This window comes from Allobosea vaviloviae, from assembly GCF_001298265.1.
In the GTDB taxonomy this organism is placed as follows: Bacteria; Pseudomonadota; Alphaproteobacteria; order Rhizobiales; family Beijerinckiaceae; genus Allobosea; species Allobosea vaviloviae_B.
In genome coordinates, this window is the sequence record NZ_LGSZ01000025.1 from 1 (window position 1) to 57457 (window position 57457).

Genomic DNA, 57457 nt, shown 5'->3' on the forward strand with positions numbered 1-57457 from the left:
CGTTTGCACCAGGCGCGGCCCCCACCCGCACTCACACTTCCCGGCTCCGGCGGCGGCGTCGGAGGGTATAAAGGGCCGGGCTCTGTCCGGCATCGTCCCGCCGAGCGGCACTGCCCCCCACCCCCCCCCCCCCCCCCCCCCAAGCGGGGGGGGGGGGACGAGCCTCGGCTTCCAGCGATGGTCTCGCTTCAGGCGGCCGCCTCGCGACCCTGGTTCACCGCATGGCAGGCGACGCCGTCGATGACCGGGGGCGCCTCCACACGGCAGCGCTCGAAGACCAGCGGACAGCGCGGGTGGAAGGTGCAGCCGGAGGGCGGCGAGATCGGATTGGGAATCTCGCCCTTGACGCCCTCGCGAGATTTGCCGGTCATGGCGAGGTCGGGCACCGCGTCGAGCAGCATGCGGGTATAGGGATGGCGGGGCTGTGAGAAGAGCTGGCGACTCTCCGAGACCTCGACGAGGCGGCCGAGATACATCACGCCGATCCGCGTCGCCATGTGCCGGACCACGGCGAGGTTGTGCGAGATGAACAGATAGGTCAGCCCGAGCCGCTCCTGCAGATCGCGCATCAGGTTGAGGATCTGGGCCTGGACCGAGACGTCGAGCGCCGAGGTTGGCTCGTCGCAGACGATGAACTCGGCGTCCGAGGCGAGCGCACGGGCAATCGCGATGCGCTGGCGCTGGCCGCCCGAGAACTCGTGCGGAAACTTGCTGCGGTCGTCGGGGTGCAGGCCGACCAGCGTCAGCAGTTCGCCAGCCCGATCGTTGATCGCGGCCTCGCCCTCGATGATCTGGAAGGCGCGGATCGGCTCGGCGATGATCCGCCCGACGCGCCAGCGCGGATTGAGCGAGGCGTAAGGGTCCTGGAAGATCATCTGGATGCGGCGGCGCAGGCGCTGGCGCTCCTGGGCGGCCGCGACGTCGTTCATCGAGACGCCGGCGATGGTCACCGTGCCGTCCGATGGCGGCAGCAGGCCGACGACCATGCGTGCCACGGTCGACTTGCCGGAGCCGGATTCGCCGACGAGCGCGAAGGTCTCGCCTGCGGCGATCTCGAAGGAGACGCCGTCGACCGCCTTGAGATATTGCCGGGGTGCATTCGCCAGCATGCGGTTGAGCCAGGGCTTCGAGACGTCGAAGACGCGGCGCAGGTCGTGGACCCTGACGAAGGGCGGCTCGGCGGAAGGCTGGCTCACGCTGCGATCTCCGTGGTCGGCCCGCTGGAGGATGGCTCGTCATAGAGGTGGCAGGCGACCTTGCGGTCGCCGACCGCGATCAGCTCGGGCCGCGCGACATGGCAGCGCGCGAAGGCCTGGGCGCAACGCGGGTTGAAGGCGCAGCCGGGCGGAATGGCCGATAGCCGCGGCATGGTCCCGGGGATCTGGACGAGCCGCTTCGCCTCGCCCTCGAGCGAGGGGATCGCGCCCATCAGCCCCTTGGCATAGGGGTGGAGCGGCGCTTTCACCACCTCGCGCACCGGGCCGATCTCGGCGACACGGCCGGCATACATCACCGCGACGCGGTCGGCCGTCTCGGCGATGACGCCCATGTCGTGGGTGACCAGCATGACCGAGGTGCCGCGTTCCTTGCAGAGGCGCTTGATCAGCGCGATGATCTGCGCCTGCACGGAGACGTCGAGGGCCGTCGTCGGCTCGTCGGCGATGATGAATTCCGGCTCGGCGCAGAGCGCGAGCGCGATGACGACGCGCTGGCGCATGCCGCCGGAGAACTCGTGCGGATAGGAATCGATGCGGCGTTCGGGCGCGGGAATGCCGACCTCGTCGAGCAGGGCGATGGCGCGGGCGCGCGCCTGGGTGGCGTCGAGATCGGTGTGGACGCGGATCGTCTCGATCAGCTGCTCGCTGATGCGGTAGAGCGGGTTCAGGCTGGTCAGCGGGTCCTGGAAGATCATGCCGATGCGCTTACCGCGGACTTTCCGCATCGCCTCGTCAGGCAGGTTGTCGATGCGCTCGCCCGAGAGCACGACCTCGCCGCCGGCGATGCGGCCGGGCGGGTCGATCAGGCCGATGATGGCCGAGCCGGTGACCGACTTGCCGGCGCCGGATTCGCCGACGACGCCGAGCACCTCGCCGCGCGCGACGTCGAAGGAGACGCGATCGAGCGCCCGCAGGGTGCCGCGACGGGTGACGAACTCGACGGTGAGGTCGCGGACGGAGAGAACGGGCAGGGTCGGATGTTCAACCATTGCTTCGATCCGGCCATCGACTCGCGAACGTCCCTCCGCATGTCATCCCGGGCGACCGAAGGGAGACCCGGGATCCATTCCGGAACGGTTCAGGCATGGATCCCGGATCGGCGCCGCTGCGCGGCTTGTCCGGGATGACAGCGTCATGGATTGTCGCGGCCGTCTCCATCATGCCGATCAACCTCACCTCAGCTTCGGGTTGAGCGCGTCGCGCAGCCAGTCGCCGAACAGGTTGATCGACAAGGCGAGCAGGACCAGCACGAGCGAGGGGAAAAGCAAAATCCACCACTCGCCGGAGAAGAGATATTGCTGGCCGAAGCGGATCAGGGTGCCCAACGATGGCTGGGTCGGTGGCATGCCGACGCCGAGGAAGGACAAGGTCGCCTCCTCAATGACGGCGAGCGCCAGGTTGATCGTGGCGATGACCAGCACGGGGCCGGCGACATTGGGCAGGACGTGCTTGAGCATCACCGGCCAGGCCTTCAGCCCGATCAGGCGGGCGGCGTCGACATAGACCTTGTTCTTTTCCACCAGCGTCGAGCCGCGCACGGTGCGGGCATATTGCGCCCAGTTCGACAGGCCGATGGCGACGACGAGCACGAGCAGCGTCATGCGCTCCTGCAAGGCCGGCGGGATCAGCCCGCGCGCCACGCCAAACACCAGAAGCGCCACCAGGATCGCCGGAAAGGAGAGCTGCACATCGGCGACGCGCATGATCAGCGCCTCGGTGCGGCCGCCGAGATAGCCGGCGACGAGCCCGAGGCCGACGCCGATGACCAGCGAGAACAGCACCGAGGCCGCGCCCACCAGCAGCGAAACGCGCGAGCCGTAGAGGATGGCCGAGAAGATGTCGCGGCCCTGCGCATCCGAACCCAGCCAGAAGACCTTGCCGGTGATCTCGTTGGGCTCCATCGGCCGCGAGAAACCGTCCGACAGATCGAGCGAGGCGGGATCAAAGGGGTCGTATGGCGCGATCAGCGGCGCCGCGACCGCCGCCAGCACGAGCAGCAGCGCCAGCAGCGTGGCCGCGACCGTGACCGGCGAGGAGCGGAAGGAAAAGGCGAGGTCGGAATCCCAGAGGCGCGCGAGACGGCCGGGCGGATTGGACGTTTGGGGATGAAGCGTGGTCAAGGCGCACCCTCTGTCTTTCCGGGGCTTCGCGCAGCGAAGAACCCGGAACCCACGACCGGGTGAGAGGCCTCGCCTCGAAACGTGCTCAGGGAAGGTTGATCCGACCGGGCTCGCCCGGTCGTGGGTTCCGGGTTCGGCCCTACGGGCCGCCCCGGAATGACTGAGGGGTTGAACGCGATCATCGCGGCCTCACTTCGCCATCGCCGGATTGCCGCTGCGCAGGCGCGGATCGAGCGCGACATAGACGAGATCGACGATGAGCGAGGTCAGCACGAAGACGAAGGCGACGAAGAGCAGATAGGCCGACATCACCGGCACATCGACGAACTGCACGGCGTTGACGAAGAGCGCGCCCAGGCCCGGCCACTGGAACACCGTCTCAGTGACGATGGCGAAGGCGATGACGCCGCCGAGCTGCACGCCGGCGATAGTGATGACGGGGATCAGCGTGTTGCGCAAAGCGTGGCGGAACTCGATGCGCCGCTCGGGAATGCCCCGCGCCCGGGCAAAGCGGATGAAATCGGTCCGCATCACCTCCAGCATCTCGGAGCGGACGAGGCGCATGATCAGGGTGAGCTGGAGGAAGCCGAGCGTCAGAACCGGCATCACCAGCGATTTCAGCCCGCTGACGGTCAGCAGGCCGGTGCTCCACCAGCCGAGCGCCACCGTGTCGCCGCGCCCGAAGGAGGGCAGCCAGCGCAATTCGACGGCGAAGATGTAGATCAGCCCGATGCCGATCAGGAAGGTCGGCAGGCTGACGCCGATCAGCGAGAGCGACATCACGAGATTGGCGATCCAGCCGTCGCTCCGGATCGCGGCATAGACGCCGAGACCGACGCCGAAGACGAAGGCGAAAATCGCCGACAGCACGGCCAGCTCCACCGTGGCGGGAAGCCGCTCGAGGATCAGCGAGGAGACCTTGCGGCCCTGACGGTAGGAGATGCCGAAATCGCCGCGCGCCGCATCGCCGACGAAGCGGGCGAACTGCAGCGGCACGGGATCGTTGAGGCCGAGCCGCTCCGTCAGTTCGGCGCGGTCCTGAAGCGTCGCCTCCTGGCCGAGCATGTTGACGACGGGGTCGCCGACGAAGCGGAACATCGAGAAGGCGATGAAGGCGACGGCCAGCATCACAATGATGCCCTGCATCAGCGAGCGCAGGATATAGGCGAGCATCGCGGGGTTACCCTTCGAAGGCCGTCAGAAGACAACTCTCCACGTCATCCCGGGCGGAGCGGAGCGCAGACCCGGGATCCATGCCGGAACCGTTCAGGCATGGATCCCGGATCGGCGCCGCTGACGCGGCTTGTCCGGGATGACGGCGGAGGTTCACGCGCGGATGACGTGAATGACTACGACCCCTTGAAGCTCACCATCTTGAGCTTCGGGTTGTTGGCGACGTCGACGGGGATGTCGAGCGCGGTGCTCATCGCATAGCTGAGCGACTGGTTGTGGATCGGCAGGTAGATCGTCTCGTCCTTCAGCCGGGTCCAGAGTTTGGCGATGGTGGCATCGCGCTTGGGCAGATCGACCTCCTTCGAGAGCGACTGGATCATCGTGTCGATCTCGGCGTTCTTGAAGCCGGTCGCGTTCCAGGAGCCCTGCGAGCCCGTGCGCGAATGGTACATGTAGGAGAAGATGTAGTCGGAATCATAGGTCGGGACGCCCCAGCCGACGAGGTAGAACTCGGTCTCGGGCGGGTTCTTCTGGATCAGGTTGAAGTGGATCGACTTCGACTGCGAGACCAGGTTCACCTTCACGCCGATCTGGCCGAACATGCCGACTGCCGCCTGGCAGATGCCCTCGTCATTGACGTAGCGGTCGTTGGGGCAGTTCAGGGTGACGGAGAAGCCGTTGGGATAGCCGGCTTCCGCCAGCAGCGCCTTGGCCTTGGCGTTGTCGACCGCCGGGAAGGAGTCCAGTTCCTTGGTCCAGCCATTGACGAAGGGGGGCATGATCACGCCGGTGGGCACCGACTCGCCGCGCATCACGACGCGCTGGATCGCCGGGCGGTTGATCGCCATGTTGAGCGCCTGGCGCACCTTCTTGTCGGCGAAGGGGTTCTTGCCCTGGACGTCGTCGCCCTTGAGGTCGGCGGAGGCGACGTCCATGCCGAAGAAGATGGTGCGGTTCTCGGCGCCGGAATTGACCCGCAGCTTCGGCTGCGTCTTGAGCCTGGCGATGTCCTGCACCGGCACGTCCTGGACGAAATCGACCTCGCCCGACAGCAGCGCCGCGACGCGGGTGGCGTCCTGCTTGATCGGCACCAGCGTCAGCTCGGTGATCTCCAGCGGCACCTTGGCCTTGGCCCAGTAGGCGTCGTTGCGCTTCATCACCGTCTTCACGTCGGCCTCGCGCGAGACCAGGATGAAGGGGCCGGTGCCGTTGGCGTTGCGGACGGCGAAGTTCTCTTCCTTGTTCTTGAAATCCTGCGCCTTGGTGGCGCCGTTCTTCTCCGCCCAGGCCTTGCTCATGATGCGGATCGAGGAGGTGTTGTTGACCAGAAGCGGGTTCGGCCCCTTGGTCTTGATGCGCACCGTCAGGTCATCGACCTTCGAGACCTTCTCGACCGAGGTGAGATAGCCCTTGAAGTCGGAGGTCGGCTGCATGGCGCGCTCATAGGAGAACACCACGTCGTCGGCGGTGAAAGGGCTGCCGTCATGGAATTTGACGCCCGATTCCAGCTTGAACTCCCAGGTCGTCGCATCGTCGGGCAGCACGCGCCAGGACGAGGCGAGCAGCGGCAGGAGCTTGCCGGCATGGTCGCGCTCGGTCAGGCTTTCATAGATGTGCTGGTTGAGCGAGGTGGTCGGCCCCTCGTTCTGGCCGTGCGGATCGATCGTCAGGGCATCGCCCGCAGCGGCCCATTTCAGCGGCCGGGCCTCGGCTGCACCCAGCGCCAGCAACGAGACCCCAAGCAATGCGGCAGCAAACCCGAAAACACGCGCTTTCATGGACGTGACACCTCCCTGGCAGGCGCGATGGGGCGCCCGAAAGGGGAGATGTTAAGGGCAGGTTGCGCGCGAGTCACGGGGGTAATGCGCGTGGGGCGCATGGGTGGGGGCAGGATGTGCGCGATTTTGGGGCAGACGGTCAGAAATGGATTTGGAAGCGTAGTCGCGGACAATCGCGAGGGAACATGACCAAAAACTCTATCACCGTCGATGCGCTATTGTTTTATCATGCACAGCCGTTCCGGCATGTGGCCTTGACCAACCACAATTCGACATCGCACCGTTCCCCCAACAAAAGGGGTGGGCGTGCAGCGCGGCGAGGCTATCACGGCGGACGATTTTGTCGCACGCGCTGAAGACAAGCGCGCCGTGGCCTATGCGATGGTGAATGATCGCAAGCATTGCCGTGAGGCTTGGAATGCAGCGGGAACTGCGGTCGAGTTTGAGTTGAAAGCCTTAATCATTCGCCGTCGTCGTTGGAACGCATGGCCCTCCAAAGATAGCTATCCTGAACTTTACACTCACGACCTTAAGGTACTTTTTAAAGAGTCGGGTGTTGACCTAACAGCCGTTCCTCCCGAATTGAGGGGCAGGCTCAAGGTTGCATTCGACTGGGATCGAATGCACGATTACGATGCTGGCAAGATGGCTAGGATCGTGGCCCGGCAGATGGTTGCAGCGGTTTTCGGAAAGGGAGGCGTCTGCGAATGGCTGAGATCTCTCTGAATCCGGATCCGTTGAGCCCGGAGAGGCGTCAGGCTGCAGCCGACTATTTGGCGGCTCTGCGAGCCCATGGCGTACAGCCGGAAGGCTTTGCGTGGGCGATCGACGGAAATGGCCAGTTCCACCTCCTGATGGTGACTTCGCTCATTGATCGAGTTGGCCCCCAGGTCGTCTACGACACGCTTTTCAAAGCGTATGATCGGGCGGTAACTCCAAAGGCGATTGACCCTTGGATAGTTAGTGCGTTCAGCCCGAAAAGCGGTTTTGGGAAGGCCTACTTGGAAATTATCGATATCCAGATTGGTGTTCGCACCGAGGACGGCCAGCACGTTAGCGAAGAATTCGCGTTCGTGACGCAGGCTATTGGCCCTTTTCGAATCCGCGCCAACTGGATGTATATCAAAGGAAAGCCGATCTCAAACCCCGAGGCTCAGCTTCGAGGCTGGCATAGATTTACAAAAGATATCGAGAAGCTTGCAGCTTAGTAGATCATTGCCGGGCGAGCTATCATTGCCCGTAACAAAAGCGAGGCGCCGCCATCGCGCCTCGCCCGAACGCTACCGCGCCAGCTCACCAATCACCCCACGCACGAACGCTGCCCCCGCCTCCAACTGCGCAACCGTGATGAACTCGTTGGGCTGGTGGGCCTGGGCGATGTCGCCGGGGCCGCAGACCACGGTCGACCAGCCCTCGCCCTGGAACAGCCCGCCCTCGGTGCCATAGGCGACGACATGGCTGCCATTGTCGCCGGTGAGGCGGCGCGACAGGGCTTCGGCGGCACCATCGGTCTCCGGCGCGAGCGGTGGCGTCGAGGAGGTGATCTCGACGGTGATCCCGGTCTCCGGCGCGACCGCCTGCATCTGCGCCTCGAGCTCGGCGACCTTGGCCTTGTAGCGCCCGACATAGTCCATGCGCTCGTCACCGGGAACGACGCGAACCTCATGGGTGAAGCTGCAAAGCTCGGCGGTGATGTTGACGGCGGTGCCGCCCTGGACCGTGCCGACATGGGTCGTGCTGTAGGGCGGCTCGAAGCCGTTGTCGGGCGAGGTGCGCGCCTTGTTCTCCGCCATGACGAGGTTGTGCCAGTGGATCAGCTCGCCGGCGATCATCACGGCGGGCACGCCGATATCGACGCGGCTGGAATGGACGGCGTGGCCGCGCACGGTGGTGCGCATGCGGGTGCCGCCCTTATGGGCCGTGACGACCTGCATCATCGAGGGCTCGCCGACGATCGCCGCCGAGGGCTTCAGCCCGGCGGCCGTCATCGCCTTGGCGAGCAGGCGCGCACCGAGGCAGCCGACCTCCTCGTCATAGGACAGGGCAATGTGGATTGGCCGCTTCAGCGGCGCCGCCAGCATCTGCGGCACGAGGGCGAGCACTATGGCATCGAACCCCTTCATGTCGCAGGTGCCGCGGCCATAGAGCTTGCCGTCGCGCTCGGTCAGCGTCCAGGGGTCTGAGGTCCAGTCCTGGCCCGCGACAGGCACGACGTCGGTATGGCCCGATAAAACGACGCCGCCATCCACCTTCGGGCCGATCGTGGCGTAGAGATTGGCCTTCTGGCCGTCCTCGCTGGGCACCAGCGTGCTCTCGACGCCGAAACCTGCGAGATAGTCGCGGCAGAAATGAATCAGGTCGAGATTGCTGCGCTGCGATTCCGTGTTGAACGAAACCAGCTTCGCCAGCATCTCCTTCGGCGTCATCGTCTGCGGCGTCATGGTCACGAGGCTGTTCTCCAAAAAGGCGGCGGCAGGCAGGTTTCATGCCGCCGCGCATCATTCGGCTGTCCTGATATATTGTGTAGGCTCCCTCGCCTTGCATGCCAACGGCGCGTTTGCCGGGCCATTGCTTGCAGGCTGGGCTCATTCCCTTTCCCCCGCTTGCGGTGGGGAAGGGTTAGGGATGGGGGGCCGCAAAGCAGGGCTCGCCCTCACCTTCTTCGTCGCGCCGAGCGGCACTGCCCCCCACCCCGGCCCTCCCCACCGCAAGCGGGGGGAGGGAGCGGCAAACGTCGCGCCTGAGGCGCTTCGGGAGATTGCCCTGGATGCGTTTCCGCATCCGCCCCGACCTTCTATAAGAGCTGCGACGCAAGCACGAGGCGCAGGCATGAACTTCGACGTCACTCTGGGCGATATACAGGCAGCCGCGGCACGCATCGCCGGCAAGATCAGGCGCACGCCGACCTTTCACAGCGCCGGCCTGTCAGCCCGGCTCGGCGTCGAGACGGTGGTGAAGGTCGAGAGCCTGCAGCTCGGCGGCTCATTCAAGGTGCGCGGCTGCTTCAACAAGCTGATGGGGCTGAGCGACAAGGAGTTGGCGCGCGGCGTCGTCACGGTGTCGGGCGGCAACCATGCCATCGCGGTGGCGCTGGTCGCCAAGTCCATGGGCTGCCGCGCGCTGGTGCTGATGCCGGCGAACGCGGCGGCCTTCAATGTCGAGATGGCCCGGTCGTTGGGCGCCGACGTCGAACTCGCGGAGGATTCGATCGCGGCTTTCGCGAAAGCCGAGGATTATGCCGCGCAGGGCATGACCAACGTCCATTCCTATGACGACCCGGCGATCATCGCCGGACACGGTTCGCTCGGCCTCGAATTGAACAATGATGCTGGCGGACGGCTCGACCATGTCTTCATCTCGATCGGCGGCGGCGGCTTCGCGGCCGGTGTCGGCGCGGCGATGAAGGGGCTCGATCCGGCGCTGCGCCTCCATGGCGTCGAGACGGAAGGCGCGACGACGATGACGCAGGCGCTGGCGGCGGGCGAGCCGGTGCCGATCCGGCCGACCTCGATCGCGCGCACGCTCGGCGCCCCCTTCGCCACGCAGCGCACCATGGCCGCCGCCCGCCAGTTCCTGGAGGACATCGTGATCGTGCCCGACGCCGAGGCGGTGCGCGAGATCACCTGGGTGCTGCAGAACGGGCGCGTGCTGCTGGAGCCGGCGGCGTCATGCGTGGTGGCTGCGGCGCAAGCGAGCAAGGCGATGTTCAAGCCCGGCGAACGCGTCGGCCTCGTGCTTTGCGGCTCGAACGTGGCGCTCGACGACATCGCCGCCTGGCGGACGCAGTTCGGGGTTTGATGTCCCCTCCCCCGCTTGCGGTGGGGAGGGTTAGGGTGGGGGGCCGGAAAGCCAGAGCGCGATCCTGGATGGTCTCGCCGAGCGGAACTGCCCCCCACCCCGGCCCTCCCCACCGCAAGCGGGGGGAGGGAGAAGAGGGGCGCAGTGCCGCGGGCGCGCGGCAGGGTCGCGGCGCCCGGCCTTGACGCTGCTCCGCGTTCGGGTTTTGGGAGGATGTGCCGCGCTTGCCAGATCCGGCGGGGGGCCGTCTCGACGGGGCGCGGACGAAGCTGAGGGAATGCGAGATGACGATCCTCGACCACAAGACGCAGCCGCAGGACAAATGGCGCGATGGCGTGATGACACAGGTGCGGGTCTCCGCGCTGGTCCAGAGCAGGCAGCTCTGCATCTTCGAGCAGTTCTGCGAACCTGGCCTGGGCGCCCCGATGCATCTGCATGCGGTCGAAGAGGTGCTCGAGGTGATGGGCGGAACGGCCGAGATCTATTTGCGTGACCAGACCATGGTCGTCACCGCCAACCAGTCGGTGCTGGTGCCAGCGGGCGCTCGCCACGGCTTCAAGAACATCGGCACGGACACGCTGCATGTCCGCGCCACCCTGGCTGCCGCCATCTTCGAGGCGTCCTATGACGACCGCAACGAATTGTCGCGCCGCTACGTCCCCGCCGACGCCTGACCGGCTCCGCTGACAATCTGCTTGCCCTGCGATCCGCCCCCAGCGGATCGGTTCCGCCCCTTTTCGAGGTCACAATGCCCAAAGCCGAACTCATTGCCGCGATTCATCCCGAGCTGACCGCGATCCGCCGCGACCTCCACCGTCATCCCGAGCTGATGTACGACGTCCACCGGACGGCCGGCGTCGTCGCGGAGAAGCTGAAGGCCTGGGGTGTCGACGAGGTCGTCACCGGCATCGGCCAGACCGGCGTCGTCGGCGTCATCAAGGGCCGCAACCAGGGCTCCGGCAAGGTGATCGCGATGCGCGCCGACATGGACGCGCTGCCGATCCATGAGGAGACCAATCTCGAGCATCGCTCGACCGTGCCGGGCAAGATGCACGCCTGCGGCCATGACGGCCACACCACCATGCTGCTGGGCGCAGCCAAGTACCTCGCCGAAACGCGCGATTTCGACGGCACCGCGATCGTGATCTTCCAGCCGGCGGAGGAAGGCGGGGCCGGCGCCAAGGCGATGATCGATGACGGGCTGATGACACGCTTCGGCATCCAGCAGGTCTACGGCATGCACAACAAGCCGGGGTTGGCCGTCGGCCAGTTCGACGTCCGCAAGGGCCCGACCATGGCCGCCGCCGACCGCATCCACATCAAGATCGAGGGCAAGGGCGGCCATGCCGCCGCGCCGCATCGCGTCAACGACCCGATCGTCGCCGCCTGCCAGCTCGTGACCGCGCTGCAGACGATCTCCTCGCGCAATGCCGACCCGCTGGATTCAATCGTGGTTTCAGTCACCGCCATCAATGCGGGCGAGGCCTTCAACGTCATCCCGCAGACCGTCGAGCTCAAGGGCTCGGTGCGGACGCTGACGCCGCAGATGCGCGAGCTGGCGGAGAAGCGGATCAAGGAGGTGACGGCGGGCATCATGGCCGCCTTCGGCATGAGCGTCGTTTGCGACTATCTCCACGGCTACCCGGTGACCTTCAATCACGCGGAGCAGGCGGACTTCGTGGTCGGCACGATCGAGGCCGCCTTCGGCGCGGGCAAGGTCGACACCACCGTGCCGCCGACGATGGGCTCGGAGGACTTCTCCTACATGCTGGAGGAGCGCCCCGGCGCCTTCATCAATATCGGCAATGGCGAGTCGGCTGGATTGCATCACCCGGCCTATGAGTTCAACGACGCGGTCATCCCGGTCGGCGTGACCTACTGGGCGAACCTGATCGAAACCGCGATGCCGGCCCGAGCCTGAGGGGCACGCGCATGCATGACATCGATTGCCTGGTGATCGGGGCCGGCGTCGTCGGCCTCGCCGTCGCTCGCGCGTTGGCGCTGGCCGGGCGCGAGGTCGTCATCGCCGAGGCGGCGGACGGCATCGGCACGCAGACCTCGGCCCGCAACAGCGAGGTCATCCATGCCGGGATCTACTATCCGCCGGGCTCGCTGAAGGCGCGGGTCTGTGTCGACGGCCGCAAGCGTCTCTATGCCTATCTCCGTGAACGAGGCCTGCCCCACAAGGCCTGCGGCAAGCTGATCGTCGCCACCTCCGCCACGCAGAAGCCGGCGCTGGAGACGATCATGGCCCGCGCCCAGGCCTCGGGCGTCGACAGCCTACGCTGGCTCGACGCCGCCGAGGCGAAAGCCATGGAGCCGGAGGTGCGTTGCGAGATCGCGCTACTCTCTCCGGAAACCGGCGTGGTCGACAGCCATGCCTTCATGCTGTCGCTGCTCGGCGAATGCGAGGCGGCGGGCGGGTCGCTGGCCCTCAACACGCCGATCGCCGGCTGGCGCCGCGAGGCGGATGGCTTCAGCGTCGATTTCGGCGGCGAGGAGCCCGCGACCTATACGGTCAAGACGATCGTCAATTCGGCCGGCCATGGAGCGCCGAAGCTGCTCGGGCAATTGGAGGGGTTCCCGGCCGAGCATGTGCCCGTGCAGCACTACGCCAAGGGCAATTACTTCGCGCTTCTGGGTAAGCAGCCCTTCTCGCATCTGGTCTACCCCGTTCCCGAGGCAGCGGGCTTAGGCATCCACGCCACGATCGACATGGGCGGGCGGGTCAAGTTCGGGCCGGATGTCGAATGGGTCGATGACGATCAGGACCTGATCGTCGATCCCCAGCGGGCCGAAAAGTTCTATGCCGCGATCCGGACCTATTGGCCGGCGCTGCCCGATGCCGCGCTCGTCGCCGACTATGCCGGCATCCGCCCCAAGCTGCACGGACCGACCGAGCCGATGCCGGATTTCCGCATCGACGGGCCGGATGTCCACGGCGTCGCCGGGCTCGTCAACCTGCTGGGCATCGAGAGCCCCGGGCTGACGAGTTCGCTGGCGATCGCGGAGATCGTGGCGGAGCGGCTGGCGGCGTAGCGCGCGTCATGCTCGGGCGAAGACCCGACCATCTCAGACCGATGAGGCCTCCGTGCCAGCGTTTTATTCTGCAAGAGATTCTCGGGTCCGCGCTGCGCTTGCCCGAGAATGACGCGAGCGGTCAGCCCCGCAGCGCCTTGAACGCGGCGCTCGCCTCTTTCGCGAGCTGCGTCACGCGCTTCCAGTCGCCGGCCGCGATGGCATCGGCCGGGACGAGCCACGAGCCGCCGACGCAGATGACCTGCGGCAAAGCGAGATAGGACGACAGGTTGGAGAGGCCGACGCCGCCGGTGGGACAAAAGCTCATCTGCGGGAAGGGGCCCGACAGCGCTTTCAGGGCCGGCGGCCCGCCGGCCGTCTCCGCCGGGAAGAACTTGGCGACGGTGCGGCCGGCTGCGACCGCGCGCATGCAGTCCGACGCCGTGGCGACGCCCGGCAGCCAGGGCAGCCCCGCCGCCTTCAGCGCCTCATCGACCGCCTCGCTGAAGCCGGGGCTGACGACGGCCTGCGCGCCGGCATCCTTGACCTGCGCGACCTGAGCCGGCGTGACGACGGTGCCGGCGACGGGAAGCGCGTTCGGCACCGACTTCGCGATGGCCTCAAGGGCCGCCAAGCCAGCCGGCCGGCGCAGGGTGACCTCGACGACGTCGATGCCGCCGGCGACGAGGGCATGGGCGAGATCGATCGCGCGCGAGGCGTCCTCGATCACCACGACCGGAATCACGCCACAGGCCTTGAGCCGGGCAATCGCGGCAGTCTCGTCCATCGTCAGCATCTTTCAATCGGTTGAATACCTGTCCCCTTCCGGAGACCTGGCGGGTCTACTCTTTCGCCCAATAGACGTCGAGACCCTGTCCTCGCGCCAGCAGGAGATCGACCGGCAGGGGCGAGGCACGCTCCGCGGCGGTCTTCAGAACGGCTTCCTTGACCGCCCCCGAGACCAGCAGACTGGCCCAGCCGGCGCCGGTCAGCCTGCCGGGGGAAAGCGACAGGCGCGGCGGCAGGCCCGGCGGGCGGGCGATGACGATGCCGCTGTCGGGCGCGGCCGAGAAGCCCGATTCGCCGCCCGGGAACAGCGAGGCGATATGCCCGTCCGTGCCCATGCCGCTGACCAAAAGATCGAGCGGAGGTGCTTCCGCGAGCTCGGCGCAGAGCACGGCGGCGGCGGCCTCGATGTCGCTGCCATGGCCGTGGAAGGACAGGAAGGTGACGCGACCGTCGCGCAGCGGGGCGAACTGTTCGCGGATCATGCGCTCGTTCGAGGCCGCGTCATCGGCCGCGACGAAGCGCTCGTCGGTCGGCAGCAGCGTGACGTCCTCCCAGGCCAGATCGATCGCGCCAAGGGCGGCGAGGAAGCGGGACGGGGTGGTGCCGCCGGGCACGGCGAGCGACGCCCTGCCCTGCCCCGCCAGAAGCGCGCGCAGGCGGATCGAGACGGCCTCGGCCAGGGCTTCCGAGGCATCGGCCAGGGTGGCGAAGCGATGCCAGGCAATGGTGCCGCCGATCGGAGACGTCGGCTGCATCAGACGAGATCCGGGTCGGCCCAGGACCGGCCCTCGCGCTCGATCAGGCCGATCGCCTGCGAGGGGCCCCAGGAGCCGGCCGCATAGCGATGCGGATGGGGGCTGTATTCCTGCCAGCCGGCGATGATCGGATCGACCCAGGTCCAGGCCTGCTCGACCTCGTCGCGATGCATGAACAGGGTCTGGTCGCCGCGGATCACATCGGTGAGCAGGCGCTCATAGGCGTCGGGCGTGCGCTCGTCGAAGGCGGTCGAATAGCGAAGATCGAGCTGGCGCGGCACGACCTTGAGCCGGCCGGAGCCCGGCACCTTCATCATCAACTGGAGCTGCACGCCGTCATTGGGCTGGAGCCGGATGACCAGCCGGTTGGCGTCGAGCCGGTCGCAGGAGCCACCGCCGAAGATCGAATGCGGCACCGGTTTGAAGGTCACCGCGATCTCGGAATAGCGCTGCGCCATGCGCTTGCCCGTGCGCAGATAGATCGGCACGCCGGCCCAGCGCCAGGTGTCGATCTCGCAGCGGATGGCGACAAACGTCTCGGTGTTGCTGGCATGGCCGAGTTCGTCCGCGTAACCGCGCACGCGCTGGCCGTCGATCTGGCCGGCGACGTACTGGCCGCGCACGGTGAAGCGCTGGACGTCCGGCCCCACGATCGGGCGCAGCGCCTTGAGAACCTTGATCTTCTCGTCGCGGACGGCGCCGGCCTCCAGCATGTTCGGCGGCTCGATCGCAAACAGCGTCAAAAGCTGCATGAGATGGTTCTGCACCATGTCGCGCATATGGCCGGACTTGTCGTAATAGCCGGCCCGCTGCTCGAGCCCGACCGTCTCGGCGACCGTGATCTGGACGTTGTCGATGTCGCGGCTCGACCAGGAGCGCTCGAACAGGGTGTTGGCAAAGCGCAGCACCAGCAGGTTCTGGACCGTCTCCTTGCCGAGATAATGGTCGATCCGGTAGGTCCGGCTCTCCGGCAGGATGCGCGCGACGGCATCGTTGATCTCGCGCGCCGAGGCGAGGTCGCGCCCGAGCGGCTTTTCCAGGATGACGCGCGAGGTCGGCGTCAGAATATCGGCTGCGGCGAGGTTTTCGCAGATCGGGATGAACAGGTCCGGCGGCGTCGAGAGATAGAACGAGCGCACCCGGTCATTGTCGCCCAGCGCCGTCTTCAGCGCCTTGAAGGTCTCGGGCTTGACCGCATCCAGCATGACCACGGTGAGGCGCTGCAGGAAGGCCTTGACGTCGTCCTTCGACAGGCCCTCCTCCGTCAGGCGCTTGGCGATCTGCTTGGGCAGGCCCTCGATATCCTCCTGCTTGCGGACGATGCCGAGGATGCGGCTCTCGGGCGGCAGGACGCCCTCGCGGCTGCGCTGGGCCAGAGCCGGAAACAGCTTGCGCAAGGCGAGATCGCCGCCCGCACCGAAGATCACCAGATCGAAGGACGGAACCGGGGTCCGCTCGGGGATCGTTTCCGGCCGGAGGGCGGTGTTGGCGATGGCGTCCATAGGTCTTCAGTCTCCATGCCCGATCCGTTGTCCGATCGATGGCGGTAAAGGACTTCGGGCTTGCGACGAGAATGAGACCAAGCCGCGCGATTGCCAAACGCTTTGGCGACACGCTGATCCGGCGCTCCCGTCATTGCGAGCGCAGCGAAGCAATCCAGCGTCTCGCGCAGTCCCCTGGATTGCTTCGCTGCGCTCGCAATGACGGCATTCTCAGCCCACGCGCCTGAAACCCTCGCTCGCCGTGAGCAACTGCCGGGCGTAGTCCGTCTGCGGGCTGCGGGCCGCGAGCGTTGCCGCCGTCATCTCCTCGACGCCGCGGCCGAACTGCATCACCAGCAGGCGCTGGCACATATGCGCCACCACCGCGAGATCGTGGCTGACGAGGATATAGGTCAGCTTGCGCTCCTGTCGCAGCGCCTGCAGCAGGTTGAGCACCTCGGCCTGGATCGAGACGTCGAGCGCCGAGGTCGGCTCGTCGAGCAGCAGGATCGTCGGTTCGAGCACGAGCGCGCGCGCGATCGCGACGCGCTGGCGCTGGCCGCCCGAGAGCTGGTGCGGGTAGCGGAAGCGGAAGGACGCGGGGAGTCCGACCTCGGACATCGCCCGGGCGATGCGCGCCTCGGCATCGCCAATGCCGTGGATCGCCAGCGGCTCGGCCAGGGTGTCATCGACGGTCTTCTTCGGATGCAGCGAACCGTAGGGGTCCTGGAAGACCATCTGCACGGCGCGGTAGAAGGCCTTGTCGCGGCGCTTGGGCTGGACCTGCCCCTCGATCGCGACCGTGCCGCTCCAGTCCCGGTTGAGCCCGGAGAGCACGCGCAGCACGGTCGATTTTCCAGAGCCGGATTCGCCGACGATGCCGTAGCTCTCGCCGGGCGCGACGCTGAAGGAGAGGTCCTTCACGACATGGGAGTCGCCGTAGGAGACGTTGAGTTTTTCGACGCGGATGGCGGGATTTGTGGTCATGCAAACGCTCCGCCCTGCCGCTGGGCGCAACAGGGTCCCCTCCCCCCGCAAGCGGGGGGAGGGAGTGGCGCTCGCTTCCGGCGCCTTGATTGCCTGCATCATCATGCCAGCCATGCCGGATCGCGGTTGAGCGTGGCGAGCTCCGCCTTGGGATGGTCGAGATCCGGCAGGCAGCCGAGCAGGCCCAGCGTATAGGGGTGGCGTCGAGCACGGGCCGACTCGTCGGCGAGTTCGGCGGCGGGCAGCGTCTCCATCGCCTTGCCGCCATACATCACGATGACGCGGTCGCAGAAGGACTGCACCAGATGCAAATCGTGGCTGATGAAGATCAGCCCCATGCCGCGCTGCGTCACCAGATCGTCGAGGATCTTCAGGATCTGGAGCTGGACGGTGACGTCGAGCGCCGAGGTCGGCTCGTCGGCGATCAGGATGTCGGGCTCGGCGATCAGCATCATCGCGATCATGACGCGCTGGCCCATGCCGCCGGAGACCTCGTGCGGATAGAGCTCGTAGACGCGCGCGGGTTCGCGGATCTGCACCTGCTCCAGCATGGCGAGGCTGCGCTGCCTGGCCTCGCGGGCGCTCGCCTTGTGGTGAACGCGATAGGCCTCCGCGATCTGGTCGCCGACGGTGCGGACCGGGTTGAGCGAGAATTTCGGGTCCTGCATCACCATCGAGATATGGCGGCCGCGCAGCTTGCGGCGGGCGCGCTTGTCCATCGTCAGCAGATCCTGGCCGCGATAGGTCAGGCGGTCGGCCCTCACCTCACCGGGATGGGGGATCAGGTCGAGGATGGCGCGGCCAGTCATCGACTTGCCGGAGCCGGATTCGCCGACGATGCCGAGCCGCTCGCGGCCGAGCGTGAAGGACAGGCCGCGCACGGCCTGGACGATGCCGGTCGGGGTGTGGAAATCGACGCGCAGATTGTCGAGTTCGAGGAGGGGCTGTTCGCTGGTGCTCTCATTCATGGCGCTCTGATTCATGGCGCTCACCTCGCATCCATGACGTCGCGCAGGCCGTCGCCGAGCAGGTTGAAGCCCAGCGCGACGACGCAGATCGCCAGGCCGGGGAAGGTCGCGACCCACCACTGGTCGAAGATCTGCTCGCGGCCGGCCGAGATCATCGCGCCCCATTCGGGAATCGGCGGCTGGGCGCCGAGACCGAGGAAGCCGAGGCCGGCCGCGATCAGGATGATGCCGGCCATGTCGAGCGTCGTGCGCACGATCAGCGAAGGCAGGCACATCGGCACGACATGCTTCCAGACGATGCGCCATTGCGAGGCGCCCTGCAGGCGGATCGCCGCGATATAATCCTGCTGGCGGATGATCAGCGTTTCGGCGCGGGCGACGCGGGCATAGGGCGGCCAGGCCGTGATCGCGATGGCGATGACGGCGTTTTCCAGGCCGGGGCCGAGCGCCGCGACGAAGGCCAGCGCCAGGACGAGGCGGGGAAAGGCGAGGAAGACATCGGTGATGCGCATCAGCAGGCGGTCGACCCAGCCGCCGAGATAGCCCGAGGTCGCGCCGATCAGCAGGCCGATCGGGCCGACCGTGATGACGACGAGCAGCACGATCACCAATGTGACGCGGGTGCCGTAGACGATGCGGCTGAAGATGTCGCGGCCGAGCGAATCGGTGCCAAAGAGGTTTCCGCCCGAGGGCGGCAGCAGGCGCCGGTCGAGGTTCTGCGCCAGCGGATCGGCAGTCGCGATCAGCGGCGCGAAGGCTGCGACCAGCAAGAGCGCGACGATGATGGCGAGCCCGAACATGGCCAGCGGATTGCGCCGGAAGGCGAGCCATTTGCGATAGGCCTGGCCAAGCCGGGCCTGACGCCGGGACGCCGGAGAATCGCTGAGGAGATAGTCGGTCCAGGTGGTCATGCGAGTTCAAGACGGATGTGTCGCCCGACCGCCTTGGCGGCACGCGACAGCATCCCCAGCGTGACGGAGTCATTATTGGGGTCGAGCAGCCGGTTCAACTGTGCCCGACTGGTGGCGAGGCGCCGTGCCATTTCGACCTTGGTGATCTTCTGCTCCTGCATGATCGCGCTCAACTGCCAGGCAATGACGCGCTTGACCGCCGTTTCGGCGACCTCCTCGTAAATGCCGTCCTCCTTGAGGAAGTCATCGAAGGACTGCCCCAGGCGGCCTTGCTCGGTATCCTCGCTCATCACCTCAGTCCCTTCATCCGTCTTAGCGCAACCTCGATCTCGCGATCGGGCGTCTTCTGCGTCGTCTTCTCGAAACCGTGCAGCAGAGCCATGTGCCCGCCATGGACACAGAACAGAACGCGTGCGATCCGCCCTCCCGCCAGACTGCTCCGCACCTCCCAAAGTCCCTTGCGTCCCGTGATCGCGCGGCAGAGCGGCATTCCGATCGGCCAGCCGAACTCCACCGCCTTGATATCCGCCCCGATCACTTTCCGGTCTTCCGACGACAAACCCAACAGCCAGTCGCGCACAGGCGCGGTCCCCCGCTCGGTCTCATAGAACGCAGCCGGCAATCGCTTTCCGACAGGTTCGATCATGTCACTTATGTACTAAAAATGATACATCTATCTAAGCTGCCTCATCGCGTCCGGGGATCGACGAGCCGGCCGAGGATGTCGGACAGCAGGTTGACGCCGATGAAGACGGCCCCGATCACCAGCGTGCCGCCGAGCACCGCGTTCATGTCGGCGTTGAGCAGCGAGTGGGTGAGATAGCGTCCGAGGCCAGGCCAGGCGAAGATCGTCTCGGTCAGGACCGAGCCTTCGAGCAGGTGCATGTAGGAGACGGCGATGACCGTCACCAAGGGCACGAAGGCGTTGTGCATGGCGTGGCGCCAGACGACGCGGAACTCCGAGAGCCCCTTCACGCGCGCCGCGATGACGTATTGCTGCTGCAGCTCGGTGATCATGAAGCTGCGGGTCATGCGGCTGATATAGGCGACGCTGAGGATGCCGAGCACGGCCGACGGCAGGATCAGATGGGACCAGGCGTCGCGGAAGGCCTCCCAATCGCCCTCGATCGCGGCGTCGATGACAAGGATGCCGGTGATCGGGGTGATCAGGTCCTGAAAGGCGACGCCGGCGCGGCCCGGCCCGCCGACCCAGCCGAGCTTGGCGTAGAACAGCAGCAGGCCCATCAGGCCGAGCCAGAAGACGGGGATCGAATAGCCGAAGAGGCCGATGACGCGGGCGACCTGGTCCGGCCAGCGGCCTTGATAGACCGCCGCCAGCACGCCCAGGGGGATGCCGAGCAGGCAGCCGATCAGCGTGCCGAGCGTGGCGAGTTCGAGCGTGGCCGGAAAGACGCGGCGGATGTCGTCGACGACGGTGTTGGAGGTCAGGACCGAGCGGCCGAGATCGCCGGTGAAGACCTTGCCGACATAAACAGCGAATTGCTGCCAGAGCGGCTTGTCGAGACCGAGCTCGATGCGCGCGGCGTCATAGGTCTCGGGGCGGGCGTTGTCGCCAACGACGGCCAGCACCGGGTCGATCGGGATGACGCGGGCGATGAAGAAGGTGATCAGCAGCAGGCCGAAGATGGTGATCGCGACCGTGCTGAGCTCACGCGAGGCGAGTTTCGCCCAGCGTCGCGCCGTCTCGCTCCATGATCGCCTTCGGATCGGGCCTTGGGCCACGCTGCTCATGCCATGTTTCCGTTTCCGGGATTCTTGATCCGGGCCTTCGCTCCGGCCGGGCCGCGCGAGCAGCCGGAAGCAAAAGCCCCGCCACGGCCGCGCAGGGCCGTGGCGGGGCTTGCGGCCCGTTGCGTCAGTTCTTGGTGATCGGCGCGTAGAAGTTGGTGTCCGAGCTCGGGCCGATGGCCCAGCCCTTGACGCCCTTGCGATCGGCCGAGACCTCGACCTGCTGGAACATGATGACGAAGGGCGAGACCTTCTGGTGCTCACGCTGGAGATCGCCATAGATGGCGGCGCGCTTGGCGGCGTCGGTCTCGAGTACGTTGGCCTGCGTGGTCTTGGTCATCTCCGGGATGTCCCAGGCATTGCGCCAGGCCAGCGTCTTCGACTTGGCGTCCTCGCCATTGTTCTCGTTGATGGCGAAGGTCTCGGCATTGGTGTGCGGGTCGAGATAGTCCGGGCCCCACTGGCCGATATAGATGTCGTGGGTGCGGGCGCGGTACTTGGTCAGCGTCTGCTTGCCGTCGCCGGGGATCAATTCGAGCTTGATGCCGGCCTGGCCCCAGCTCGACTGGATCGCCTGGGCGATGTCGGTGATCGGGTTGACCGAGCGGACGTCCATGGTGACCGTGAAGCCGTTGGGCAGGCCGGCCTTGGCGAGCAGCTCCTTGGCCTTGGCGGGGTCGAACTTGTAGGGCTTGTCGCTGATCGCGCCGAGGAAGCCCTGCGGCAGGAAGGATTCATGGGCCTTGTAGGTCCCCTCGACGATGTTGCGCTCGATGGAGGCGTAATCGACGAGATACTTCAGGGCTTCGCGCACTTCGGGTTTGGCGAGGTTGGCGTTCTTCGAGTTCAGGCCGAGATAGAGGATGTAGCCCTTGTCGCCCTGGACGATCTCGACATCCTTGTTGCTTTTGACCGCGGCGAGCTGGTCCTTGGAGAGGTTGCGGGCGATGTCGATGTCGCCCTTCTCCAGCAGCAGGCGCTGCGAGGCCGGCTCGGCGACGTGGCGCACGACGATGCGCTTGTTCTTCGGCGCGCCCTTGTACCAGCTCTCATTGGCGTCGAGCGCGTATTGCTCGTTGGGGCGATAGGCGCGCACCTTGTAGGCGCCCGAGCCGGCCGAATTGAGCTTCAGCCAGCCATTGCCGAAATCGCCATCCTTCTCATTGGCCTTGACCAGCTTGGTGTCGACGATCGAGGCGACGCCCGAGGTCAGGCAGTTCAGGAAGAAGGTCGGGGCGAAGGGCTTGGAGACGGTGATGACAACGGTGGCGTCATCGGTGGCCTTCACCTTCTCCAGGACATTGTCCTTGGTGAAGCCGAACTGGGCCAGGATGAAGCCGGGCGACTTGTTGAGCGTCACCGCACGCTGGAACGAATAGACCACGTCGGCGGCCGTCAGCGGGTTGCCGGAGTGGAACTTGACGCCGGGGCGCAGCTTGAAGGTGTAGGTCAGGTTGTCGGGCGAGACGCTCCAGCTCTGGGCGAGCTCGGTCGTCAGCTCGTTGTTCTTGGCGAGATCGACGCCCATCAGCTTGTCGTAGAGGTTGGTGACGACCTCGACGCCGGAGAATTCGAAGGCCTCGGCCGGATCAAGCGAGATGATGTCGTCGATCTGCTTGGCCATGACCACCGTGTCCTTCGGGGTCTGGGCAAAGGACACCGTGGTCTGGGCAGTGGTGGTCAGCAGCGTGGCAAAGGCCGACGCCACCATCAGTTTCGCTACGTGACGCATCGCATTCCCCATCGTTTCGGATTGGCGGCCGTACGCGCCGGCCATTGGCGTGAATGTGGAACCAGTCGGCGGCTTCTGTCCAGCAGGACGAGGCCCGTGTCCAGATGTTGCTGCACAGTTCTTGTGCATCGGGCTGCCCGGATCGTGCAATGCGTCGCGAGATGCGGCTTTGCGAGCCTTCCCGGCCTCGCTAACGTGGAACATCCCGGCCCTCGCCGGCCCATGACCAACAGGTGCTCAGCTCTTGGCCATCATCGCCGCGCTTCATCACGTCACCCATTACCGTTATGACCGGCCGGTCACGCTCGGGCCGCAGATCATTCGGCTGCGGCCGGCGCCGCATTGCCGCGCCGCGATCAACAGCTATTCGCTGAAGGTTTCGCCGGCCGAGCATTTCGTAAACTGGCAGCAGGACCCGTGCGGCAACTGGCTGGCGCGCTATGTCTTTCCCGAGCCGGTGAGCGAGTTCCGCATCGAGGTCGATCTCGTCACCGAGTTGTCGATCATCAATCCGTTCGACTTCTTCGTCGAGACGGATGCCGAGATCTTCCCCTTCACCTATCCCGAAGAGCTGCGGGCGGAGCTTGCGCCCTATCTTGTCACCGAGCCGGCCGGGCCGCTGCTGCAAGCCTTCCTCGCCACCATCCCGCGCGAGCCGACCAACACCGTCAACTTCGTCGTCGACCTCAATGCGCGGCTCGCGGGCGGCATCGCCTATGGCATCCGCATGGAGCCCGGCGTGCAGGAGCCCGAGCACACGCTCGACATCAAGTCCGGCTCCTGCCGCGATTCGAGCTGGCTGCTCGTCCAGATCCTGCGCCATCTCGGGCTCGCCGCCCGTTTCGTCTCGGGCTACCTGATCCAGATGAAGGCCGACATCGACCCGTTGGAGGGTCCGCGCGGCACCGACAAGGACTTCACCGACCTGCACGCCTGGGCGGAGGTCTATATTCCCGGCGCCGGCTGGATCGGGCTCGACCCGACCTCGGGCCTGCTGACCGGTGAGGGCCACCTGCCGCTGGCGGCGACGCCGCATTACCGTTCCGCCGCGCCGGTCTCGGGCGTCGCAAGCTATGCCGAGACGACCTTCGATTTCGAGATGAGCGTGGCGCGCGTTCATGAGGTGCCGCGCATCACCCTGCCTTTCTCGGATGAATCCTGGCAGCGGCTGGATGCGCTCGGCGAGCAGGTCGAGGCCGATCTCCAGGCCGGCGATGTGCGCCTGACCATGGGGGGCGAGCCGACCTTCGTCTCGATCGACGACCAGACCGGCGAGGAATGGAACATCGCCGCTGTCGGCCCGACCAAGCGCCAGCGCGCCGATGTGATGATCCGGCGCCTGCGAGAACGCTTCGCGCCCGGCGGCATGCTGCATTACGGCCAGGGCAAATGGTATCCGGGCGAGAGCCTGCCGCGCTGGGCCTTCGCGCTCTACTGGCGAGCCGATGGCGAGCCGATCTGGCGCGACGCCGCGCTGATCGCGCGCGAACCGGGCGCGCCGACCGGCGGCGACCGCGAGCTGGAAGCCGGCGCCACGATCGCCGAAGCCGAGGCGCTAGCCGAGGGTCTGTCGGACAAGCTCGGGCTCGGCTCCGATTATGTCGTGCCGGCCTATGAGGACACCGGCTACTGGCTGCTGAAGGAGGCCCAGCTTCCCGACAATGTCGATCCACTCGACCCGCGCCTGGCCGACCCGGAGGAGCGCGCGCGCATGCAGCAGGTCTTCCAGCTCGGGCTGGGCAAGCCGCGCGGCTATGTGATTCCGGTGCAGCGCTGGCAAGCACAAGCCGGCGACAAGCGCTGGCGCTCCGAGAAATGGAAGCTGCGCCGGGGCAAGCTCTTCCTCGTGCCGGGCGATTCCCCCGTCGGCTACCGCCTGCCGCTCGGCTCGCTGCCGGTGGTGCCGAAGGCCGAATATCCGCATATCCACCCGCAGGATCCGATGGAGGAGCGCGCGCCGCTGCCGCGCGCCGCCGGCGGCTTCGGACCAGCGGCCGACCCGCCGCCCGCCGAGGCACCGATCCGCGTCGAGCCGCACGCCTCCCAGGACTTACCGCCGCATCAGATGTCGCGCACGGTCGAGGCCAGCGGCGCTTCCGCCCAGGATCGCACCGAGCAGGAGATCGGCGGCGAACATGTGCGCACCGCCATCAGCCTCGAGATCCGCGACAATGTGCTGTGCGTCTTCCTGCCGCCGGTCGAGCGGCTGGAGGATTATCTCGACCTCATCGCCAGCGTCGAGCAAGTGGCGCGCGAGCGCAACCAGCCCGTCCATATCGAGGGCTATCCGCCGCCGCACGACCCGCGCCTGAACGTCGTCAAGGTCACGCCCGATCCCGGCGTGATCGAGGTCAACATCCATCCGGCGCGCAACTGGCGCGAGGCGGTCGAGATCACGCGCGGCGTCTATGAGGAGGCGCGGCAATCGCGGCTCTGCGCCGAGAAGTTCATGGTGGACGGGCGCCATACCGGCACCGGCGGCGGCAACCATGTCGTGCTCGGCGGCTCAACCCCGCCCGACTCGCCGTTCCTGCGCCGGCCGGACCTGATCAAGAGCCTCGTGCTCTACTGGAACCGGCACCCTTCGCTGTCCTATCTGTTCTCCGGGCTGTTCATCGGCCCGACCAGCCAGGCACCGCGCATCGACGAGGGGCGCCACGACGCGCTCTACGAGCTGGAAATCGCGCTGGCGAAGATCCCGCAGCCGGGCGAGGCTGCGATCCCGCTCTGGCTGGTCGACCGGCTGCTGCGCAATCTCCTGGTCGATGTTTCCGGCAACACCCACCGCACCGAGATCTGCATCGACAAGCTCTATTCGCCGGACGGCCCCACGGGACGGCTCGGCCTGATCGAGTTCCGCGGCTTCGAGATGCCGCCGGATGCGCGCATGAGCCTGGCGCAGCAACTCTTGGTGCGGGCGCTGATCGCCTGGTTCTGGCGCGAGCCGCAGACCGGCGGGCTGGTGCGCTGGGGCACGACGCTGCATGACCGCTTCATGCTGCCGGAGATGGTCTGGCAGGATTTCAAGGACGTGCTCGGCGATCTCGGCCGCGCCAGCTATGCCTTCGACCCGGTCTGGTTCGAGGCGCAGGCCGAGTTCCGCTTCCCGTTCTTCGGCAAGGTCGAGCATGGCGGCGTCGAGATCGAGATCCGGCAGGCGCTCGAGCCCTGGCACGTCATGGGCGAGGAAGGGGCGATCGGCGGCACGGTGCGCTATGTCGACTCGTCGGTCGAACGCCTGCAGGTCAAGGCGAAGGGGCTGGTGCCCGGCCGCCACCTGATCACCTGCAACGGACGACGCCTGCCGATGACGCCTGCGGGGGGAGCCGGCGACAGCGTCGCGGGGCTGCGCTTCAAGGCCTGGCAGCCGGCGTCCGGCCTGCATCCGACAATTCCGGTGCATGCGCCGCTGACCTTCGACATCGTCGATACCTGGGTCGGGCGCTCGCTCGGCGGCTGCGTCTACCATGTCGCGCATCCCGGCGGTCGCAATTATGACACTCCGCCTGTGAATTCCTACGAAGCGGAGGCGCGCCGGCTCGCACGTTTCGAAGCGATCGGTCATACTCCCGGCGCGCTGGCGATTCCGCCTGAAGAGCGCAGCGCCGAATTCCCGTTCACCCTGGATTTGAGGCGTCCCCCCGGAGTGTAGACGCAAGCGATGGCATTGCAGGGGCGATCACCGTCGGCGCGCACCAGAACGGAGCGGCGCAACGTACTGCTGGCCGGATATCGGCCGCTTCCGGGCGTGCATGACGAGCTGATCGGCCGCGACGGCCAGGTGCGCCCGCAATGGGAGCCGTTCCTGGCCGAGTGGTGCGCCCTGTCGCCGGAGGAGCTGATCCAGCGCTTTGGCCTCGCTGACCGGCATGTCCACGATACCGGCGTGTCCTACCGCGTCCATGGCGACCTCGACGGGCAGGACCTGACCGCGGGCGAACGGGCATGGCCGCTCAGCCATGTGCCGCTCGTCATCACCGGCGCCGAATGGGCGACGATCGCGGCAGGCGTGGCGCAGCGTGCGCACCTGCTGGGCACGCTGCTCGACGACATCTACGGCCCCGGCGAGATGATCGCCAACGGGCTCCTGCCCGCATCCGTCGTCACCGGGAGCGCCGATTATCTGCGCCCGCTGCAGGGCGCGCCCGGCGGCGGCGCGCTGCAGCTCTATGCCGCCGATCTCGGGCGCGGGCCCGATGGGCGCTGGTGGGTGCTGCAGGACCGCACCCAGGCGCCGTCAGGAACCGGCTACGCCCTGGAAAACCGGCTCGCGCTGTCGCGGGCCTTCCCGGACATGTTCCGGACGATGAACATCGAGCGGCTGGCCGCTTTCTTCCAGGGCTTCCGCGCGGGACTGGTGGCGAGTTCGAAGCGCGTCGAGCCGCGCATCTGCCTTTTGACGCCCGGCCCCCTCAACGAGAGCTATTTCGAGCAGACCTATCTCGCGCGCTATCTCGGCTTCCTTCTCGTCGAGGGCGGTGACCTGATCATGCGCGAGGGGCGCGTGCATGTTCGCACCATCGCCGGGCTGAAGCGGGCCGACGTGATCTGGCGGCGCATCGACGGCGATTTCGCCGACCCGCTGGAACTCAACGCGCATTCGGCGCTCGGCGTCGCCGGCCTGGTCCAGGCCGTGCGCCAGGGCAGCGTGCATATCGCCAACGGGCTCGGCTCGGGCGTCGTCGAGGCCCGTGCCCTGATGGGCTTCCTGCCGGCGCTGGGGGAGAAACTCCTCGGCGAGGAGATGATCCTGCCCAATGTCGCGACCTGGTGGTGTGGCCAGCCGCGCGAGCGCGCCGCCGTGCTCGACCGTCTCGACGAGATGAGCATCGCGCCGGCCTTCCGCAGCGCGGGCGGTGGGCTCGACACCGGGCCGGTCGTTGCGGCCGACCTGCCGCCCCGGGAGCGCGACGCCTTGCGAGCCCGGATCGAGGCGCGCGGCATGGACTATGTCGGGCAGGAGGTCGTGCGGCTCTCGACCACGCCGGTGTTCCAGAACGGCCATCTGGAGCCGCGCCCGATGACGCTGCGCGTCTTCGCCGCCAACACACCCGACGGCTGGAAGGTGATGCCCGGCGGCTTCTGCCGCATCTCCGACGAGCCGGATGCGCGCGCGGTCAGCATGCGCAGCGGCGTGCGCTCCAGCGATGTCTGGGTGACGTCCGACGCGCCCGTCGAGCAAGTGACGCTGCTGCCGACGGCCGACCGCATCACCATCCGCCGGGTCACCGGCACACTGCCGAGCCGGGCCGCCGACAATCTGTTCTGGCTCGGGCGCTATCTCGAGCGCACCGAGGCGACGCTGCGGCTGGTGCGGGCGCTGCTCGGCCGGCTGATCGATGCCGACGTCACCAACCCGGCCCGTCCCGACACGGTGCGGCGGCTGGCCAATATCCTGGTCGCCTGGGGCGCCGCCCCCAATGCCAAAGGCTTGGCGTCGAAGGGGCGCGGCCCTGCCGTCGGAAAGGTCTCTCCGGCTCTCGCGCAGGCGACGGCTGCGCTCTACGATGCCGCCGAATACGGCTCGGCGCGCGCCAATGTCGGCGAGGCAAGGCGCACCGCCTCGGTCATCCGCGAGCGCTTGTCGATCGATGCCTGGCGTCTCTTCGGCGATCTGCTGCGCCAGTTGACGCTCGAGCCGGGGCGGCAGCCGAGCGAAGGCGAAGTCTACGAGGTTGCGGACCGGGCCCTGAAGACGCTCGCCGCCTTCTCCGGGCTGAGCCAGGAGAACATGGTGCGCGGGCCGGGCTGGCGCTTTCTCGACATCGGCCGCCGGATCGAGCGCGGCATCGCGACCTGCCGCTTTGCCCGCCATTTCGCCGAGACGACGGCGCCGAGCGACGGGCTCGACGCACTGCTCGACCTGACCGATTCCCAGATCACCTACCGCTCGCGCTACATGGTCGGCGCCAGCCTTCAGCCGGTGCTCGATCTCGTCATGCTCGACCCCTACAATCCGCGCTCGGTCGCCTTCCAGGTCGACCGGCTCGACACCGAGATCCGCGACCTGCCATCCCTGACCGAGGATGGCATGCTGGAAGCGCCGCGCCGGCTGATCCTGAAGCTCGCCGCCGAATGCCGCACGGCGGAAGCCTCGCGGCTCGACCGCGCCAGTATCCTGTTGTTCGAGCAGTTGCTGATGGGCGTTTCGAGCGCGATTGCCGACCGCTATTTTCTGCAGAACAGCGGTCCCGAAGGCTCCCGGTTGACAGGCATCGCGTGATCTACGACGTCCGGCACATCACGACCTACGGCTACAGCCGCATGGTCCCCTTCGCGCGCTGCATCCTGCGGCTGCAGCCGCGCAGCGATGGCGGCCAGACCGTCGCGTCCAGCGAACTCATCATCACGCCACGCCCGGCCGAACGCGTCGATGGAATCTGCTTCTTCGGCAACCCGATGACGACGCTGACGATCTCCAAGCCGCATCGCGAGCTCAGGGTCGAGATGCGCGCGCGTGTCGAGGTGAACCGGCCGCCCCCGCCCTTTCCCGGCCTGACGCGGCATTGGGAGGAGGTCTGCGCGCTGGCGCTGGCCTCCGACAGTCTGGCGCCGGAATCCCCTGCGCATCATCTCTATCCGAGCCGGCTGGTGCCGCCCGTTCCAGCGGTGACCGATTATGCCAGGGCGAGCTTCCCGCCGCTGCGGCCCGTGCTCGAAGGCGCCAGCGAACTGATGGCGCGCATCCGCCGCGAGTTCACCTATGACCCAGACGCGACAGAGGTCTCGACGCCGCTGGAGGAAGCCTTCCGCAACCGCCACGGCGTCTGCCAGGATTTCGCGCATGTGATGATCGCGGGGCTGCGGGGCCTCGGCCTGCCGGCGGCCTATGTCAGCGGCTATATCCGCACCATCCCGCCGCCGGGCGAGAAGCGGCTCGAAGGCGCCGATGCCAGCCATGCCTGGGTGATGCTCTGGTGCGGGCCCGAGACCGGCTGGATCGGGCTCGACCCGACCAATGATTTGATCGTCGCCGACGACCATATCGTCACGGCTTTCGGCCGCGACTATGCCGACGTCTCGCCGCTGGACGGCGTGGTGGTCGGTCCGGGCTCCCAGAAGATCGGCATCGCGGTCGATGTCATCCCGGTGATCTGAGCTCTCGCAAGTCCTCATCCCGCGAGACGCAGCCTTGGCTGTTCCTCCGGATGAGGGCTGCGGAATGGACGCGAACGCAGCATCCAAAACGCTTCCTTTTGATTGGTTGCCATGGCAACTTGTTTGGCGAGAACGTCACCCTGTGCTGGCTTGCACGGGGCAAGGCGCGAGCCGGGAGGACGCATGCGCACGCAAGTCGCCATTATCGGAGCTGGACCATCGGGCCTGCTGCTCGGACAGTTGTTGCACCAGGCGGGGATCGACAGCGTCATCCTGGAGCGCAAGAGCCGCGACTATGTGCTCGCCCGGATCAGGGCCGGCGTGCTCGAGCAGGGCACGGTCGGCCTGCTCGACCAGGTGGGCGCCAGCGCCAGGCTGCATGCCGAGGGCCTTGTCCATGACGGCTTCGACCTGCTCTTCGGCGAGCGGCGCCACCGCATCGCGCTCGACGCGCTGACCGGGGGCAAGCACGTCACCGTCTACGGACAGACCGAGGTCACGCGCGACCTGATGGACCAGCGCGCCGCGCAGGGCGGGCAGACGATCTTCGAGGCGGACGATGTGACGTTGCACGGGTTCGACGGCGCAAGCCCCTATGTCACCTATCTCGAAAGCGGCGTTCCCAAGCGGCTCGACTGCGACGTCATCGCCGGCTGCGACGGCTATCACGGCGTCTCGCGCGCCAGCATCCCGGCCAATGCGCTGCGCATCTTCGAAAGGGTCTACCCCTTCGGCTGGCTCGGCATCCTCGCCGATGTCCCGCCGGTTTCGGACGAGTTGATCTATGCCCGCGGCCAGCGAGGCTTTGCGCTGTGCTCGATGCGCTCGGCGACGCGCAGCCGCTACTATGTCCAGTGCGGGACCGACGAGCGCGTCGACGGCTGGTCGGACCAGCGCTTCTGGGACGAGCTGCGCCGCCGGCTCGACCCCGAAACCGCGGCGTCCCTGACCACGGGACCCTCGATCGAGAAATCGATCGCGCCGCTGCGCTCCTTCGTGGCCGAGCCGATGCGCTTCGGCCGGCTGTTCCTGGCGGGAGACGCCGCCCATATCGTGCCGCCGACGGGCGCGAAGGGGCTCAACCTCGCCGCCAGCGACGTGCATTACCTGTTCGAGGCGCTGCGCGAGTTGTTCCTGGACCGCTCGGAGGCCGGCATCGACGCCTATTCGCAGACAGCTCTGGCGCGGATCTGGAAGGCCGAGCGCTTCTCCTGGTGGCTGACCTCGCTGATGCACCTTTTCCCGGAGCAGAGCCCGTTCGAGCAGCGCATGCAGCAGGCAGAGCTCGACTATCTCGTCTCGTCCGAGCACGCGATGGCGGCGCTGGCGGAGAACTATGTCGGGCTGCCCTACTGAAGTGTGAGGCCGAGCACGTTCGGAACTCCTGCGCCGAAAAACCGTTCCTCCAATGCCTCAGCACTTTTTCGCAGGGGCGACAGCAGAAAGGAACGTCATGCAAAGACGCTCATTTTTGGCCGTTCTGGTCGGAGGACTGACCGCAGCGGCGAGCAGCGCGGCCCTGGCGACATCCACGGGGGTCGATGAGGTACAGGCGGCAGCGGTCGTCGATCCATCGGCGCTCGACGAAACGGATGCCGAATTCGCTCATATGCCCCCGGGACCGCGACATCGGGCGCATCGTGAATGGCATCGGCGCCGCTGGGCCCGGAGACGGAGGCGCCGGATGCGCCGCCGCTGGCATCGCGGACGCTGGCACTATTACTGGTAGATCCGCCGTAGCCGGGGCGCCGAAGCGAGGCCCGGCCACAATCTGTGTCGCTCAGACGGGCGTGGGGAACTCCGCGCCCGTCCATTCGACGGGGACCTTCAGCGAGCCAGCGATGATGGAGCTCGCTGCCGCCTCGATCCGGCCCCGTATCTCGACAGGAACAGAGGGGGCCATGACGAGGCGAACCGCCTCAGGGGTCTGCAGACCTAGATGCTTGACCTCACCTGCCGCAAACTTGCCGGCGGTGAAATCCGCCACCGCATCGAACAGCGCCCGGCCGGAATCAGCGAAGGCGGAGGCGATGAAGACGTCGGGAGCGATCGCGGTCCAGTCGCCGACATTGCCGATCTGCTTGACGCCAAGTTCACGGCACGCAGCGATGACCCCGTTGCGGCCGGCGTTGAGCATGGTGAAGATGACCTGCGCGTCCTTGGCGATCATCGCGCGGGCGATCTTCTCCGACAGGGCGTTGTCGTCCTGGTTGCCGGAGAAATTCGTCAGCAGCATCACCTTCGGATCGGCATGGGCGACGCCGGCCGCATAGGCCGCCCGGCCCTTCAGGCCCGGCGTGACGCGGATGCCCGACATGTGGCCGACGACGCCGGTGCGGGTCGTCAAGGCGGCGAGCATTCCGGCGAGGAAGGCCGACTGCTCCTGCAGCACCTCGTAACTCGCGAGATTAGGCCCCGTCACATTGCCCTGGGTGACGACGAAGCGGACCGCCGGGAACTCGGCCGCGACCGCCTTGGCGGCGGCGTTGTTCTGGCCGCCATGGGCGATGACGAGATCGGGCCCGGCGGCGGCGAGTTCGCGCAAGGCGGCGGTCAATTCCTCCGGCTTCGGCTGGACGCCCTGCCGGAAGGCGACGGAGACGCCGAGGCGCGCTTCGGCCAGCTTCAGCCCGTCATAGCCCGCCTGCATGAAGCCGCGATCGTCGATGCGCCCGGCAAAGAGCGCGGCGACCTTCTTTGGCGTCTGGGCGCGTACGGAACCGGCGGCGAGCGCTGTGCCCGCCAGTGCCAACAGGCTCCTCCGGTCAATTCTCATCGGGCTCATACTCATCCCCTTTCGTCGTTGGCGCGCCTGCTCCAGCAAGCGCCATGCCCAGACGCGCGCCAGCGCGCTGGCCTCATACCCCTGTCAGGTCGCGACTCTGCCGGTCGAGTTCGGCGTTATAGCGGCGCAATGCGAACTGCTCCGTCAGGAGGCCGAGAACGCACAGGCGCTCGCGATCATCGACGACGACGAGTTCCTCTGCCTGGGACGTGGCGAACAGGCTGGCGGCCTCGCGGATGTTCATGCTGGGGAGCAGCACGTCCTTGCGGTTGCGGGCGAGATCCGCGACCGTCTCGGCAGTGGTGTCCTCGGCATGGGCATCGGCGACCAGCACGATGCCCGCATAGCGGCCGAGATCATCGACGAGAACCGCGCGCTGGTTGGCGCCGAGCGGAAAATCCCGCCGGAACTGGGCCAGCGTGTTCGAGGCCGGGACAGTGCGGATGTCGCGCCGCATCATCCGACCGACGCTGAGCTCGCGCATCCAGCCGATATCGGCGGCGCTGCGAATGGTCTCGCCGCGCAGGTGGAAGCGCCAGGTCGCGAAGGAATAGCCGAAGGTGCGGCGCACCGTCAGCGACGAGACGACCGACGCCGCCAGCACCGCGATGGTCAAAGGCAAGCTGCCGGTCGTTTCCAGCGCGAGGAACGACATGGTCAGCGGGCCGCCGAGCACGGCCGTCGCCATCGCGCTCATGCCGATGACCGCGATCACCAGGGATGGGGTCTGCAGCCCAAGCCCGGAAATCCAGACGAGCGCGACGAGCTTGCCGAACATCGCGCCAATGAACAGCGAGGCGAAGAACAGGCCGCCGCGAAAGCCCGAGCCGATCGAGACCGCCGAGGCCACGGCCTTGAGCACGATCAAGGTCAGCAGCACCATCGCGGAATAATCGGCGGCGAAGCCGACATGCAGCGCCGAATGGCCCGAGGACAGCACCGCCGGTGTGATCAGCGCCAGCGATCCGACGATCAATCCGCCGACCGCCGGCCGAAGCGCAAGCGGGATGCGGCTGCGCCGGAACAGGCTCTCGGCCAGCGCCACGCCGCGCATCAGGACGATGCCGAGGCCGGCACAGAGCCCGCCCATCAGGATCACCAGCACATAATCCGCGCCAGTCAGCGGCTGCGAGAACCCGACATGGAACGGGATCGGCGTCACCAGCAGCCGCGCCACGCCGATCGCGCAGATCGAGGCGACGACGACCGGCGCCAGCGTCGCGATCGCATAGCTCGCGATGATCAGCTCGAACGCATAGAAGGCGCCGGTCAGCGGCGCATCAAACGCTGCCGCGATCGCGCCCGCGGTGCCGCAGCCGACCAGCATGCGCAGATCGACGCGCCTGACCTTCAGCAGGCGTCCGAGGCCCGACGCCAGCGCAGCGCCCCCTTGCGTGTAACCGGCCTCCATGCCGACCGAGGCGCCGAAGCCGTTGGAGATGATCGTCTGGACGACAAGGACGAGACTGTCTCGGAACGAGAGCCGTCCGCCATGGAGGGCATTGGCCTCGACCGGATCGACCACCGTGCCGCGCCCGCGCCTGGCCAGCACGATGCCGAGCGCTCCCATCAGCAATCCGCCGAGAACCGGCATGCCGAAGGCGCGCAAGGGCTCGACGAAAACCGCGCCGCTGACCTCGCCCTTGGCGGTCGCGAAAAAGGCGGCGTGAAGCAGTTTGGAGATGCCGACCATCGCCGACACCAGCAGCCCCGACATGATGCCGATGACACCTGCGACGAGAACGATGGCGAGATCGTCACTGCGCAGCAGACGCGGCAGGTTGCGACGGAAGCGGAGCCAAACGGCGCGTGCATCGCGGCGGCTCTGCGCAAGGCGGCCGCGGCGGGGCGGGACTGGGCTGATCGGGGCGTCGGAGAGGCTTGTCATCGAACACGCGGCCCGCATGCAAAAGGCGGAGCCGCACCGGACGCGCCAACGGGTCTTTCGCCGTGTCCTGTAGGTTTGGCGCGCTCGCCGCGTCAACCTCGTCGCTACGAAAAAGGCCGCGCTCCGGAGAGCGCGGCCCTGTTCACGTCACGTCCGCAGGTTCAGGCCAGCGTGTAGGCCGTCTTCACCGTGGTGTAGAACTCCTTGGCGTAGGCGCCCTGCTCGCGCGGGCCGTAGCTCGAGCCCTTCCGGCCGCCGAAGGGCACATGGTAGTCGACGCCGGCCGTGGCAAGGTTGACCATCACCATGCCGGCCTCGGCATTGCGCTTGAAATGCGTCGCATGCTTCAGCGAGGTCGTGCAGATGCCCGAGGACAGGCCAAACTCGGTGTCGTTGGCCACAGCGAGCGCCTCCTCGTAGTCCTTGACGCGGATGATGTTGGCGACGGGGCCGAAGACCTCCTCGCGCGAGATCCGCATGCTGTTCGTCGTTTCGGTGAACAGTGCCGGCTGGAGGTAGAAGCCGGGGGTCTCGCGCTTCAGGAGTTCGCCGCCGAAGGCGAGCTTGCCGCCCTCGTCCTTGGCGATCTGGATGTATTTCAGGTCCTGGTCGAGCTGGCTCTGGTCGACGACCGGGCCGATATGTGTGCCGCTTTTAAGCGCGTCGTCGACGACCACGCCCTTCAGCCGCTCGATGCAGGCCTCGACGAAGCGGTCATGGATGCCGGCCTGGACGATCAGGCGCGAGGACGCCGTGCAGCGCTGGCCGGTGGAGAAGAAGGCGCCGGTGACGGCCGCCTCGACGGCCGTCTTCAGGTCGGCGTCGTCGAGCACGACGAGCGGGTTCTTGCCGCCCATTTCGAGCTGGACCTTCTTCATCGGCGAGGAGGCGATGCAGGCCTCGGCGATCTTGCGGCCGGTCGCGACCGAGCCGGTGAAGGAGATCGCGTGCACGTCCTTGTGCTGCAGCAGCGCCTGGCCGACGACCGAGCCGCGGCCCATGACGAGGTTGAGCACGCCCTTGGGCAGGCCGGCGCGCTGGAGGATGTCGACCAGCGCCCAGGCCGAGCCCGGCACCAGGTCGGCCGGCTTGATGACGACGCAGTTGCCGTGGGCGAGCGCAGGCGCGATCTTCCAGGCGGGGATCGCGATCGGGAAGTTCCAGGGCGTGATCATGCCGACGATGCCGACCGGCTCGCGCGTGATCTCGACGCCGACGCCCGGACGCACGGAGGGCAGCATCTCGCCGCTCAGGCGCAAGGCTTCGCCGGCGAAAAAGGCCATGACCTGGCCGGCGCGGCCGGCCTCGCCAATGCCCTCTGCGAGGGTCTTGCCCTCCTCGCGCGAGAGCAGCTTGCCGAGCTCTTCCTTGCGGGCCAGGATCTCGTCCGAGGCCTTCTTCAGGATCTCGTAGCGCTCCTGCGGGCTGGAGCGGCTCCAGGCCGGGAAGGCGGCCTTGGCGGCGGCGACCGCGTCATTGAGCTGGTCGACGGAGCCTTGCGCATACTCGCCGACGACGTCGTTGGTGTTCGACGGGTTGATGTTGCGCGAGGCGTTGCCCGATGCGGCCCATTCGCCGGCGATCAGGTTCTTGAAAATCTCTGTCATGAGGTTGCCTCCCACGGCTTCTGGCGTTCGTGGGGGGTTTAGCGTCTTTGGGACCGGAAGACCAATGCCGCAGAGAGATCGCCCGATCCCGCTGGCGTAGGATCAGCCTTCGTCAGAACTCCGCGTCGAGCTCTTCCAGCTCTTCCGGCTCGGTCTTGGCGGCCTCGATCCAGCGCTTGAGCGCAGGCCAGGCCGAAATCGCCTTGCAATAGGCCTGGGATGCCGGATCGAGCGGGACGTCATAGGTCAGGAAGCGCAGGCAGACCGGCGCGTACATCGCGTCGGCCATGGTCAGCGTCTTGCCGAAGAGATAGGGGCCGCCATGGCTCGCGAGGCATTCGCGCCAGATCTCGGTGACCCTATCGATGTCGGCCTGGGCGCCGGCCCAAACCTTGAAGCCAGGATAATGCGCCTTGAGGTTCATCGGCAGCGCCGAGCGCAGATTGGCGAAGCCGGAGTGCATTTCGCCGCAGATCGCGCGGCAATGCGCCCGCGCGGCGGCGTCCTTCGGCAGCAGCCCGGCCTGCGGCCTGATCTCATCGAGATAGGCCGCGATCGCCAGCGTGTCCCAGACCGTGATGCCGTCATGGGTCAGACGGGGCACGAGGAAGGAGGGCGACAGCAGCAGCAATTCGGCGCGGGCGGAGGGGTCGTCGACCGAGAGCATATGCTCCTCGACCTCCAGCCCCGCCAGTACACACAGCAGCCAGCCACGCAGCGACCAAGAGGAGTAGTTCCTGCTGCTGATGGTCAGGGTGGCTGCGGTCATGGGCGTCGTCCTCGACGGAGAGGCTCTTAGCATAGCAAGAGATGTTCCAATGCGTGGCGTACAATAGAAAGATTCTTGCGGAAATCCAATTTTGCGGTGCAACATGATCGCCACAGGGAGCCACCCGCCGGCATCGCCGTCGGCAGGGGGCCGTGCCTTGTCCGCCGGGGTCGCACACTGATGCTCTATCTCGCCTATCAGGCCCAGTCCGACGTCATGAATCCGGCCAAGATGCTGGCCCAGGGGGCGCTGGCCGCGCTCGGAGCGCGGGCCATGTCGGGCCAGCCCGTCGATCTGCGCGCGGCCTCGGCCGCCTATGAGATGGTGACGCGCGCCGGGCTGACCCATGAACGCCCGCCCTATCACATCGACAGCGTGCGCGACGGCAATCGCGACGTCGCCGTCAAGGAAGAGGTCGTACTGAGCCTGCCCTTCGGCAGCCTGCTACGCTTCCGCAAAGACAGCGACACGCCCCAGGCGAAAGTGCTGGTGGTGGCGCCGATGTCGGGCCATTTCGCGACGCTGCTGCGGGGCACGGTCGCGACGCTGCTGCGCGACCACGACGTCTACATCACCGACTGGCACAATGCCCGCGATGTCAGCCTCGAACACGGCCCGTTCGGCTATGACGATTACGTGGATACGCTGATCCGGTTCATCGAGACGTTGGGAGACCAGACCCATGTTGTCGCGGTGTGCCAGCCCTGCGTGCAGGTGCTCACTGCGGCTGCCGTCATGGCGCAGGCGGGCAGCCCCTTCCAGCCGCGCAGCATGACGCTGATGGCGGGGCCGGTCGATACCCGGGTCAATCCGACGACGGTCAACAAGCTTGCGATGGACAAGCCGATCGAGTGGTTTCGAAAGAACCTGATCGCCACCGTGCCGTCGCGCTATCCGGGCGGGGGCCGCAAGGTCTATCCAGGCTTCGTCCAGCTCGGGGCGTTCCTGGCGATGAACATGCAGCGGCACATCAACGCCCATATCGACCTGTTCACCCATCTTGCCACCGGCGAGACGGAGGAGGCGCAGAAGATCAAGTCGTTCTACGACGAGTATTTCGCAGTGCTCGACCTGCCGGCCGAATTCTACCTCGAGACCGTGCAATGGATCTTCCAGGAGGCGCGGCTGGCGGCTGGTACGCTGACCTATCGCGGCGAGACCGTCGATTGCCGCGCGATCCGCAAGACCGCGCTTTTGACCGTCGAGGGCGAGCGCGACGACATCTGCTCCCTCGGGCAGACATCGGCGGCGCACGATCTCTGCTCGGGGCTCAAACCCTTCCGCAAGCGCCATCACATGCAGGCCGGCGTCGGGCATTACGGCGTGTTCTCGGGCCGCAAATGGGACGGGCAGATCTACCCGATCGTCCGCAACATGATTGTCGCCAACAGCTAGGCGGAGGTGTCGGGCGGCGCCGGACCGCCTACTTCTCCTTGATCGACAACCCGTTCTTGCCGACGGAGATCTCGACGCCTTCGGGCTGCTTCTTCTCCTGATAGAGCGCGTAGCCGGTGACGGCCAGGCCAACGACGAGGAGGACGACAAGCGCGACGAGCAGATTGCGGGATGCGGGCATGAGACTTCCAGGTAAAGAACCGCAGGCGGTGCGGCGCGTTCTCAACCCGCAATGCGGCATAAAGTTCCCGCAGTGCAGCGGGGCGCGGGCCCTGGCCCGAGACGGTGCGTGATTGACAGCCGGACGGGCCGGCACCTTGATGGGGAACGCCCATGCGGGCGTCGGCGTTTCGTCATGGAGCTGCCGCCGCGATTGTCGCAGCAGGAGGGCGCACGATGCCGGAAACGGAACTCCAGCAGACGATCTGGTCGGCGCTCGACCGTCACCCCGTCTGGATGGTGACGACGGCCGCCGATGGGGCGATCCGGACAAGGCCGATGTCAGGGCATATCGACCGTGAAAACCATCGCGTCCTGTTCGTGCCCCACCGCCATACCGGAGCGCTGGCGGAGGCTTTGCGCTCGCCCAGCGTCTCGATGGCGATCAGCGAAGAGGATCGCAATTTCTATGCTGCGATTGGTTGCTCGGCCGCCGAAATCGACGACCGCGACCTGATCCGGCAGATCTGGACACCGATGACCAGCGCCTGGTTTCCCGGTGGTCCGGACGATCCCGACGCGATGCTGCTGGCGCTGACGCCGCTTTCGGCGGAAATCTGGAATGGGCCCTCCAGCAGCGTGCTCGTGGCCTTCAAGCTGGCGACTGCCAAGATCCTAGGCCGCCAGCCCGACCTCGGCGTCAACGCCACGATCGACATGAGGTAGGACCGGCCCGTACCGTCAGGCGCCCGGGCCGGCATCGGGCGGATCGGCCGCCGCCATTTTGCGACCGAGCAAGGCCACGGCGAGGCTCGACCAGGCGATCCCCAGGCACCAGCCGCCGATCACGTCCGTCGGCCAGTGGACTCCGAGATAGACGCGGCTGACGCCGATCAGGACGATCATCACCCAGGCCAGCCAGATGCAGAGCCGCGCGATGTCGTCCCGGTGCGAGGCGAGGCCGATGAAGCCGGCGATGCTCAGCATGGTGACCGCGGAGAGGAAGGCGTGCCCGCTCGGGAAGCTCGCCGTGAAGGTCAGTGCGGCATGTTCGACGATGTCGGGCCTGTCACGGCCGATCACTATCTTAAGCCCGGTGCTGACCAATGTCGCCGAGATCACCGTCACCGCCAACCCGATTGAGAGATGCCGATAGCGGCAAAGCCACAGCGTCAGGCTGGCAGCGATTGTCATCATGCCGAGCCCGACAAAACTGCCGAGCGCCGTCACATCGCGCATCGCCTCGCGAAACCAGGCGGGGCCGAGCGGCATCGACAGGTCGTCGCTCTCTCGAAACAGCAGGACGAGGCTGCGATCGAACGCAAAGCTGCGGCCCGACGCAATGAACAACGCCAGGCCCAGAAAGGCAAAGGCGGCAGCGACCGGGATGAGAAAACGCGGCTTCAGCAAGGAGACGGCCAATCCGAGCGTTGAATCGAGGGGCAGGTCTGCGACGCGATCGTAGATAGACGATGCGCTCGCGCTTTCAATCGGGCTGCCTGCGCGCCGCGATCAACCGAATGGCGCCGGGCAGCAGCTTGTAGACCAGCGGGCCCGCCTTGCGCTCGACCTCGCCGTCGAAGGTGATATGGCCGCGACGCTTGTCGCGCCGCGTCAAGGTGACCTCCGAGCCGGTGAACGAGGTGAGGTTGTCGGAGGTGCGCCACTTACCGGAAACGATCGAGAACGCCGCCTTGCAGCGGGAGTAGAGCCCGCCGGCATTGAGGATATGGACCTCGAAGACGCCGCCATCCAGCTTGTCGCGGCGCCATTCCGCGCCTTCGAAGCTGTTGACCGTGACCAGCACGGCATCCGCCTGGACCACGCGGCGCTCGTCGCCGATGCCGACATCGACGGTGATCGCCCGGGTGAACAGGATCGAGCGCGTCGCGGCCACCATGAACGCCACCGCGCGGCTGAACGGAAAGCGGCGGCGGGCAAATTCGCGCTCGCGGGCCATCAGACTGAAGAAGCCCATGCCCGAGAGCGAGTGGAACAGCCGGTCGTTGACGCTGCCGACGTCCAGGACCACGGGCGCACCGTTGCAAACCGCCGCGATCTGATCTTCGAGCGAGCCGGTCAGGCCGAGATCCCGGCCGAGCACGTTGACAGTGCCCAGCGGCAGGACGCCAACAGGCCTGTTCGCTTGCAGCAAGACGGGAAGAACGCCGTTGAGCGTGCCGTCGCCGCCCGCGATCACGGGCATGCAATCCTGATCCTCGATCGCCAGCGAGAGCGCATCGTCCAGCTCGCGCGGATGCACCAGCTTGACCTCGGCGGAGCAAGCTTGGGCCTCGAACGCTGCGATGATGCGCGCGGCAAAAGCGTCTGCGCCGGCTTCGAGGACGGTGCCGGCGCGGGCGTTGACGACGACGACGTGATGCATGGGGCGCCGAGAAGGGAGAAGCCCCGGTCCGGGGCAGGACGGCGATGCGGTCGATCGACCGCCCGGACTATAGTTTCAGACGGTCGCGTGCGCCATGGGCCGCACGTTCGCCGGCGTCCGCACGGCGATCTCGACCTGTGGTTCGTCGACCTCCTCGGTCGTCACCTCGAAGCGCTGCAGAACATGCGGCCCAAAGGAACTGATCATCGCCACATCCGTCGCGTCGCGCCCCCTGGCGATGACCACCCGGCCGATGCGCGGCATGTTGTGCCGGGCATCGAAGGTATACCAGCGCCCGCCGAGGAAGACCTCGAACCAGGCGTTGAAGTCCATCGGCGCCGGATCTCGCGGCACGCCGATATCCCCGAGATAGCCATTGCAATAGCGTGCCGGGACATTGACGCAGCGGCACAGCGCAACCGCGAGATGCGCGAAATCACGGCAGACGCCGATGCGCTCCTCGAAGGCCTCCGCCGCCGTGCGCGTGCTACGAGCAAAATGGTAGCCGAAGGTCAGGTGGTTGTGGACGAAATCGACGATCGCCTGAACGCGCTGCCAACCCGCCGGGATATGACCGAACAGGCTCCATGCCTGCGCCGACAATTTATCGGTCTCGCAGTAGCGGCTGCCGAGCAGGTAGATCAACGCTTCGTCGGGAAGGCGCGAGGGCGGCACCTCGCCAGCGGCGGTGTTGATCGGATCGGCTACACCCGAATCCTGGACGATTCCATCGGCCCGCAACGCTATCCCACCGGGGGGCGCCGTGATCCTGCGGCAGATGTTTCCGAACGGGTCGATATGCTGCGTCGCTTCGATCCGCAGCGCCGGATTTCGCAGAGACGTCACGGCCATGTCGCCGGGGGTCAAAAGATCGTGCCGGCGGGAGGGATGCACGTCGAGCAGCGTGATGAGAGGCAATTCCTGCTGGCAGACGATCTCGATATTGTAGCCATAGCGAATGTGCATGATGCTCTCATGGGGTTCGCATCGAATGGCCTTCCGCCGTCGATGCCGGACACGGCGGTCCGGGGCCTGCTGGTGCTCGTCTGCCCGTTCACAGGAATAGAGGGGCCGTCGGCGCACCCGTCTCACTCACACAGCCAAGAGCGGAGCTCTCATAAAACGGAAGATGCGGGCCTTTCGGCCCGCATCCCGCCGCCACGACGGTTCGGCTGGGGGGATAGCAACCGCCGCGACCTGCGTCTGGGCGTCGCCTACATCATCCAGTAGGGCATCGTGCCGTAGTAATCATGGACGCGCTTGCCATAGGCCTTGTCGTCCCAGTCGGGCTCGCCCTCGCTATCGTACATGGGGGCCGCCTCGAGCTTGTCCTTGGTCAGCGGAACGACGTAACCGCCGCGTTCGCTGTCGAAATCGAGCACGCTCCACGGAATCGGGTGGTACTTCTCGCCGAGGCCGAGGAAGCCGCCGAACGACATGATGGCGTAGGCGACCTTGCCGGTCTGCTTGTCGAGCATGACGTCATAAATCTCGCCGAGATGGTCGCCGTTGGAGTTGTAGACGTCCGTGCCAGCGACACGCGCACCGGCGATGAGGGGGTTTGACGAAGACGTCTCCCCGAGGCGTGACGGTGTGTCGTTCAGGGTCATATGCGGATCCTCCGACTATGCAGCCTGTCATGCTGCGAGATTGCCGGATCAACGTGGCTTGCCGGAGAAAGTTCCCCGCTTGGAAGCGAACCTAAACTGTGAGTTTTGGTGCACCCTTCCTGACCGGACTCGATGATCCGACAGCCTGATCCGATTGGACTGACCGCACACCAGCAGGGAGACCGTCCAGGCAGCGGTCGAGCCAGGCGCGCCGCAAAGCTCGCCAGGGAACCTTTGGGACGGGCAGCCGTTAGGTTGGGACGGTCGGTCATGGCCGTGCCGAGCGGCGTGCCCTAAGCCGGCACAGCACGATGCCGTCGCTTTGAATCATAAGCGCCAAGGAACGATACAATGAAAAAGATCATGATTATCGCTGCCCTCGCAGCATCGCTTGGTGCCTGCACCGCCCAGGAAGAGCGAGTCGGCGGCGGGGCGCTGATCGGCGCCGGCACCGGTGCCGTGATCGGCGGTCTGGCGACGGGACGTGCGGGCGGTGCGCTCGCTGGCGCGGCTATCGGCGGCGTTGCCGGCGGTGCCATCGGTGGCGCGACCTCGCCGACCCGCACCTGCGTCGGTCGCGACGAGTACGGCCAGCGCTTCCGCTACGATTGCTGATCGCCTGACGATCAGGCCGGGCTGCCCTTCCGGGCGGCCCGGCATCATGTCGATACCGCTCTGGATCGGGCTATCCAGCCCAGGCTGCGCCCATCCAGCTAGACCTGACCATAAGGTCCGAACCTGCCGACGAAGCGATGCCGGCTGCCTGGATAGAGCAGCCGAACGGCCGTGACCGGCGAACCCTGGTTCCAGGTACGGCGCTCGATCAGGAGACAGGGCTCGCCCGCTCCGATGTCCAGAAGCTGCGCGTCGTCCGGCTCGGCCGGCACGGCGCTGATCGCGTGCTCGGCCTGTGACCAGAGGCTGTTGCCAAGCAGCCAGTCGCCCGGTGGGGTCTTGCTGAAATCCTCGGCAGCGGCGGCCGGGACCGTCGCCAGATGGATCACCCGCTCTTCGAGGACATGAGCCTTGCCGTCGGCGCGATGCAGCGTGACGAGATGGGCGACCTTCTCGCCTCGCTTCAAGCCAAAGCGAAGAGCGAGCTCGGCGGAGGGGCGCCCATCCTCGCGTGACAAAACCTCATAATCATAACGCTGTCCGAGCCGTTCGACCTCCTCGGGAATCGAGAGGATGTCGAGCATGGCGTGGCTCGCCGGAGGGCTCGCCACGATGGTGCCGGAGCGACGGCGCCGCGTGATCAAACCCTCGCGGGCGAGTTGCACCAGCGCGCGATGAACCGTCATCCGCGACGCACCAAGCTGCTCCATCAGCGCATGTTCGGGCGGCACCGATGTCCCCGGCGGCCAAGTTCCTGCCAAGATAAGATCACGGACCGCGCGCCGGATCTGATCGTAGATCGGGCCGGCACCATCGAGCCTCACCGCATCGAGACGCGTCTGCGTCATGGCTTCCTGCGTCATGCCGGCTTGGTTCATGGCCGTCACAGGGCTGCGAGCAGCTTGCGCATGACGGCGGCGAGGCGCGCCTTCACCGCCGCACGCGCGGGGTGATGTCCGCCCGAGACCACCTGCCGGCCGCCGACGAAGACGTCCCGCACGGGCAGCGCATTGCCGATGAAGATCGCGCTGTCGAGCGCCGCTTCACCTGTCTTGCCGATCAGAGCGGGGTGGTCGGGATCGAGCGTGACCAGATCGGCGCGCAGCCCCGGTGCGAGCGCGCCGAGCGCCCGGCCGCAGGCCTGGGCGCCACCGGCCGCCGCCGCGCGCCAGAGCGCGACGCCGGTCGAGGCGTCGGCCTCCGCCATCAGGGCGCGGCGGCGGTCGCGGAAGCGCTGGGAATACTCGAGCAGGCGCAGTTCGGACCCTGCGTCGATCTGGATGTTGGAATCGCTGCCGACGCCGTAGCGCCCGCCCGAAGCCCGGTAGCGCACGCCGTCGAAGATGCCGTCGCCCAGGCTGGCCTCGGTGATCGGACACAGGCCGGCCACGGCGCCGCTTGTCGCGATGGCATCGCGCTCGGCATCGTCGAGATGGGTGGCGTGGATCAGGCACCAGCGCCGGTCGAGCTCGATGGTGTCATTGAGCAACGCGACGGGACGACGGCCCATGATCGCGACGCTGTCCTCGACCTCGCGCATCTGCTCGGCCACATGGATGTGAAGCGGCCCGTCGGGGCGCAAGCCTGCGAGCCAGGCGAGGTCGTCGAGCGCTACCGCCCGCAGCGAATGCGGGGCGAGGCCGAGTTTTGCATCAGGGAGATGACGGATCGCGGCCTCGCTCGCCTCGATCAGCCTGAGATAGGAGTCGCGGTCGTTGACGAAGCGGCGCTGGCCATGGACGGACGGAGCCTGGCCGAAATTGCCGAAGCGGTAGAGCACCGGCAGCAGGGTCAGGCCAAGCCCGGTCTCCTCGGCGGCAGCGGCGATGGCGGCCCCCATCGCGGCGATGTCGGCGTAAGGGCGGCCGTCCTTGTCGTGATGCAGGTAATGGAACTCGGCCAGCGCCGTGAAGCCGCCTTCCAGCATCTCGACGAAGGCCTGGGCGGCAAGCGCCTGGACATCGTCGGGGTCGAGCCGGTCGAGGAAGCGATACATGACCTCGCGCCAGGTCCAGAACGAATCCTCCCTTGCCCCGCGGCGTTCGGCGAGCCCGGCCATGCCGCGCTGGAAGGCGTGGCTGTGCAGGTTCGGCATGCCCGGCAGCGCAAGGCCGGAAAGCCTGACATCATCGGTGCTGGCCGCGGCGCCGGGCTCGACTGAGGTGATCGTTCCGTCCGCGACGACGAGCCTTACATTGTCGGCGAAGCCGCTTGGCAGGAGTGCCTGCTCCAAATGAAGGGTCAGGTTCACGGCATCGCTCCCAACATCAATTGCATATGCAATTAACCTCTTGCCATTTGCATATGCAATTAGATAGCATATTCGGACGTAAGGATAGCCGAGAGGAGCTGACGTGGCGACGATGTCCGGTGAGCCCCCGACCTGCGACAGGCTCTGGACGAAGGCGCGGCTGGCGACGATGTCGCCCTCAGTGGCGGCTCCTTATGGCGCCGTCGAGGATGGTGTCGTGGCCGCCCGCGATGGGCGCATCCTCTACGTAGGGCCGCGCAGCGACGCGCCTGCCTTCCGCGCCGCAGAGACAATTGATTGCGGCGGGCGCTGGATCACGCCCGGGCTGATCGACTGCCACACCCATCTCGTCTATGGCGGCGACCGCGCCCATGAATTCGAACTCCGCCTGCAGGGCGCGAGCTATGAAGAGATCGCGCGCTCCGGGGGCGGCATCCTGTCGACGGTCAAGGCGACACGGGCGGCGAGCGAGGCCCAGCTGTTCGCCAGCGCCGACAGGCGGCTATCGGCGCTGATCGCCGAGGGCGTCACCACCGTCGAGATCAAATCCGGCTACGGGCTGGAACAGCAGGCCGAGATCAAGCAGCTCAGCGCGGCGCGGCGACTTGGGCGCGAGCGGCCGGTCCGGGTCCGCACCACCTTCCTCGGCGCCCATGCCGTGCCGCCCGAATTCAAGGGGCGCTCGGGCGATTACACCGATCTCATCGCCGGCTCGATGCTCGACGCCATCGCGGCGCAGGGGCTGGCGGACGCGGTCGACGTCTTCTGCGAGGGCATCGCGTTCTCCCCGGAGGAGACGCGGACCGTCTTCGCGGCGGCGAAAGCCAAGGGGCTGGCGATCAAGATCCACGCCGAGCAGCTGTCCAATCTCGGCGGTGCGGCGCTGGCAGCCGAGATGGGAGCGCTGTCGGGCGACCATCTCGAATATCTCGACGAGGCCGGCGTGATGGCGATGGCGCAGGCCGGCATGGTCGCCGTCGTGTTGCCCGGCGCCTTCTATTTCCTGCGCGAGACGCAGAAGCCTCCGATCGAGCTCTTGCGGAAGCATGGCGTCGCAATCGCGCTGGCGACCGACGCCAACCCCGGCTCCTCGCCTCTGACATCGCCGCTGCTGGTGATGAACATGGCCTGCACCCTGTTCCGGCTGACGCCGGAGGAGGCGCTGGCGGGGCTGACGTGCCATGCCGCGAAGGCTCTCGGCCTTCAGGACGAGATCGGCACGCTCGAGGCCGGCAAGGCCTGCGATCTCGCGATCTGGGACATCGAGCGCCCGGCGGAGCTCGCCTACCGCATCGGCTTCAACCCGCTTCACGCCCGGATCTGGAACGGCCAATGAGCACGCTTCTCCCGATCGAGCCCGGCCATGCCGCATTGACGCAATGGCGCGACGTGATCCACGGCGCGCCGATCACGCTGTCGGAGACGAGTGCGGATGCGATTCATGCCGCCCAGGCGATCGTCGACGACATCGTCGCGGCCGGCACCGTGACCTATGGCGTCAACACCGGCTTCGGGAAGCTCGCCAGCGTGCGGATCGCGGACGCCGACCTCGCCACGCTGCAGCGCAATCTCATCCTGTCGCATGCGGTGGGCACCGGCCCTGCCCTGCCCGACGGCGTGGTGCGGCTGATCCTGGCGATGAAGGCGGCAAGCCTGGCGCGTGGAGCCTCGGGCGTGCGGCCGGTCGTGGTCGAGGCGCTGCTCGGCGCGCTGACGAATGAGGCGCTGCCGATCGTGCCGGCCAAGGGCTCGGTCGGCGCCTCGGGCGATCTCGCACCGCTCGCTCACCTGACGGCCGCGCTGATGGGCGTCGGCGAGATCAGGCTGAAGGGCGAGGTGATGCCGGCGGCGGACGCGCTCGCGCGGATCGGCCAGGCGCCGCTCGCGCTCGGCCCTAAGGAGGGGCTGGCGCTGATCAACGGGACGCAGGTCTCGACCGCGCTGGCGCTCACCGGCCTCACCGCCATGGCGCGGGTGTTCGACGCCGCGCTGGTCGCCGGCGCGCTCTCGGTCGATGCACTGAAGGGCTCCGACACACCGTTCGACCCGCGCATCCAGGCCCTGCGCGGCCAGCCCGGCCAGATCCGCGTAGCGGCGCTGCTGCTCGAACTGATCGCCGGTAGCGAAATCCGCGACAGCCACCGCTTCGGGGACTCAAAGGTTCAGGACCCCTATTCGCTGCGCTGCCAGCCGCAGGTGATGGGCGCGGTGCGCGACCTGCTCGCCAATGCGGCGGTAACCCTTGCGATCGAGGCCAACGCCGTCACCGACAACCCGCTGGTGCTGGGGCCGGGCGAGGTCGTCTCGGGCGGGAACTTCCATGCCGAGCCAGTGGCCTTCGCCGCCGACATGCTGGCGATGGGGCTGTGCGAGATCGGCAATCTCTCGGAGCGGCGCATCGCGCTTCTGGTCGACCCCGTGATGAGCGGCCTGCCGCCCTTCCTGGCGCGCGATGCGGGGCTGAACTCCGGCTTCATGATCGCGCAGGTGACGGCGGCCGCGCTGGCGTCGGAGAACAAGCAGAAGGCCCATCCGGCCTCGGTCGACACCATCCCGACCTCGGCCAACCAGGAGGACCATGTCTCGATGGCGACGCATGGCGCCTACCGCCTGCTCGACATGGCCGCCAACGCCGCGAGCATCGTCGGCGTCGAATTGATGGCGGCAGCCGAGGCGATCGAGCATCATCGCCCAATGACCACGAGCCCAAGGCTGGAGCCTGTGCTGGCGCTGCTGCGCGGCAAGATCGCGCCGCTGACTGAGGACCGCTACCTCGCGCCCGATCTCGCGGCGGCGACGGAGCTGGTGCTGTCGGGGGCTGTGGGCCAGGCGGCCGGGCTGGATTCGTTTGCGGAGTTCGGGGCTTGAGGCTCGCGCGCGTCATTCTCGGGCGGAGCGCAGCGCAGACCCGAGAATCTCGGGCAGGAGATGCTCGGGTCAAGCCCGAGCATGACGGAGCATGAACGCATGACCTCGATCGTCACCGTCACCCAGGGCCCCTCCCCGCTGATCCTGTCGATGCCCCATCCCGGCACCGGGCTGCCGCCGGAGGTTCATGCCGCGCTGAACGAGACCGGCCGCACCGTGCCCGATACCGACTGGCACATGCGCGAGCTTTATGCCTTCGCGGAGCGCTTCCAGCCGACCATCGTCGAGGCCGGGCTGTCGCGCTATGTCATCGACCTCAACCGCGACCCGTCGGGCGTCTCGCTCTATCCGGGCCAGGCCACGACGGAGCTGGTGCCCACGACCACCTTCGACGGTGAGCCGATCTGGACGACGCCGCCCGACGCGGCCGAGATCGAACGGCGGCGCGAGACCTACTTCCAGCCCTATCACGATGCGCTGGCCGCCGAGATCGCGCGCGTCCGGAAGGCGCATGGCTGGTGCCTGCTCTGGGACTGCCACTCGATCAAATCGGTGATCCCGCGCCTGTTTCCCGGCACGCTGCCGACGCTGAATCTGGGCACAAATTCAGGCCAGAGCTGTGCGCCCGCCGTCGAGACGGCTGCGGCCGCCGCCATGGCCGGCCATGAGCTGACGCAGATCGTCAATGGCCGCTTCAAGGGCGGCTGGATCACCCGGCACTACGGCCGCCCGCAGGACAATGTTCACGCGATCCAAATGGAGATCGCGCTCAGCGCCTATCTCGCGCAGGAGGCGTCGCCCTGGCATTTCGACGCCGCACGCTCCCGCCCGCTTCAGGCCGCGCTCGAAAGCATCATCGACGCGGCGCTCGCTGCCGCGATGGTCGAATCCGTCGGCCTCGGCTGACGACCAACCACGCCGCATCTCAAACCGCCCTGCCCCGAACGGAGCCGTCCATGACCCGCATCGACAACAGCCGCGTCATCCGCTCACCCCATGGCACGGAGCTTTCCGCCAAGAGCTGGCTCACCGAAGCGCCCCTGCGCATGCTGATGAACAATCTCGACCCCGACGTCGCCGAAAAGCCGGGCGAGCTCGTGGTCTATGGCGGCATCGGCCGCGCCGCCCGCACCTGGGAGGATTTCGACCGGATTTGCGCCTCGCTGCGCTCGCTCGAAGCCGATGAGACGCTGCTGGTGCAGTCGGGCAAGCCGGTCGGCATCTTCAGGACGCATGCGGACGCGCCGCGCGTACTGATCGCGAATTCCAACCTCGTCCCGGCCTATGCGAACTGGGAGCATTTCCACCATCTCGATAAGCTCGGGCTGATGATGTACGGCCAGATGACGGCCGGCTCCTGGATCTATATCGGCACGCAAGGCATCGTTCAGGGCACCTACGAGACCTTCGTCGAGGTCGGCCGGCAGCATTTCGGCGGTTCGCTCAAGGGCAAATGGGTGCTCACCGGCGGACTTGGCGGCATGGGCGGCGCGCAGCCTCTGGCCGCCACGATGGCCGGCGCCTCGATGATCGCAGTCGAGTGCAAGCCGTCCTCGATCGAGTTCCGCCTGCGCACCGGCTATCTCGACGAGAAGGCCGACAGCGTCGACGAGGCGCTGGAAATCATCGAGCGGGCTCACAAGGCCGGCAAGGCGGTCTCGGTCGGCGTACTCGGCAATGCCGCCGAGGTCTTTCCCGACATGGTCGAGCGCGGCATCCGGCCCGACGTCGTCACCGACCAGACCTCGGCGCATGACCCGCTCAACGGCTATCTGCCGGCGGGCTGGACGCTGGCCGAATGGGAGGAGCGTCGCGAGCGCGACCCGGCCGGGACGATCCTGGCGGCGAAAGAATCGATGGCGGTGCATGTCGGTGCGATGCTCGATTTCCACCGCATGGGCGTGCCGACGCTCGATTACGGCAACAACATCCGCCAGATGGCCAAGGACATGGGCGTTGCTGACGCCTTCGATTTCCCCGGCTTCGTGCCGGCCTATATCCGGCCGCTGTTCTGCCGGGGCATCGGGCCGTTCCGCTGGGCGGCGCTCTCGGGCGATCCCGAGGACATCTACAAGACCGACGCCAAGGTGAAGGAGCTGATGCCGGACAATCCGCATCTGCACAACTGGCTCAACATGGCGCGAGAGCGGATCAAGTTCCAGGGCCTTCCTGCCCGCATCTGCTGGGTGGGCCTGGGCGACCGGCACCGGCTGGGCTTGGCCTTCAACGAGATGGTGGCCAAGGGCGAGCTGAAGGCGCCCGTCGTGATCGGCCGCGACCATCTCGATTCAGGCTCGGTCGCTTCGCCCAACCGCGAAACCGAAGCGATGAAGGACGGTTCGGACGCCGTCTCAGACTGGCCGCTGCTGAACGCGCTGCTGAATACGGCGGGCGGTGCGACCTGGGTCTCGCTGCATCATGGCGGCGGCGTGGGCATGGGCTATTCGCAGCATTCGGGCGTGGTCATCGTCGCCGACGGCACGCCGGAGGCGGCCAAGCGGCTGGAGCGCGTGCTCTGGAACGACCCCGCCACCGGCGTCATGCGCCATGCCGATGCCGGCTACGAGATCGCGATCGACTGCGCGAAGGAGAAGGGGCTGAAGCTGCCGGGAATTTTGGGGTGAGCCCACTGTCATTCCGGGGCGCCCGAAGGGCGAACCCGGAACCCACGACCGGGTGAGCCAGCCAGACACCCTCGGCCAATATGGAATGTCGTCGCCCAGTCGTGGTTCCCGGGTTCTCCGCTGCGCGGAGCCCCGGAATGACAAAGGGTCGGCATGCAAAGGAAGCCCATGCGCATCATCCGCGCCGCCGACCGCACGGTCATGCCGTGGAAGAACGGCAAGGGGATCACGACCGAGATTGCCGTCTTTCCCGAGGGAGCCTCGCTGAGCGATTTCGACTGGCGCATCTCGACCGCGGACGTCGCGGCAGACGGACCATTCTCGCCCTTCCCCGGAGTCGACCGGACGCTCGCCTTCCTCGACGGGAACGGCATGCGCCTGTCGTTCGACGATGGCGAGACAGTCGCGCTCGACCACGCCTCGCCGCCCCATGGCTTCGATGGCGGCAGGCCGGTCACCGGCCTGCTCACATCTGGGCCGATCACCGATCTGAATGCCATGAGCCGGCGCGGGCGCTGGACCCATGACATGGTGCGGCTCGACGGTCCCGGGACGCATCGTTGGGAAGCCCCCGGAGGTCTGCTCGTCCTCGTCGCGCATCGCGGCGCCTGGAGCGTGACGAGCGGTGACCGCAGCGAAAGCCTTGGAGCCGGCGACAGCGCCATTCTCGACGCCACCGCCAGCGTCAAGGCTGCGGCGACGCTGGGGGGCGCCCTCTACGTGATCAGCCTGCGCCGGCTGTCATAGAGCCGGCGCGCATCGACCGCGCTCGGCCACCCTATCTGATCATCCCCATCGTGCGCGGCAGCCAGAGCGTCAGCTCGGGGATGAAGGTGATCGCGAAGAGCGCCGCAAACAGCGGAATCAACCAGGGCAGGATCGCCATGGTCGTCCGCTCGACCGAGAGATTGGCGACGCGCGAGAGCACGAACAGCACCATGCCGAGCGGCGGATGCAGCAGGCCGATCATCAGGTTCAACGTCATGATCAACCCGAAATGGATCGGGTCGACGCCGAGCTTGAGCGCGATCGGCAGCAGGATCGGCACGACGATCGTGATTGCCGCGATGGTGTCGAGGAAGCAGCCGATGAACAGCAGCAGCAGGTTCACCAGGATCAGGAAGACCCATTTGTTCTGGGTCAGGCTGAGGATCGCGTCCGACATAATCTGCGCGGTGTTCGAGACCGTCAGCAGCCAGGCGAAGATGGAAGCCGCGGTGACGATGAAGAGCACCGAGGCGGTCGTCTCGATGGTGTCGAAGGTCGCCTTGGTCAGGGTTCGCAGCGTCATCGAGCGATAGCGGACGAGGCCCAGGAACAGCGACCAGATCACGGCGGCCGCGGCGGCTTCCGTCGGCGTGAACCAGCCCATTGTCATGCCGCCGATCAGGATGACCGGCGTCATTAGCGCCATTACCGCCGAGAAGTCGAAGTAATAGTCGAGGGCCAGCAGCAGCGCGAGAGCCAGCCCGATGGCGACATTGTCCGACAGGCCAACCCAGATCAGGCCATAGGCGACGATCGGGAAGCCGAGCACGATCGCGACTTCGATGCCGGCCGTTCCGATTTCGCGCCACGAGAACGCCGAGTCGGAGCCCCATTTGTAGATGCGCGCGAAGATCGCCACCGTCGCCATCATGAACAGGGTCATGACCACCCCGGGGATGACGCCGCCGAGGAAGAGCGCGCCGATCGAGGTGTTCGACATCATGCCGTAGATGACGAAGGGCAGCGAGGGCGGAATGATCGGCCCCAGCGTGGCCGAGGCTGCCGTGACGCCGACGGCGACCTCGGCAGAATAGCCGTGGTCCTTCATCGCCTTGATCTCGATCGTGCCGATGCCGGCGGCATCCGCGATCGCGGTGCCCGACATGCCCGAGAAGATGACCGAGCCGATAATGTTGACCTGCGCCAGGCCACCCCGCATCCAGCCGACGAGCGCGACCGCGAAGGCGTAGATGCGCCCGGTCACGCCAGCGATGTTCATGAGGTTGCCGGCGAGGATGAAGAAGGGCACCGCGAGCAGCGGGAAGCTCTCGACGCCTGCGATCATGCGCTGGGCCAGGATGACGTCGGGCACCGTCCCCGAGACGAGGATGAAGGCGAGGGAAGCGACGGCCATGGCGATCGCCACAGGCACGCCGAGTATCATCAGGGCGAGGAAGGAACCGAGCAGGATGAGCATGTCTGGTCTCAGGCCTCCGAGCCGTCGAAGGCCGCGGGCTTTTCCAGGACGGAATAGCCGCGGCGCAAATTCTGCCAGGCGACATGCAGCGCCCGCAGCGTCATCAGCGCGAAGGCGAGAACGACCGCGTTGAAGACGATCGATTTCGGCAGGTCGACCGTCGTCATCATCTCGTCAGGGATCAGCGAGGCGTATTTGTACGTCAACCAGGTGCCATAGGCGAGGAAGCCGATGCGGACGATATCGACGAAGGTCGCCATGATGCGGCCCAGGCGAGGCGACATGTAGCGGTAGAGAAAATCCACCTGGATGTGTCGAGAGGCGCGCACGCAGAGCGAGGCGCCGAGAAAGACCACGATGACGAGGGCATTGATCGCGATCTCTTCTGTCCAGGCGAAGGAGTTGTTGAGAACGTAGCGGGTGAAGAATTGCAGGATGACGCAGCCGACCATGACCCAGAACGCGGCGAGGGTCAGCCAGTCCTCAATGCCATAGACCGATAGATCGGCGGGCGGCGCCGTCTCGTCGAAGACGTGGGCGAGTTCCTCGCTGGTAACCTTGGTGTGAATCTCGGGGGTCGTGTTCATAGGTTGGTCCAGTCGTGAGGAACTCGGCCAAGGCGGCCTTCGTCATTGCGAGCGCAGCGAAGCAATCGAGGAGGTTGGCTTAGCGGCTCTCGATTGCCTCGTCGGCTGCGCCTCCTCGCAATGACGAAAACGTCGTCGCGAGGAGGCAGGATCAAGACTTACTTGATCGCCTGGATGCGATCCCAATCGGCCTTGCGGTAGCCGAACTGCTCGAAGGTGACGTTCTTCTGCACATTGGCGAGGAACTCCGCCTTGTCGACCTCGGTCACGGTCAGACCCTTGTCCTTGAAGAACTGGACGAGCTTGGCCTCGGAGGCTTGGATCTGCTTGGTGGCGCGGGCCGAGGCCTCCTGCGCGACTTCGCTGAAGATCTTGCGATCCTCGGGCGAAAGCTTGTCCCAGAGCTGCTTGGCGACGACCGTGTTGAGGTGGTCGACGATGTGGCCGGTCAGGACGATGTGCTTCTGGACCTCGTAGAACTTCTTGGCCTCGATCGTGGTCAGCGGATTCTCCTGCGCCTCGACGGTGCCGTTCTGGAGCGCGAGATAGACCTCGGCGAAAGCGATCGGCGCCGTGTTCGCGCCGCAGGCACGCGGCATGGCGAGATAGGCCGGCACGTCGGGCACGCGGATCTTGAGGCCCTTCATGTCGGCGCAGCTCTTGATCGGCTTGTTCGAGGTGGTGTGGCGCGTGCCGTAATAGGTCACCGAGACGATCTGGTGGCCGGTCTTCTCCTGGTACCCCTTGGCCATGTCGGTGAACACATCGCTCTTGGTGTAGGCCAGCAGATGCTCCGGGCTGCGGAAGGTGAAGGGGTAATAGGTCACGCCGATCGGCGGAAAGGCGCGCGCGGCAAAGCTCGAGCCGGAGATGATGATGTCGACGGTGCCGAGCGTCAGGCCCTGGTTGATGTCGGTTTCCTTGCCGAGCTGAGACGCCGGATAGACCGTGATCTCGTAGCGGCCATTGGTGCGCTTCTTGAACTCGTCTGCCGCCCAGACGGATTCCGTGTGGAAGGGCTCGGAGGTCTCGTAGACATGCGCCCATTTCAGCTTGGTCTGAGCCTGTGCCGGCGCGCCGGCGACGATCAGGCTCGCGGCCACCGCCGCCATCGTCAGATAGGTCTTCATCGCTTTGGTCCCTCCCATGGGATCGATCGTGTTGCCACCGTTTGTGTCAGTCTTCTTCTTGCGTCAGTTGTTTTTCTTGCGTCAGTTCTTGTCGCGTCAGTTCCTTTTGGCAAGACGGGAAACGACGCTTCCCCGCCCGCTTCCACGGCTGTTGGATCCTCCATTCGGAAGACCCTCCCCGAAGCTCTGTGAAAACCGCTCCTGAGAGCGTTGCAGATGGCGGCGCATCGCCATCCGTGCGCCATCGCCGGTTCCCGCCGCGATCGCGTCGCGAATCTCGCGGTGCTCGGCGACGGCCTGCCGCCAGGACTCGGCGTTCTCGAAATAGCTCGCGAGCTGCTGGAAATACGGATTGATGCGCTGATCGAACAGCATGCCGACGAAACGCGCCAGCACCCCATTGCCGAGACTGGAGGCAATGCCGACATGGAAGGCGCGGTCCAGAGCGACGAGTTCGTCGCTGGAGAGGCCAGGCGTTTCCATGCGGGCGAGAATCTCGTCGAGCGCCGCGATGTCGTTTGGTCGCGCGCAGGTGCCGGCTTCAGCGCAAACCGCGCTCTCGACCAGTTCGCGCGCCTTGAGGACCTCGAAGGGTCCCTCGGGCGCTTCCTCCGCCACCCCGGCAAGGGACGCATGCCCGGCGGGCCTGTCGATGACATAAACGCCGGAGCCCATCCGGATGCGGACCAGACCCTCGACCTCCAGCGCGATCAGGGCCTCGCGGACGGAGGGGCGGGAGACGCCGAGCTTTTCCGCCAGTTCGCGCTCGGGCGGCAGCCGACCGCCCACCGGATACTCGCGCCGATCGATGAGATGGCGGAGCTGGTCGGCGATCTGACGATAAAGGCGTGGCGACTCGACAGCTTCGAGCGGCACAGTTTGCTCCCGGTTTCCATCCCCGGCTCCCGTGGACGGAAGCTCGATTTGGCCATGTGGTCAGGCCAATTGCGGGAGAAACAAGCACTCTCGCGGCGGACTGTCAATCAGACCCGGCGGGCGCCAGGACCCGACCGCACTCCCGCAAGGCGAGCAGACACCGCAGCGCGGCTCATGCCGCGGCTTGCGGCCTGGGGCCGACATAGACCGATTGCGGACGAACCAGCTTGCCCCCGGCGATCTGTTCGCGGGCGTGGGCGAGCCAGCCGGTCGTGCGGCCCAGCGCGAAGACGCAGGTGAAGGCTTCGGGCGGGAAACCGAGCGCTTCCAGCAGCAGAGCGGTGTAGAACTCGACATTCGTTTCAAGCGTCCGGTCGGGCTTGCGCTCCCGCAGGATAGCCAGCGCCGCCTGCTCGACCGCTTCCGCCAGGACCAGGCGGCCGGTCTCTGCGCCCAGCTCGCGGATCGCGCCCTTCAGCGCGTCGGCGCGCGGATCGCGCACGCGGTAGATGCGGTGTCCGAAGCCCATCAGCCGATCGCCCCGGTCGAGCGCCGCCTCGAGCCAGGGCCTGGCGTTCTGCGCCGAGCCGATCGCATCCAGCATGTCGATGACAGGGCCTGGCGCGCCGCCATGCAGCGGTCCTTTGAGCGCACTGATTCCGGCCAGCACCGCCGAGACGAGACCGGCACGGGTCGAGGCCACGACGCGGGCGGCGAAGGTCGAAGCGTTGAGGCCGTGATCGGCTACGGTGACGAGGTAGGTGTCGAGCGCCGCCGCTTGCTGCGGTCCGGGCGTGGTCCCCGTCAACATGCGCAGCGTGTCTGCTGCCTGGGACAGCGTGGCATCGGGTGCGATCGGATCCAGTCCCGCACGCAGGCGCAACACGGCGGGGGTGAAGACCGCCGGAGCCGCCAGCAGCTTCAGGGCGGTTTCGACACTCTCGCCGTCGGGAATGAGCGCGGTCAGCGCCCGCACGAGTTCGACCGGACCGAGCCGCAGCGGCAAGGACGCGGTCTGGACGATCGTCTCGAACAGGTCGCAGCGCGCCGCCGCCAGCGCTGCCGGCACGGCGTCGGGGGTCGGCCAATCCGGCAGGAAGCCGCCGAGCATGCGCCCCGCCATCTGCTCGAAGGAGGTTCGGCCGGCGAGTTCGTCGAGGCTGTGGCCGCAGATGATCAGTCGTCCGGCCGCGCCGTCGACGTGCGACAGGACGGTATGAGCGGCGACGATGTTCTCGAGTCCATTGGACATGGCAGTGGCTCCTCAATCCAGATGGTTGAGGATCAGGGTCGTTGCCGTTAGAATCAATCTTGAACAATATAATCAAGATATCTCGATGAGCGATTGGCTGACGGCACAGGAGGTGATGGAGCAACTGCGGCTGAAGCCACAGACGCTCTATGCCTATGTCAGCCGCGGCTTGATCGAAGCACGGGCGGATGGCGCCGATTCCCGCCGCAGGCTCTACCGCGCCGCCGACATCGACAGGTTGAAACACCGCAAGGCGCGGGGACGCAGGCCAGCGGCGATCGCGGAGGACGCGATCTCATGGGGCGAGCCGGTGCTGGCTTCGACGATCACAACCGTGGCACGCGGCACGCTGTGGTATCGCGGCCGGGACGCCGCCATCCTCGCCGAGACGGGTAAGCTCGAGGACGTGGCGCGGTTGCTCTGGGACTGCGGCACCCAGCGCTTTCCACCGCTCTTCACTCTCGTGCCGGACGGAACCGTATTGCAGCGCGTCTTCGCGGTCGTCGGCGCGCGCGCCGCGATCGATCCCGCAATGGCCGGGCGGACGAAGAAGGCGCTGTATCTCGAAGCGGCCTCGGTGCTCGATTCGCTGGTCGATGCGATCGCCGGGAGGCCCGGCCAGGGGCCGATCCACGCCAGGCTCGCCCGCGCCTGGGGCTGCGAGGACGAGGGCGCCGACCTGATCCGCCGGGCGCTGGTGCTGCTGGCCGATCACGAGCTCAACGCTTCGGCCTTCGCGGTGAGGGTCGCCGCCTCGACGCGGGCCTCTCTGGCTGCCTGCGTGCTCACCGGGTTGGCGGCGCTGTCGGGACCGCTGCATGGCGGCATGGCGCGGCGTGTCCTGGCCCTGATGCGCGAAGCGGAGCGCGAGGGCATCCAGCCGGCATTGGCGGAGC

Annotated in this window: 51 protein-coding genes (1 of these 51 cut by a window edge); 19 read left to right on the forward strand and 32 right to left on the reverse strand. The window is 66.8% G+C overall.

Going from position 1 to position 57457, the window contains the following annotated elements; genetic code table 11:
• Positions 1–188: 188 nt before the first annotated feature.
• From AE618_RS05480 to AE618_RS05500, 5 genes are all read right to left on the reverse strand, one after another.
• Positions 189–1109 (reverse strand): ABC transporter ATP-binding protein, encoded by a 921-nt coding sequence (locus tag AE618_RS05480; protein WP_082365039.1) that lies wholly within the window; start codon positions 1107–1109, stop codon positions 189–191.
• Between the two features lie 83 nt (positions 1110–1192).
• Positions 1193–2206, reverse strand: a complete 1014-nt coding sequence (locus AE618_RS05485) for an ABC transporter ATP-binding protein (RefSeq protein ID WP_054208051.1) — start codon at positions 2204–2206, stop codon at positions 1193–1195.
• A gap of 183 nt (positions 2207–2389) precedes the next feature.
• A complete protein-coding gene (locus AE618_RS05490) occupies positions 2390–3337 on the reverse strand; it encodes an ABC transporter permease (RefSeq protein WP_054208052.1) in 948 nt (315 codons plus the stop codon).
• A gap of 189 nt (positions 3338–3526) precedes the next feature.
• Positions 3527–4510, reverse strand: coding sequence for an ABC transporter permease (locus AE618_RS05495; RefSeq protein ID WP_054208053.1), 984 nt, complete (start codon positions 4508–4510; stop codon positions 3527–3529).
• A 176-nt stretch (positions 4511–4686) separates the two neighbouring features.
• A complete protein-coding gene (locus AE618_RS05500) occupies positions 4687–6288 on the reverse strand; it encodes an ABC transporter substrate-binding protein (RefSeq protein ID WP_054208054.1) in 1602 nt (533 codons plus the stop codon).
• Positions 6289–6594: 306 nt separating this feature from the next.
• Here AE618_RS05500 and AE618_RS27825 point away from each other — a divergent pair, with 306 nt between their 5' ends.
• Positions 6595–7014 carry a hypothetical protein gene (locus AE618_RS27825; protein ID WP_156330123.1) on the forward strand — a complete coding sequence of 140 codons (420 nt, stop codon included), beginning with the start codon at positions 6595–6597 and terminating at the stop codon, positions 7012–7014.
• On the forward strand, positions 6996–7496 hold the full coding sequence (locus AE618_RS05505) for a hypothetical protein (RefSeq protein ID WP_054208055.1): 501 nt from the start codon (positions 6996–6998) through the stop codon (positions 7494–7496). Before AE618_RS27825 ends, AE618_RS05505 begins: the two co-directional genes overlap by 19 nt.
• Before the next feature lie 72 nt (positions 7497–7568).
• Here AE618_RS05505 and argE read toward each other — a convergent pair whose 3' ends face one another.
• A complete protein-coding gene (gene argE / locus AE618_RS05510) occupies positions 7569–8729 on the reverse strand; it encodes an acetylornithine deacetylase (protein ID WP_197280688.1) in 1161 nt (386 codons plus the stop codon).
• A gap of 388 nt (positions 8730–9117) precedes the next feature.
• On the opposite strand from argE, the gene AE618_RS05515 reads away from it, so the two are divergent.
• The 4 genes from AE618_RS05515 to AE618_RS05530 all read left to right on the forward strand — a co-directional run bounded on the left by AE618_RS05515 (position 9118) and on the right by AE618_RS05530 (position 13125).
• Entirely contained in the window at positions 9118–10086 is a 969-nt protein-coding gene (locus tag AE618_RS05515) for a threonine ammonia-lyase (RefSeq protein ID WP_054208056.1), read from the forward strand.
• Between the two features lie 284 nt (positions 10087–10370).
• Positions 10371–10760 (forward strand): cupin domain-containing protein, encoded by a 390-nt coding sequence (locus AE618_RS05520; RefSeq protein WP_054208057.1) that lies wholly within the window; start codon positions 10371–10373, stop codon positions 10758–10760.
• A 74-nt stretch (positions 10761–10834) separates the two neighbouring features.
• Positions 10835–12007: a M20 aminoacylase family protein gene (locus AE618_RS05525; protein ID WP_054208058.1), complete on the forward strand. Its 1173-nt coding sequence runs from the start codon at positions 10835–10837 to the stop codon at positions 12005–12007.
• Positions 12008–12018: 11 nt separating this feature from the next.
• A complete protein-coding gene (locus tag AE618_RS05530; RefSeq protein ID WP_054208059.1) occupies positions 12019–13125 on the forward strand; it encodes an NAD(P)/FAD-dependent oxidoreductase in 1107 nt (368 codons plus the stop codon).
• Between the two features lie 121 nt (positions 13126–13246).
• Here AE618_RS05530 and eda read toward each other — a convergent pair whose 3' ends face one another.
• The 10 genes from eda to AE618_RS05580 all read right to left on the reverse strand — a co-directional run bounded on the left by eda (position 13247) and on the right by AE618_RS05580 (position 22476).
• Complete coding sequence (gene eda / locus AE618_RS05535; RefSeq protein ID WP_054208201.1) at positions 13247–13891, reverse strand: bifunctional 4-hydroxy-2-oxoglutarate aldolase/2-dehydro-3-deoxy-phosphogluconate aldolase; 645 nt, start codon at positions 13889–13891, stop codon at positions 13247–13249.
• A 55-nt stretch (positions 13892–13946) separates the two neighbouring features.
• On the reverse strand, positions 13947–14648 hold the full coding sequence (locus AE618_RS05540) for a 6-phosphogluconolactonase (protein ID WP_054208060.1): 702 nt from the start codon (positions 14646–14648) through the stop codon (positions 13947–13949).
• Positions 14648–16150 carry a glucose-6-phosphate dehydrogenase gene (gene zwf / locus AE618_RS05545; RefSeq protein WP_054208061.1) on the reverse strand — a complete coding sequence of 501 codons (1503 nt, stop codon included), beginning with the start codon at positions 16148–16150 and terminating at the stop codon, positions 14648–14650. Before zwf ends, AE618_RS05540 begins: the two co-directional genes overlap by 1 nt.
• Positions 16151–16360: 210 nt before the next feature.
• Positions 16361–17116, reverse strand: coding sequence for an ABC transporter ATP-binding protein (locus tag AE618_RS05550; protein WP_054208062.1), 756 nt, complete (start codon positions 17114–17116; stop codon positions 16361–16363).
• Positions 17117–17217: 101 nt separating this feature from the next.
• Positions 17218–18099: an ABC transporter ATP-binding protein gene (locus AE618_RS05555; RefSeq protein ID WP_248310777.1), complete on the reverse strand. Its 882-nt coding sequence runs from the start codon at positions 18097–18099 to the stop codon at positions 17218–17220.
• A gap of 5 nt (positions 18100–18104) precedes the next feature.
• Positions 18105–18995: a nickel transporter permease gene (nikC, locus tag AE618_RS05560; RefSeq protein WP_054208063.1), complete on the reverse strand. Its 891-nt coding sequence runs from the start codon at positions 18993–18995 to the stop codon at positions 18105–18107.
• Entirely contained in the window at positions 18992–19285 is a 294-nt protein-coding gene (locus tag AE618_RS05565) for a helix-turn-helix domain-containing protein (RefSeq protein WP_054208064.1), read from the reverse strand. Before AE618_RS05565 ends, nikC begins: the two co-directional genes overlap by 4 nt.
• Entirely contained in the window at positions 19285–19641 is a 357-nt protein-coding gene (locus AE618_RS05570) for a type II toxin-antitoxin system RelE/ParE family toxin (protein WP_054208065.1), read from the reverse strand. The genes AE618_RS05565 and AE618_RS05570 overlap by 1 nt, the downstream gene beginning before the upstream one ends.
• A 41-nt stretch (positions 19642–19682) precedes the next feature.
• Positions 19683–20747, reverse strand: a complete 1065-nt coding sequence (locus AE618_RS05575) for an ABC transporter permease (RefSeq protein ID WP_082365023.1) — start codon at positions 20745–20747, stop codon at positions 19683–19685.
• A 124-nt stretch (positions 20748–20871) separates the two neighbouring features.
• Positions 20872–22476 (reverse strand): ABC transporter substrate-binding protein, encoded by a 1605-nt coding sequence (locus AE618_RS05580; RefSeq protein ID WP_082365040.1) that lies wholly within the window; start codon positions 22474–22476, stop codon positions 20872–20874.
• Between the two features lie 244 nt (positions 22477–22720).
• Here AE618_RS05580 and AE618_RS05585 point away from each other — a divergent pair, with 244 nt between their 5' ends.
• The 4 genes from AE618_RS05585 (at position 22721) to pobA (ending at position 30930) form a co-directional block, all read left to right on the forward strand.
• The gene (locus AE618_RS05585; protein WP_054208066.1) at positions 22721–26128 is read left to right on the forward strand and encodes a DUF2126 domain-containing protein; all 3408 of its coding nucleotides are present in this window, start codon (positions 22721–22723) and stop codon (positions 26126–26128) included.
• A 9-nt stretch (positions 26129–26137) separates the two neighbouring features.
• Entirely contained in the window at positions 26138–28699 is a 2562-nt protein-coding gene (locus AE618_RS05590) for a circularly permuted type 2 ATP-grasp protein (RefSeq protein WP_054208067.1), read from the forward strand.
• Complete coding sequence (locus tag AE618_RS05595; protein WP_054208068.1) at positions 28696–29574, forward strand: transglutaminase family protein; 879 nt, start codon at positions 28696–28698, stop codon at positions 29572–29574. Before AE618_RS05590 ends, AE618_RS05595 begins: the two co-directional genes overlap by 4 nt.
• Before the next feature lie 183 nt (positions 29575–29757).
• Complete coding sequence (gene pobA / locus AE618_RS05600) at positions 29758–30930, forward strand: 4-hydroxybenzoate 3-monooxygenase (RefSeq protein WP_054208069.1); 1173 nt, start codon at positions 29758–29760, stop codon at positions 30928–30930.
• Positions 30931–31354: 424 nt separating this feature from the next.
• On the opposite strand, the gene AE618_RS05605 is transcribed toward pobA, so the two are convergent.
• The 4 genes from AE618_RS05605 to AE618_RS05620 all read right to left on the reverse strand — a co-directional run bounded on the left by AE618_RS05605 (position 31355) and on the right by AE618_RS05620 (position 36623).
• Positions 31355–32326, reverse strand: a complete 972-nt coding sequence (locus AE618_RS05605) for a BMP family protein (protein ID WP_197280681.1) — start codon at positions 32324–32326, stop codon at positions 31355–31357.
• Positions 32327–32432: 106 nt separating this feature from the next.
• Positions 32433–34247, reverse strand: coding sequence for a chloride channel protein (locus AE618_RS05610; RefSeq protein ID WP_054208071.1), 1815 nt, complete (start codon positions 34245–34247; stop codon positions 32433–32435).
• A 161-nt stretch (positions 34248–34408) separates the two neighbouring features.
• Complete coding sequence (locus AE618_RS05615; protein ID WP_054208072.1) at positions 34409–35854, reverse strand: aldehyde dehydrogenase family protein; 1446 nt, start codon at positions 35852–35854, stop codon at positions 34409–34411.
• 112 nt (positions 35855–35966) lie between these two features.
• On the reverse strand, positions 35967–36623 hold the full coding sequence (locus AE618_RS05620; protein ID WP_054208073.1) for a glutathione S-transferase family protein: 657 nt from the start codon (positions 36621–36623) through the stop codon (positions 35967–35969).
• A 180-nt stretch (positions 36624–36803) separates the two neighbouring features.
• Here AE618_RS05620 and AE618_RS05625 point away from each other — a divergent pair, with 180 nt between their 5' ends.
• The gene (locus tag AE618_RS05625) at positions 36804–38018 is read left to right on the forward strand and encodes a polyhydroxyalkanoate depolymerase (RefSeq protein ID WP_054208074.1); all 1215 of its coding nucleotides are present in this window, start codon (positions 36804–36806) and stop codon (positions 38016–38018) included.
• Between the two features lie 28 nt (positions 38019–38046).
• Here the strand turns inward: AE618_RS05625 and AE618_RS28405 are convergent, their stop codons facing one another.
• A complete protein-coding gene (locus tag AE618_RS28405; RefSeq protein ID WP_197280682.1) occupies positions 38047–38199 on the reverse strand; it encodes a hypothetical protein in 153 nt (50 codons plus the stop codon).
• Positions 38200–38414: 215 nt separating this feature from the next.
• Here AE618_RS28405 and AE618_RS05630 point away from each other — a divergent pair, with 215 nt between their 5' ends.
• Positions 38415–38903: a pyridoxamine 5'-phosphate oxidase family protein gene (locus AE618_RS05630; protein WP_054208075.1), complete on the forward strand. Its 489-nt coding sequence runs from the start codon at positions 38415–38417 to the stop codon at positions 38901–38903.
• 15 nt (positions 38904–38918) lie between these two features.
• On the opposite strand, the gene AE618_RS05635 is transcribed toward AE618_RS05630, so the two are convergent.
• The 4 genes from AE618_RS05635 to AE618_RS05650 form a co-directional block, all read right to left on the reverse strand.
• Entirely contained in the window at positions 38919–39587 is a 669-nt protein-coding gene (locus AE618_RS05635) for a phosphatase PAP2 family protein (RefSeq protein ID WP_156330125.1), read from the reverse strand.
• A gap of 76 nt (positions 39588–39663) precedes the next feature.
• Positions 39664–40563, reverse strand: coding sequence for a diacylglycerol/lipid kinase family protein (locus AE618_RS05640; RefSeq protein ID WP_054208077.1), 900 nt, complete (start codon positions 40561–40563; stop codon positions 39664–39666).
• Between the two features lie 75 nt (positions 40564–40638).
• A complete protein-coding gene (locus tag AE618_RS05645) occupies positions 40639–41529 on the reverse strand; it encodes a transglutaminase-like domain-containing protein (protein WP_054208078.1) in 891 nt (296 codons plus the stop codon).
• A gap of 248 nt (positions 41530–41777) precedes the next feature.
• Positions 41778–42173 carry a PRC-barrel domain-containing protein gene (locus tag AE618_RS05650; protein ID WP_054208079.1) on the reverse strand — a complete coding sequence of 132 codons (396 nt, stop codon included), beginning with the start codon at positions 42171–42173 and terminating at the stop codon, positions 41778–41780.
• 351 nt (positions 42174–42524) lie between these two features.
• On the opposite strand from AE618_RS05650, the gene AE618_RS05655 reads away from it, so the two are divergent.
• Positions 42525–42788: a glycine zipper domain-containing protein gene (locus AE618_RS05655; protein WP_054208080.1), complete on the forward strand. Its 264-nt coding sequence runs from the start codon at positions 42525–42527 to the stop codon at positions 42786–42788.
• Positions 42789–42886: 98 nt separating this feature from the next.
• Here AE618_RS05655 and hutC read toward each other — a convergent pair whose 3' ends face one another.
• Positions 42887–43636, reverse strand: a complete 750-nt coding sequence (hutC, locus tag AE618_RS05660) for a histidine utilization repressor (RefSeq protein ID WP_210166441.1) — start codon at positions 43634–43636, stop codon at positions 42887–42889.
• 35 nt (positions 43637–43671) lie between these two features.
• Positions 43672–45039 carry a formimidoylglutamate deiminase gene (locus AE618_RS05665; RefSeq protein ID WP_432704490.1) on the reverse strand — a complete coding sequence of 456 codons (1368 nt, stop codon included), beginning with the start codon at positions 45037–45039 and terminating at the stop codon, positions 43672–43674.
• Between the two features lie 112 nt (positions 45040–45151).
• Here AE618_RS05665 and hutI point away from each other — a divergent pair, with 112 nt between their 5' ends.
• The 5 genes from hutI (at position 45152) to AE618_RS05690 (ending at position 51278) form a co-directional block, all read left to right on the forward strand.
• Complete coding sequence (gene hutI / locus AE618_RS05670) at positions 45152–46375, forward strand: imidazolonepropionase (RefSeq protein ID WP_054208206.1); 1224 nt, start codon at positions 45152–45154, stop codon at positions 46373–46375.
• On the forward strand, positions 46372–47907 hold the full coding sequence (hutH, locus tag AE618_RS05675; RefSeq protein ID WP_054208082.1) for a histidine ammonia-lyase: 1536 nt from the start codon (positions 46372–46374) through the stop codon (positions 47905–47907). Before hutI ends, hutH begins: the two co-directional genes overlap by 4 nt.
• A 99-nt stretch (positions 47908–48006) precedes the next feature.
• Positions 48007–48813, forward strand: a complete 807-nt coding sequence (gene hutG, locus AE618_RS05680) for an N-formylglutamate deformylase (protein ID WP_054208207.1) — start codon at positions 48007–48009, stop codon at positions 48811–48813.
• 50 nt (positions 48814–48863) lie between these two features.
• Positions 48864–50531: a urocanate hydratase gene (gene hutU / locus AE618_RS05685; protein ID WP_054208083.1), complete on the forward strand. Its 1668-nt coding sequence runs from the start codon at positions 48864–48866 to the stop codon at positions 50529–50531.
• A gap of 168 nt (positions 50532–50699) precedes the next feature.
• Positions 50700–51278: a HutD/Ves family protein gene (locus tag AE618_RS05690; RefSeq protein WP_054208084.1), complete on the forward strand. Its 579-nt coding sequence runs from the start codon at positions 50700–50702 to the stop codon at positions 51276–51278.
• A 31-nt stretch (positions 51279–51309) separates the two neighbouring features.
• Here AE618_RS05690 and AE618_RS05695 read toward each other — a convergent pair whose 3' ends face one another.
• The 5 genes from AE618_RS05695 to AE618_RS05715 form a co-directional block, all read right to left on the reverse strand.
• Positions 51310–52716 (reverse strand): TRAP transporter large permease, encoded by a 1407-nt coding sequence (locus AE618_RS05695; protein ID WP_054208085.1) that lies wholly within the window; start codon positions 52714–52716, stop codon positions 51310–51312.
• 8 nt (positions 52717–52724) lie between these two features.
• Positions 52725–53303 (reverse strand): TRAP transporter small permease, encoded by a 579-nt coding sequence (locus AE618_RS05700; RefSeq protein WP_054208086.1) that lies wholly within the window; start codon positions 53301–53303, stop codon positions 52725–52727.
• Between the two features lie 158 nt (positions 53304–53461).
• The gene (locus AE618_RS05705; RefSeq protein WP_054208208.1) at positions 53462–54433 is read right to left on the reverse strand and encodes a sialic acid TRAP transporter substrate-binding protein SiaP; all 972 of its coding nucleotides are present in this window, start codon (positions 54431–54433) and stop codon (positions 53462–53464) included.
• A gap of 96 nt (positions 54434–54529) precedes the next feature.
• The gene (locus AE618_RS05710) at positions 54530–55309 is read right to left on the reverse strand and encodes a FadR/GntR family transcriptional regulator (protein ID WP_054208087.1); all 780 of its coding nucleotides are present in this window, start codon (positions 55307–55309) and stop codon (positions 54530–54532) included.
• 172 nt (positions 55310–55481) lie between these two features.
• Entirely contained in the window at positions 55482–56561 is a 1080-nt protein-coding gene (locus tag AE618_RS05715; protein ID WP_054208088.1) for a citrate synthase/methylcitrate synthase, read from the reverse strand.
• An 85-nt stretch (positions 56562–56646) separates the two neighbouring features.
• Here AE618_RS05715 and AE618_RS05720 point away from each other — a divergent pair, with 85 nt between their 5' ends.
• Positions 56647–57457: the 5' portion of a citrate synthase family protein gene (locus tag AE618_RS05720; protein ID WP_054208089.1), read on the forward strand. Its footprint extends 344 nt past the window's final position; the window shows 811 of its 1155 coding nt (coding positions 1–811); the start codon lies at positions 56647–56649; its stop codon lies off the right edge, out of view.

Excerpts from the sequence above, each read along its gene's own strand:
- AE618_RS05480 (WP_082365039.1), bottom strand. The coding sequence starts at position 1,109 with ATGCTGGCGAATGCACCCCGGCAATATCTCAAGGCGGTCGACGGCGTC.
- AE618_RS05485 (WP_054208051.1), bottom strand. The coding sequence starts at position 2,206 with ATGGTTGAACATCCGACCCTGCCCGTTCTCTCCGTCCGCGACCTCACC.
- AE618_RS05495 (WP_054208053.1), bottom strand. The coding sequence starts at position 4,510 with ATGCTCGCCTATATCCTGCGCTCGCTGATGCAGGGCATCATTGTGATG.
- AE618_RS05500 (WP_054208054.1), bottom strand. The coding sequence starts at position 6,288 with ATGAAAGCGCGTGTTTTCGGGTTTGCTGCCGCATTGCTTGGGGTCTCG.
- AE618_RS05505 (WP_054208055.1), top strand. The coding sequence starts at position 6,996 with ATGGCTGAGATCTCTCTGAATCCGGATCCGTTGAGCCCGGAGAGGCGT.
- argE (WP_197280688.1), bottom strand. The coding sequence starts at position 8,729 with ATGACGCCGCAGACGATGACGCCGAAGGAGATGCTGGCGAAGCTGGTT.
- AE618_RS05515 (WP_054208056.1), top strand. The coding sequence starts at position 9,118 with ATGAACTTCGACGTCACTCTGGGCGATATACAGGCAGCCGCGGCACGC.
- AE618_RS05520 (WP_054208057.1), top strand. The coding sequence starts at position 10,371 with ATGACGATCCTCGACCACAAGACGCAGCCGCAGGACAAATGGCGCGAT.
- AE618_RS05525 (WP_054208058.1), top strand. The coding sequence starts at position 10,835 with ATGCCCAAAGCCGAACTCATTGCCGCGATTCATCCCGAGCTGACCGCG.
- AE618_RS05530 (WP_054208059.1), top strand. The coding sequence starts at position 12,019 with ATGCATGACATCGATTGCCTGGTGATCGGGGCCGGCGTCGTCGGCCTC.
- eda (WP_054208201.1), bottom strand. The coding sequence starts at position 13,891 with ATGGACGAGACTGCCGCGATTGCCCGGCTCAAGGCCTGTGGCGTGATT.
- AE618_RS05540 (WP_054208060.1), bottom strand. The coding sequence starts at position 14,648 with ATGCAGCCGACGTCTCCGATCGGCGGCACCATTGCCTGGCATCGCTTC.
- zwf (WP_054208061.1), bottom strand. The coding sequence starts at position 16,150 with ATGGACGCCATCGCCAACACCGCCCTCCGGCCGGAAACGATCCCCGAG.
- AE618_RS05550 (WP_054208062.1), bottom strand. The coding sequence starts at position 17,116 with ATGACCACAAATCCCGCCATCCGCGTCGAAAAACTCAACGTCTCCTAC.
- AE618_RS05555 (WP_248310777.1), bottom strand. The coding sequence starts at position 18,099 with ATGAATCAGAGCGCCATGAATGAGAGCACCAGCGAACAGCCCCTCCTC.
- nikC (WP_054208063.1), bottom strand. The coding sequence starts at position 18,995 with ATGACCACCTGGACCGACTATCTCCTCAGCGATTCTCCGGCGTCCCGG.
- AE618_RS05565 (WP_054208064.1), bottom strand. The coding sequence starts at position 19,285 with ATGAGCGAGGATACCGAGCAAGGCCGCCTGGGGCAGTCCTTCGATGAC.
- AE618_RS05570 (WP_054208065.1), bottom strand. The coding sequence starts at position 19,641 with ATGATCGAACCTGTCGGAAAGCGATTGCCGGCTGCGTTCTATGAGACC.
- AE618_RS05575 (WP_082365023.1), bottom strand. The coding sequence starts at position 20,747 with ATGAGCAGCGTGGCCCAAGGCCCGATCCGAAGGCGATCATGGAGCGAG.
- AE618_RS05580 (WP_082365040.1), bottom strand. The coding sequence starts at position 22,476 with ATGCGTCACGTAGCGAAACTGATGGTGGCGTCGGCCTTTGCCACGCTG.
- AE618_RS05590 (WP_054208067.1), top strand. The coding sequence starts at position 26,138 with ATGGCATTGCAGGGGCGATCACCGTCGGCGCGCACCAGAACGGAGCGG.
- pobA (WP_054208069.1), top strand. The coding sequence starts at position 29,758 with ATGCGCACGCAAGTCGCCATTATCGGAGCTGGACCATCGGGCCTGCTG.
- AE618_RS05610 (WP_054208071.1), bottom strand. The coding sequence starts at position 34,247 with ATGACAAGCCTCTCCGACGCCCCGATCAGCCCAGTCCCGCCCCGCCGC.
- AE618_RS05615 (WP_054208072.1), bottom strand. The coding sequence starts at position 35,854 with ATGACAGAGATTTTCAAGAACCTGATCGCCGGCGAATGGGCCGCATCG.
- AE618_RS05620 (WP_054208073.1), bottom strand. The coding sequence starts at position 36,623 with ATGACCGCAGCCACCCTGACCATCAGCAGCAGGAACTACTCCTCTTGG.
- AE618_RS05625 (WP_054208074.1), top strand. The coding sequence starts at position 36,804 with ATGCTCTATCTCGCCTATCAGGCCCAGTCCGACGTCATGAATCCGGCC.
- AE618_RS28405 (WP_197280682.1), bottom strand. The coding sequence starts at position 38,199 with ATGCCCGCATCCCGCAATCTGCTCGTCGCGCTTGTCGTCCTCCTCGTC.
- AE618_RS05630 (WP_054208075.1), top strand. The coding sequence starts at position 38,415 with ATGCCGGAAACGGAACTCCAGCAGACGATCTGGTCGGCGCTCGACCGT.
- AE618_RS05640 (WP_054208077.1), bottom strand. The coding sequence starts at position 40,563 with ATGCATCACGTCGTCGTCGTCAACGCCCGCGCCGGCACCGTCCTCGAA.
- AE618_RS05645 (WP_054208078.1), bottom strand. The coding sequence starts at position 41,529 with ATGCACATTCGCTATGGCTACAATATCGAGATCGTCTGCCAGCAGGAA.
- AE618_RS05650 (WP_054208079.1), bottom strand. The coding sequence starts at position 42,173 with ATGACCCTGAACGACACACCGTCACGCCTCGGGGAGACGTCTTCGTCA.
- AE618_RS05655 (WP_054208080.1), top strand. The coding sequence starts at position 42,525 with ATGAAAAAGATCATGATTATCGCTGCCCTCGCAGCATCGCTTGGTGCC.
- hutC (WP_210166441.1), bottom strand. The coding sequence starts at position 43,636 with ATGACGCAGACGCGTCTCGATGCGGTGAGGCTCGATGGTGCCGGCCCG.
- hutI (WP_054208206.1), top strand. The coding sequence starts at position 45,152 with ATGTCCGGTGAGCCCCCGACCTGCGACAGGCTCTGGACGAAGGCGCGG.
- hutH (WP_054208082.1), top strand. The coding sequence starts at position 46,372 with ATGAGCACGCTTCTCCCGATCGAGCCCGGCCATGCCGCATTGACGCAA.
- hutG (WP_054208207.1), top strand. The coding sequence starts at position 48,007 with ATGACCTCGATCGTCACCGTCACCCAGGGCCCCTCCCCGCTGATCCTG.
- hutU (WP_054208083.1), top strand. The coding sequence starts at position 48,864 with ATGACCCGCATCGACAACAGCCGCGTCATCCGCTCACCCCATGGCACG.
- AE618_RS05690 (WP_054208084.1), top strand. The coding sequence starts at position 50,700 with ATGCGCATCATCCGCGCCGCCGACCGCACGGTCATGCCGTGGAAGAAC.
- AE618_RS05695 (WP_054208085.1), bottom strand. The coding sequence starts at position 52,716 with ATGCTCATCCTGCTCGGTTCCTTCCTCGCCCTGATGATACTCGGCGTG.
- AE618_RS05700 (WP_054208086.1), bottom strand. The coding sequence starts at position 53,303 with ATGAACACGACCCCCGAGATTCACACCAAGGTTACCAGCGAGGAACTC.
- AE618_RS05705 (WP_054208208.1), bottom strand. The coding sequence starts at position 54,433 with ATGAAGACCTATCTGACGATGGCGGCGGTGGCCGCGAGCCTGATCGTC.
- AE618_RS05715 (WP_054208088.1), bottom strand. The coding sequence starts at position 56,561 with ATGTCCAATGGACTCGAGAACATCGTCGCCGCTCATACCGTCCTGTCG.